This window comes from Thauera aminoaromatica S2 (assembly GCF_000310185.1).
In the GTDB taxonomy this organism is placed as follows: domain Bacteria; phylum Pseudomonadota; class Gammaproteobacteria; order Burkholderiales; family Rhodocyclaceae; genus Thauera; species Thauera aminoaromatica.
The window spans coordinates 1-44,422 of record NZ_AMXD01000017.1 but is presented as its reverse complement, the minus strand read 5'-3'; the positions used below and the strand labels follow the sequence as shown (position 1 = coordinate 44,422).

The window sequence follows — 44,422 nt, the reverse complement described above, 5'->3', positions numbered from 1 at the left end:
GCACGCGCCGGCAGCCAGGTGCCGGCGACACCGGCGGCCACGCCCAGCAGCAGGTAAGCCAGGCCCGCCGCGGGGTCGAACGCCAGCTGTGGCGCCACGCCGCGGAAGAAGCCCGCGCCGAGGTCGCCCCCCACCAGGCGGAAGGCGCCCGCCGCGAGGGCGTGGCCGAGCACGACCCCGAGCAGCCCGCCGACCACGCCCACCGTTGCGCCCTCGGCAAGCAGACCGCGCATCAGCTCGGCGCGCACCAGACCGAGCGCGCGCAGCAGCGCGAACTCGCGCCGCCGCCGCGCCACCGACAGCAGCTGCGTGGAGAACACGAGGAAGCCGCCGGTCAGCAGCGCGATCGCCGCCAGCATGGTCAGGTTCACCCGGTATGCGCGCGACAGCGAGCCGAGCTCGCCCGCTGCCGCCTCGGGTGTGCGCAAGGCGATCCCCGGTGGCAGCAGGGCGGACAAGGCCGCCTGCGCCGCCGCCGGGGAAACGCTCTCGGCCAGGCGCAGGTCGATCCGGCTCAACACGCCGATGCGTGCGAAGGCCTGCTGCGCTGCGCCGAGGTCCATGACGCCGAGCACGCCGCCTGCGCCAGGCACCCGCCCACCCGCCTCGAGCACCAGGCGGCGCACGCCCGACTGCACCGCGATGCGGGCGTCGACGAGCGCCGGCGGCAGCACCTCGCCTTCCATGGAGCGCCCCGGCGCGGAAAGGCGCTGCCGGGCGTCGTCGCTCAGGAACACCACGCCGGGACGCAGTGCCGCGAAGCGCAGGTCCCCGCCGCCCTCTGCCAGCGGCATCAGCCCGGGCTGCACGCGCAGCACCCGGAAGAGGTCCACGCCGAGAATGCGCAGGCTCTCCTCGCGCCCGGGCAGGCGCGCCTCGATCTCCAGCACCGGACTCGCCGCCGCCACTTCGGGCCGGCGCGCCAGGGTGGCGAACAAGGCCTCGTCGAACCCGTCGCGCGGCCCCACCACCTGCAGGTCGGCCTTGCCCGCCACCGCGCGCATGCCGCGGCCGAACTCGTCGAGCGCGGCACCGTGGATCAGATGCACCGCCAGCCCCAGCGCCACGCCGAGCGCGATCGCCAGCAGCGACAGGGCGCTCGCCAGGCGGCGGCGCAGCAGGCTGGCCAGGAAGATGCGTCGAAGAGGCACGCTCACGGATGCCCCGTGACGTCATGCAGCCCGTCGGCTCGAAGTTCCAGCACGCGGTCGGCGCGCGCCGCCGCGCTGCGCGAGTGCGTGACCATGACGCCGGCGGCGCGGCTGTCGCGGATCTGGCCGAGCAGCAGGTCGAGTACCTCGCTCGCTCGCCCCGGGTCGAGGTTGCCGGTGGGCTCGTCCGCCAGCACCAGGTGAGGCCGATGTACCAGCGCGCGCGCGATCGCCACGCGCTGCAGCTCACCCCCGGACAGTTGCTGCGGCGGATCCGGCGCGCGCGCGCGCAGCCCGACGCGGCCGAGCATCTCTTGTGCGCGGCGCGCGGCCTCGGCCTCCGCGATGCCGAGCAGCCACAAGGGGAGCGCCACGTTCTGCAGCAGGTTCAGGTGGGGCAGGATGTGGAAAGCCTGGAACACGAAACCGAAGTGACTACGGCGCAGGCGCGCCATGGCGTCGTCGTCGAGGCGCTCGATGGGTGTTTCGCCGACCCGGATCGTGCCGCCGTCGATCGGTTCCAGGCCGGCGATGCAGTTGAGCAGGGTCGACTTGCCCGAGCCCGACTCGCCGACGATCGCCACGCACTCCCCTGCCTTGACCCGCAGCGCAAGGCGCTCGAACAGCACGCGCGCGGGGGCGCCGGGCAGGATGCGGGTGACGTCGTCGAGCTGCAGCATCGGAAGGCCTCGTGGCACGGGGCTGGAGAGCGGAATGATGGACGCCATTGTGTCATTGCCCTGCGCAAAAGGTTCGCGGCTTGCGCCGCTCCTGCATGCGCTTCCCGGTGCGATGCCTCCGGTAGGAGCGCCGCAAGGCGCGAATGCGGCGGTGGAGATTGCGAAGCCCCCATTGGCGAACCGCCGTGTTCGCGGCTTGCGCCGCTTCTCCACGGGGCGTGCGGATATACTGCGGCACCCTGCGGATCCCGCCGCTCCTTTGCCCCGATGCCGGTCGAGCACTACGAGAACTTCCCTGTCGCCTCACTGCTGTTGCCGGCCCGCCTGCGCGAGCCGGTGGAGGCGATCTACGCCTTCGCGCGCGGGGCCGACGACGTCGCCGACGAGGGCGACGCGCCCGCGGTGGCGCGGTTGGCGCGCCTGCACGACTACCAGCTCGGGCTCGAGGCCTGCGCGCAGGGCCGGCCGGTGGCCGACGCGACGCTGGCGCCGATGTTCGCCCGCCTCGGCCGTGCGATACATACCCATGCGCTGCCGCTGCAGCCTTTCCGCGACCTGCTCGACGCCTTCATGCAGGACGTCGGCAAGACGCGCTACGCCGACTTCGCAGAGCTGCGCGACTACTGCCGGCGCTCGGCCGACCCGGTGGGGCGCCTGATGCTGCATCTGTATGGCGCGGCGGACGCGGAGAACCTGCGCCGCTCGGACGCGATCTGCACCGCCCTGCAGCTGATCAACTTCTGGCAGGACGTCGCGGTCGACTGGGAAAAGCGGCGCATCTACCTGCCGCTCGACGATCTCGCCCGCTTTGGCCTCGACGAGCCCGCGCTCGACGCGCTCGCCCGCGGCGAACGCAGCCCGGGCGAGGACTGGCGCGCGCTGATGGCCTTCGAGGTGCGGCGTGCTCGCACGATGATGCTCGACGGCGCCCCGCTCGCCCGTACCCTGCGCGGGCGCGTCGGCTGGGAGTTGCGACTGGTCGTGCTGGGCGGGCTGCGCATTCTCGAAGGGATCGAGGCGGTCGGCTACGATGTCTTCCACCACCGCCCCGCGCTTGGTCGCGGCGACTGGGCGCGCCTGGGCTGGCGCGCGCTGAATTACGGAAAACTCGGATGAATCCACACGACTACTGCCAGGACAAGGCCGCCAAGAGCGGCTCGAGCTTCTACTACAGCTTCATGTTCCTGCCCGCCGAGCGCCGCCAGGCGATCACCGCCCTGTACGCTTTCTGCCGCGAGGTGGACGACGTGGTCGACGAATGCCACGACCTCTCGCTCGCGCAGACCAAGCTCGAGTGGTGGCGCCAGGAGGTCGGGCGCATCTACGGCGGCCTGCCCACCCACCCTGTCGGACATGCGCTCAAGGACGTGCTGAAGGGCTTCCGCCTGCCGCAGGAGCAGCTGCTCGAGATCATCGACGGCATGGCGATGGACCTGTCGCAGACGCGCTACCTCGACTTCAAGGGCCTGCAGCTCTACTGCTACCGCGTCGCCAGCGTCGTCGGCCTGCTCGCTGCCGAGATCTTCGGCTACCAGGACCGCCAGACGCTCAAGTATGCGCACGACCTCGGGCTGGCCTTCCAGCTCACCAACATCATCCGCGACGTCGGCGAGGACGCCCGCCGCGGGCGCATCTACCTGCCGATCGAGGACCTGCAGCGCTTCAACGTGCCCGCCAAGGATCTCCTCGAGGCGCGCTACTCCGACGCCTTCCGCGAGCTCATGGCCTTCCAGGCCGAGCGCGCGGAGAAGTTCTACGACCAGGCCTTCGCCCAGTTGCCCGCGATCGACCGCAAGGCGCAGCGCCCCGGCCTGGTGATGGCGGCGATCTACCGCACCCTGCTGCGCGAAATCGCGCGCGACGGTTTCCTGGTGCTCGACCGCCGCACCTCCCTGACCCCGCTGCGCAAGGTGTGGCTCGCGGGCACGACCTGGTTCCGCGCATGAGCACGCCCGCAGGGAAGCGCACCCAGCGCGCGGGACCGAGCTGGCACGGCAGCCGGAACCTCCGGCCATGAGCGTGCCGGTCGTCGCCATCATCGGCGCGGGCTACGCCGGGCTCGCCTGCGGGGTCGAGCTGGCCCGCGCCGGGGTGCATGTCACCGTGTTCGAACGCTCGCACACCATGGGCGGACGCGCCCGCGTGGTGCACAAGGACCACCACTGGCGGGTGGACAACGGCCAGCACATCCTGATCGGCGCCTACAGCGAGCTTACCCGCCTGCTGCGCCTCACCGGCGTGTCGCCCAAGCAGCTCGCCCACCTGCCGCTGACCCTGCACGTCCCCGGCCGCCTGCACCTGAAGGCCGCGTCCCTGCCGGCGCCTTTCCACCTCGCCGTGGGGTTGCTGCGTGCGCAGGGGCTGCACTGGGCCGACCGCCTGGCGATGCTGCGCCTCATGCTCTGGTTGAAGCGACGCGGCTTCCGCCTGGCCGATCCGGGGATGACGGTCGACGCCCTGCTCGCCGAGACCCGCCAGACTCCGACCCTGTGCCAGCTGATCTGGGAGCCGCTGTGCGTGGCGGCGCTCAACACCCCGGCCGCCGCGGCCTCGGCCCAGGTCTTCGCGAACGTGCTGCGCGACAGCCTCGGTGCGGGTGCCGCCGCCAGCGAGCTGCTGCTGCCGCGCACCGACCTGTCCGAGCTCTTCCCGGTGCCGGCGGCGCGCTACATCGGTGTGCGCCGCGGCAGGCTGCGCACCGGCAACGCGATCGAGGCCGTCGAACGGGTGGCCGGCGGCTACCGCCTCGACGGCGACCCCGGCAGCCACCCCTGGCCTCACGTGGTGGTGGCCACCGCGCCCTACCATGCCGGAGCGCTGCTCGCCTCCGTCGGCGGTTGCGAGCGCCTGGTGGCGCAGATCGACGCGCTCGAGCACGAGCCGATCGTGTCCGTCTATCTCGCCCTCGGACGCGGCCAGCAGCTCCCCGAGCCGATGATCGGCCTGGCCTCGGGCAGCACCGCCGGGCCGGCGCAGTGGGTCTTCGACCGCGGCCAGCTCGGCGGGCCGGAGGGCCTCTTCTCGTGCGTGATCAGCGCCCACGGCCCGCACGAGGCGCTCGCGCGCGACGAGCTCGTCCTCGCGGTGCACGCCCAGCTCGAACGCCAGCTCGGTCGCCGTCTGCCAGCCCCGGAGTGGTCGCAGGTCATCGTCGAAAAGCGCGCCACTTTCGCGTGTCGGCCAGGCGTCTTCCGCCCCGGCATCCGCACCCCGCTGCCCGGACTGTGGCTGGCCGGCGATTACCTGGATTCGGACTACCCCGCGACGCTGGAATCCGCGGTGCGCTCGGGTGTGGCCTGCGCGACCGCGATCCTCGCCGAGATCGGGCACAAGGCCTGATCCGCTCGGTGAATCCGGCCGCGGCCTCGCGGCCGTGAAGCGGGGACGCAGCTGCACGTCGCCGCCACGTCCACTCGCCACCGCCTCCCCTCCCGATCAGCCTTCGCCGCCCTCACGCAGGTGGCGCAGGATCGGATCGAGCATGGCCGCGCCCAGGCGCTTGCTGCGCGCACCGTTCCAACCGACGTGGCCGTCGGGCAGGATGATGTTGTCCTTGAACGGCATCTCCAGGGTCAGCGACACGCAGCCGAACTGGTTGGCGACCCACTTGCTCGCCAGCGTCAGCAGTTCCTCGCCGAAGCGGCCGGGCTTGTAGCCCTCCTGCGTCTGGAAGTCGGGGCTGACCATGAGGAGGGTCTCGACGAAGCGCGCCTGCGCGGCCGCCGCCGCGGCGGTGAAGCCAGGCACCTCCTCGGCGGTGGAGAAGAACACGTAGGGCAGCGACTCGTCGCCGTGGATGTCGAGGAAGAGCGCGCAGCCGGTGCGCTCCATTTCCGCGCGCACCAGGAAGACCTCGGGGCTGGCGACGGGGTCGGGCGCGCGCCATTCGCGGTTGAGGTTGCGCCCGGCGGCGTTGGTGCGCAGGTTGCCGCGCACCGCGCCGTCCGGGTTCATGTTCGGCACGATGTGCAGCACGGCGTGCTCGCGCACCTTGCGCGCGACCGGGTCGGCATTGTCGAGCAGGCGCTCGAGGAGGCCCTCGACGAACCATTCCGCCATGGTCTCGCCGGGATGCTGGCGCGCGATGATCCACACCGGCACCCGTCCCGGCGCGTCGCGCCCGACCGTCACCACGTCGAGGTCCCGCCCATCCACCGTACTGCCGAGGTTGCGCACGCGGGCGTGGGGCGAGAGCTCGACGCGCGCGAGCAGGTCGAGGTGACGCTCGTGCGAATAGGGCTCGAAGTAGGCGTAGTAGAGGCTGTCGCGCTCGGGCGTGTGCTCGACGATCAGCTGCCCGTCCTCGTAGCGCGTGCCGGCGATGCGGAACCAGTTCTGGCGGTCGTAGGAGGCGACGCAGCGGTAGTCCCGCCATCCGTCCGGATAGGCCGCGCCCGCGGCGTTCTCGAACACCATGCGCACCGGCTTGCCGGCCGCGCCCATCAGGCGGAAGTGGAACCACTGGTGGAAGTCGGCGGCGTTGTCCTTGCGCAGGCGCAGGCGGATGTCGGCCGGATCGTCGAGGCGCACGACCTCGATCGCGCCGGAGTCGAAGCTGGAGCTGATCTTCAGCACGTTCACTCCTCGCGACGGCGGAAGACCAGGGTATCGGCATCGGACGCGTCGGCGGCGAAGGCGTAGCCCTCGGCGTCGAAGCCCTGCAGCGCGTCGACCTCGTCGATGCGGTTCGTGATGACGTAACGGCTCATCAGCCCGCGCGCGCGCTTGGCGTAGAAGCTGATGATCTTGTAGCGCCCGCCCTTCCAGTCCTCGAACACCGGGGTGACGATGCGCCCCTTCAGCTTCTTGGGCTTGACCGACTTGAAGTACTCGTCGGAGGCGAGGTTCAGCAGCACACGCTCGCGCCCGGCGTCTTCCTCGCGCGCGAGCAGGCCGTTGAGCGCGTCGGTGATGCGCTCGCCCCAGAACTCGTAGAGGTTCTTGCCGCGCGGGTTGGCCAGCCGGGTGCCCATCTCCAGGCGGTAGGCCTGCATCAGGTCGAGCGGGCGCAGCACGCCGTAGAGGCCGGAGAGGATGCGCAGGTGGTCCTGCGCCCAGCCAAGTTCGTCCGCGGTCAGGCTCCTCGCATCGAGTCCCTCGTAGACGTCGCCGTTGAAGGCCAGCAGAGCCTGCCGTGCATTGTCGGGGCTGAATGGGCGCGACCAGCTCGCGTAGCGCGCCACGTTGAGCGTGGAGAGTGGATCCGAGAGCGACATCAGCTCGGCGATCTCGGCGGGCGATTTCTCGCGCAGTACCTCGATCAGCGCTGCGGAATCGTCGAGGAAGTCGGGCCGGGTGTAGGTGGAGACGGTGATCGGCGTCTCGTAGTCGAGCGCCTTGGCGGGGGAGATGACGAGGATCATGCCTTCTGTTCGCTGTGTCGGCGCGGAGCCGGATGGCCGGATGTTAACGCGAATCGCCCCGCAACACCGCCTTCAGCCCGGCAGCACCTCCTCCAGCAGCGCGAGCAGCTCGTCCGCCCGCTTGCGGCCGAGGCGTGACTCGTCGATCGACTCCTTCCATTCGGCGATCAGCGCGCGCAGTTCGCTGCTGCTCCGGGTCGCATGGACACGCTTGACCAGGCCGAGCTTGCCGTAGGGGCCGTGGAAGGTGCGCAGGGTGTTGATCATGAAGTCGCGCGCGAGCGGCAGGCTGGCGGTGTGGCCGGTGTGCGCCCGCGCGACCGGCGCCGCGCCTGCCGCCGGCTGTCCTTCGCGTATGCTGGCTTCGGGCGGGTCGGTCATCCCGGCGCTAGGCGCGATGAACCCTGCGTCGGCGAGTTCTCCGAGCGCAGCCGCAATCTTCGCGTCGCCGGTAAGGGCACACAGATCCTCGACGCTGCGCTGTCCATCGACCAGGATCAGCAGGCGGCGGGCGCGCAGCCCGAGGCCGTGCGTGCGATGCGCGATCTCGTCCTGTCCCTTGGGTGTCTTGGCGTACTTTTCCATCATCCTCCTCGCGGGGCGCTACCACCCCTGGTCTCGTCCTCGGGGTCTGTCGCGGCGTCCGCCGTGCCCCGCTTGGAATGCGGAAAGCATGGAAGCAAGCCTGCGCCCGAGTCAAGAAGGAAAATTCACGCCTCGGATCGTCCCCGTGGCGCGGAGCTGACGCGCCTGCTCGAACAGACAGACCGCCGCGGCCGCGGCGACGTTGAGGGATTCGATGCCGGCCGCCATCGGGATGATCACGCAGCCGTCGGCACGCGCCAGCAGGGCCGGGGAAAGTCCCTGCCCTTCCGCCCCGAAAAGCCAGGCCACCGGGCCGCGCAGGTCGAGCTCGTAGAGCTGGTGGGCGTCCTCGCGCAGGGCAGTGGCCAGGCACAGACCCGGGTAGCTCTCCAGTCGGGCGAGCAGTTCGCAGCCCTCCTCGATCCGGACAAGGAACTGCGCGCCCATGCCGGCACGCAGCGCGCGCGGCGACCAGGCCTGCGCGCAGCCCTCACCGAGCAGCGCGTGGCGGATGCCGGCCGCGGCCGCGGTGCGCAGCAGGCTGCCGAGGTTGCCGGGGTCCTGCACGCCGTCGACCACGATCAGGCTGGCGTCGCCCGGGGCGCTCGGCGTGCTCGCCGGCATGGCGATGGTGGCCAGCAAGCCGGCGGGGCTGTCGACCGGGCTGACATGCGCGAACAAGGCATCGCCCAGGCGGTAGCGCGGCACCTCTGCCGGCGCCGCCGCGAGCAGGCGGCGGTGCTCCTCGCGCAGCAGGCCGGATTCCGACACCACCAGCGCGCGCAAGGCCACGCCCGCCGCGAGCGCGGATTCGACCAGGTGGGCGCCGTCGAGCACGGTCTCGTCGAGCTTGCGGCGGTCGCGTGCCGAGTGCGCGAGCGCATGCAGGCGCTTGACGAAGGCGTTGTCACGCGATGCCAGCGCCTTGAGCTGCGGCTCACTCATCCCGGCGCTCGAGCAGCTTCTTCACCGGCGCGAAGCTGCGCCGGTGGAAGGCCTGCACGCCGTGCGCCGCGAGCGCCGCAAGGTGGGCGGCGGTCGGGTAGCCCTTGTGAGCGGCCAGCCCGTACTGCGGCCACTGCGCGTCGAGCTCGCGCATGGCCGCATCGCGTGCGGTCTTGGCGAGGATGGAGGCCGCCGAGATCGATGGCTCGGTGGCGTCGCCCTTGACGATCGCCCGCGCCGGATAGGGCAGCTTGGGGCAGCGGTTGCCGTCGATGCGCACCTCGGCCGGCGCGATCCCGAGCGCCATCACCGCGCGCTGCATGGCCAGCATGGTGGCGTGCAGGATGTTGAGGCGGTCGATCTCCTCGACGCTCGCCTCGGCCACCGCCCAGGCCAGCGCGCGAGCGCGGATCAGCGGTGCGAGGCGCTCGCGCGCGGCCTCGCTCAGCTTCTTGGAGTCGGCCAGGCCTTCGATCGGGCGTGCGGGATCGAGGATCACCGCAGCGGCGACCACTGGCCCGCACAGCGGCCCGCGGCCAGCCTCGTCGACCCCGCAGATCAGGCTGGAGGACGGCAGTCCGGGATCGAACAGCTCGGCGTTCATGCCTTTGGTCCCGCCTTGTCGAGGTAGGGCAGGATCGCCTCCGCGGCGCGCCGCGCGGTGTCCTGCCGGAGGGTGCGATGCAGGTCGGAGAAGCGCGCCGCGACCGCCGCGCGCCGCGCATCGTCGGCGAACCAGTCGTCGATCGCGGCGGCAAGGTGTTCCGGGTCGGCCTCGTCCTGGAGAAGCTCCGGCACCACGGTCTCGCCGCACAGGATGTTGGGCAGGCCCACCCAGGGCAGGTAGGCCATTCGTTTCATGAGGCGGTACTGCCACTTGCCGATGCGGTAGGTGATCACCATCGGGCGCTTGAGCAGCGCCGCCTCCAGGCTTGCCGTTCCACTCGCCACCAGCACCACGTCGGCTGCGGTCATCGCCTCGACGGCGTGACCGAACAGCATGCGGATCGGCAGCCCGCCCGCATCGTTGCGGTGCAGCGCCTCCTCGAAGATCTGGCGCGTCTCGCGGGTGGCCAGCGGGACCAGGAAGAGGCGCTCCGGATCGCGTTCGTGCAAAGTCTTCGCGGTGCCGATGAAGATGTCGGCCAGGTTGCGCACTTCGGACTGCCGGCTCCCCGGCAGCATCGCCACCACGCCGCGCTCGAGAGGAATGCCGAGGCGTTCGCGCGCAGCGGCGCGGTCGGGCTCGAGCGGAAATTCGTCGGCGAGCGGGTGGCCGACATAGCTCACCGGCACGCCGGCACGCTCGTAGAGCTCGGGCTCGAAGGGGAAGAGGCACAGCATGTGCGACACCGAGCGCGCGATGCGCTTGATCCGCCCGCCCCGCCAGGCCCAGATCGACGGGCCGACGAAATGGATCGCCGGGATGCCGGCGTCGCGCACCTTGCCTTCGAGCCACAGGTTGAAATCGGGCGCATCCACGCCGATGAAGGCATCGGGGCGCTCGGCGCGGATCTGCGCGAGCAGCGCGCGGCGGATGCCGGAGAGCTCGCGGTAGCGCTTGAGCGCGTCGACGTAGCCATGCACCGCGAGCAGCTCGCAGGGCCAGCGCACGTCGAAGCCTTCGGCCTGCATCTTCGGCCCGCCGATGCCGAAGAACTCCGCGTCGGGCAGATGGCGGCGGAGCGCTCGGATCAGGTGGCTCGCGAGCAGGTCGCCGGAGGTCTCCCCGGCGACCATGGCGATGCGGATCTTCATGCCGTTCGAGACGCGGCCCGCGCCGTGCAGCGGATCATGCTCAGCGCACGATGCCGCGACCGGAGTCCGCGATGAAGGCGGCGAAGGGCGCGGCCTCGGCCTGCCCGGCGGCGATCTCGGCGACGCGCTGGCGCGCCTCGTCGAGCGTGAGGCCGCTGCGGTAGAGCGCGCGGTAGGCGCGTTTGATCGCGGCGATGCCCTCGGCACTGTAGCCGCGGCGCTTGAGGCCTTCGCTGTTGATGCCGTGCGGTTTGGCCGGGTTGCCCGCCACGGTCACGAAGGGCGGCAGATCCTGCAGCAGCACGGTACCGACACCGCAGAAGCTGTGCGCGCCGACGCGGCAGAACTGATGCACCCCGGTGAAGCCGCCGAGGATCGCCCAGTCGCCCACATGGACATGGCCGGCGAGCGTGGCGTTGTTGGCGAAGATGGTGTGGTCGCCGACCTGGCAGTCGTGCGCGATGTGCACGTAGGCCATGATCCAGTTGTCGTTGCCGACGCGGGTGACGTGCGCGTCCTGGCTGGTGCCGACGTTGAACGAGCAAAATTCGCGGATCGTGTTGCGGTCGCCGATCTCGAGCCGGGTGGGCTCGGCGTCGTACTTCTTGTCTTGCGGGCTGGCGCCGATCGAACAGAACTGGAAGATCTCGTTGTCGCGGCCGATGCGGGTGTGGCCCTCGACCACGACGTGCGGGCCGATGCGCGTGCCGTCGCCGATCTCGACGTTCTCGCCGATCAGCGAATAGGCCCCGACGCTGACGTTGGCGCCGAGCTTCGCACCCGGATGGACGATGGCGGTCGGGTGAATCATAGCGTCTTGATCGCGCACATCAGCTCGGCTTCGGCGGCGAGCTCGCCGTCGACGCTGGCACGTGCCTTGTACTTGTAGATGTTGCGCTTGGCGTGGGTGATCTCGACGTCGAAGATCAGTTGGTCGCCCGGCACCACCGGACGCTTGAAGCGCGCGTTGTCGATGCCCGCGAAGTACACCACCGAGTTGTCGTCGGGCTTCACGCCGGTGCTCTTGAACGACAGCAGCGCCGCAGCCTGGGCCATGGCCTCGATGATCAGCACGCCCGGCATCACCGGGTGGTGCGGGAAGTGCCCCGGAAAGAAGGGCTCGTTCATGGTCACGTTCTTCAGCCCGCGCGCACGCACGCCCGGTTCGATCTCCAGCATGCGATCGACGAGCAGGAAGGGATAGCGGTGCGGCAGGTACTGCAGGATTTCCTTGATGTCCATGATGGCTCAGCCCTGCGAGCGGTCGTCGGGACCGTCGCTGTTTTGTTCGAGTTGGCGGACGCGCCTGGCGAGCGCGTCGAGGTGGCGCAGGTGGGAGAAGTTCTTCACCCAGTCGCCATGCGTCTGCAGCGGCAGGTTGCCGGTGTAGACGCCCGGTTTGGCGATCGACTTGGCGACCAGGGTCCACGCCGACACCACGACGTCGTCGGCGATGCTCAGGTGTCCGGAGATGCCGGCCTGGCCGCCGATCATGCAGCGCGCGCCGATCCGGGCGCTGCCCGCGACCCCGGCGCAGCCGGCCATGATCGTGTGCTCGCCCACGCGCACGTTGTGCGCGATCTGGATGAGGTTGTCGAGCTTGACGCCATCGCCGATCACGGTGTCGTCGAGCGCACCGCGGTCCACCGTCGTGTTGGCGCCGATCTCGACGTCGTTGCCGAGGACCACACGGCCGGTCTGCGGGATCTTGACCCAGGCGCCGGACTTCTCGCGCGCGAAGCCGAAGCCGTCTGCGCCGATGACCACGCCCGAATGCAGGATGCAGTCCTCGCCGATCACGCAGTCGTGGTAGATGCTGACGTTGGCATAGAGCCGGGTGCCGCGCCCGATGCGAGTGCCGCGCCCCACGTGGCAGTTGGGCCCGATCACCACGTCCTCGCCGAGCACCACGTCTTCCTCGATCGAGGCGCCGGGTCCCACCTGCACGCTGGCCGGCAGGGTGCTGGCGACCGCGGCGAGCGCATGGATACCGGGACGCGCCGCGGGGGGCGGATTGAACAGCTGCGCGACGCGTGCGAAGTACAGGTAGGGGTCGGCGGTCAGGATCAGGTTGCGCCCGGCCAGCGCCTCGCGCAGGTCGGGCGTGACGATCAGCGCACTTGCCGCACACTCGCCGACCTGCGACAGGTACTTGCGGTTGGCAAGGAAGGCGAGATCGCCCTCCCCCGCCTTGTCCAGCGTGCCGACGCGCGAAACCGCGACATCGCCGTCTCCCGCGATCTCGCCGCCCAGGCGATCGACCAGCTCGTGCAGTCGGAACATCGGGCGACCAGTCTTACTTGGCGTCGGACAGGGTCTTGATGACCTTGTCGGTGATGTCGATGCGCGGGTTCGCGTACACCGCTTCCTGGAAGATGATGTCGTAGTTTTCCTGCTCGGCGATCTGCTTGACCGAGCGGTTGGCCTTGTCGAGCACCGAGGCGAGTTCCTCGTTACGGCGTTGGTTCAGGTCTTCGCGGAACTCGCGCTGCTTGCGCTGGAAGTCGCGGTTGAGCTCGTTGAACGCACGTTCCTTGTTGCGACGGTCGCTGTCGCCCATGGTCGGGCCGTTGCGCTCGAGGTCTTCCTGCATCGACTTGAGGTCGCGCGCGATGCGCTGCAGCTCCTGGTCGCGCTTTTCGAACTCCTTCTCCAGCCGCTGCTGCGCCCGCACGGCGGGCGCTGCTTCGCGCATGACGCGATCGGAATTGACGAAGCCGATCTTGGTTTCGGCGAACGCGGTCTGGGAAAGGCCGAGCACAGCGAGTGCGACCAGGGAGAGGGTACTGACTTTCAATTATGCCTCCGGATGAAACTGTTTCGCCCGCAGCTCAGAACACGCTGCCGAGCTGGAACTGGAACCGCTGGATCTCGTCGTTCTCTTCCTTCTTGAGCGGATGGCCGAAGCTGAACTTCAACGGGCCGATCGGCGAGCTCCACGAGAATGCCAAGCCGGTACTGTAGCGCAGATCGCTGAAACGGATGTTCTGATCCACGAAAGTGCCGCCGCCGAGCGGTTCTTCGTCCCTGCCCCAGACGTAGCCGGCATCGAGGAAGGCCGAGATGCGGAAGGAACGGTCCTTGCCCGCGCCCGGCATCGGGAAGAAGAACTCGGCGTTGGCGACGGCCTTGCGGGTGCCGCCGGTCGAGCTGATGTCGCCGTCGGTATCCTTGTACTTGGGGCCGACCGAGCCTTGGTCGAAGCCGCGTACCGAGCCGATGCCGCCGACGTAGTAGTTCTTGTAGAAGGGTACGTCCTTGCCGCCGAAGCCCTTGGCGTAGCCGACGTCCGCGTTGAGCATCAGGGCGTAGTCGGTTCCGATCGGGAACCAGTGCTGGTACTGGTAGCCGAGTTTGCCGTAACGCAGATCGCCAACCGGGACGGTGACCTCGCCATAGACACGCTGATACACGCCGCTGCGGGGATAGGTGAAGCTGTCGCGACCGTCGCGCGACCAGCCGACGGTCAACAGCAGGCTGTCAACCGTGCAGTCGCCGACGCCGCTGGGGTTGTCGAGGCCGTTTTCCTTGCAGAAATCCTTGTAGAGCAGCGGACTCGCGTTGTACGTGGTGATCTCGGTGCGGTCGGCGGTGAGCCCGAAGTTAACGTGGTCGTCTTCCGCGATCGGCCAGCCGAGCCGAATGCCGGCGCCGGTCGAGACGGTCTTGTACGGCGACACCGAGTCGAGTTCGTCGGCGTCGTAGGTGCGGTGGTACAGGTCCCAACCCAGGCTGATGCCGTCCACCGTGTAGTAGGGGTTGGTGAAGGACAGCGCGAGCGTGCGGCTGGACTGACTGGTGTTGAGGCCGAGCGTCAGGGCGTTGCCGCTGCCGAACAGGTTCTGCTGCGAGATCGACGCCGACAGCACGATGTTCTCGGAGCTGGAGAAACCGGCGCCGAGCATCAGGTTTCCGGTCGGGCGTTCCTTGACGGTGAAGTTCACGTCGACCTGGTCGGTCGTGCCCGGTATCGCCGGCGTCTCGACGGTCACCTCGTCGAAGAAGCCGAGGCGGTCGATGCGCGTACGCGAGCGGTTGATCGCCGCCGCGTCGTACCAGCCCCCTTCCATCTGGCGCATCTCGCGGCGCACCACCTCATCGCGCGTCTTGGTGTTGCCGCCGACGTTGATGCGGCGCACATAAACCCGCCGACCCGGATCGACGAATACGGTGAAGGCCACCTCGCGCTTGACCTTGTCGACTTCCGGCGCGGCATTGACGTTGGCGAAGGCATAACCCTCGTTGCCAAGGCGGTCGGTGATCGCCTTGGTGGTCTCCGTCAGGCGTTCGCGCGAGAAGGTTTCGCCCGGTCGGATCTTCGTCAGCGCCTGGTATTCGGCCTCGGGAAGGATCAGGTCGCCGGTGAAGCGCACGCCGGTGACGGTGTACTTCTCGCCCTCGGTGATGTTCACCGTGATGTAGATGTCCTGCTTGTCCGGTGTGATCGAGACCTGGGTGGAGTCGATGTTGAAGTCGAGGTAGCCCTGGTTCAGGTACCAGGAGCGCAAGGTCTCCAGGTCGGCCGAGAGCTTCTGGCGGGAGTACTGGTCGTTCTTGGTGTACCAGGTCAACCAGCCGGGCGTGGTGAGCTGCATCTCGTCGAGGAGATCTTCTTCTTCGAAAGCCCTCGCGCCGACGATGCGGATCTGGCGGATCTTGGCCACGCCCCCCTCGTCCACCTTGAAGTTGATGCCGACACGGTTGCGTTCGAGCGGCGTGACGGTCGTCGTGACCGTGGCCGCGTACTTGCCGCGCGAGAGGTACTGGCGCTTGAGTTCCTGCTCCGCGCGCTCGAGCAACGAGCGATCGAAGATGCGCGATTCGGCGAGGCCGACCTCGCGCAAGCCCTTCTTGAGCGCGTCCTTGTCGAACTCCTTGACCCCGTCGAAGGTGATGTCGGCGATCGCTGCGCGCTCGTCCACCACCACCACGATGACGTTGCCTTCGGTCTCGATGCGAACGTCGCTGAAGAAACCCGTGGCGAACAGCGCGCGGATCGCATCGGCGGCCTGCGCCTCGGTGAAGGTCTCGCCGACGCGGACCGGCAGGTAGTTGAACACGGTGCCCGCCTCGGTGCGCTGGATGCCCTCGACGCGGATGTCCTTGACCACGAAGGGATCGAAGGCGAGGGCCGGCGCTGCGGCAAAAAGGGCCACCAGGAGCCCGGGCAGGAGCTTGCGATTCATGCGGGAGTTCAGCCGGAAATAAGACGATTGAGATCGTTGTAGAAGGCGAATGCCATCAACATCACCAGGAGGGCGAGGCCGATCTGCTGACCGACCTCCATGATGCGCTCCGGGATCGGACCGCCCTTGATGATTTCGACCGTATAGTACAACAAGTGCCCCCCATCCAGAACCGGGATGGGCAGCAGGTTCAGGACCCCCAGGCTGATGCTGATCAAGGCCACGAACTTGAGGTAGTGCGCCAAGCCCAGCTGGGCGGTCTGACCTGCATAGTCGGCGATCGTGACCGGTCCGGAGAGGTTCTTCCAGGACACTTCGCCGGTGAGCATGCGGCCGATCATCTTCAGGCTCAGCACGCTGGTCTCCCAGGTCTGCCGAACCGCGCGCGCGAGGCCTTCGAGCACACCGTAGCGGATCTCGCCGAACATCTCGATGCCGCCCGTCGCGGCTTCGCCCACCCCCACGCCGATGCGGCCGATCCGCGCCCCGCCCTCCTCGGCCGCGTCCGGGGTCACCACAAGCCCTACCACCCCGCCCGCACGGTCGATCTCGAAGTCGAGCGCGCGTCCGGGCGCCTCGCGCACCAGGCGCACGAGGTCGGCCCAGGCCGCGACCGCCGTGCCCGAGATCGCCAGCACGCGATCCCCGACCTGCAGTCCCGCACGTTCGGCAGCGCTGCCATCCGCGATCCTGCCGATCACCGCCGGAAGCGCCGGACGCCAGGGGCGCAGGCCGAGGCGCGCGATCAGGTCGGTGTTGCCCTCGTCGATCGCCACGCCCGAGAGATCCATGCGGCGGAAGGCATCGACGTCCTCCAGGGTGCGTACGCGCAGCACCACCTCGCGGTTGTCGAGCGCGTGGCGCAGCAGCACCCAGCGCAGGTCCTGCCAGCTGCGCACGGGCTCCTCGTCCACCGCGATCACGAGGTCGCCCTCGCGCACCCCCGCCGCCTGCGCGATCGCCGGCGTGTCGGACAACGCCACGCGAGGCTTGAGTTCCTCGGTGCCGCCGACAAAGAGGCCCCAGTAGAGGGCGATCGCGAGCAGGAAGTTGGCGAGCGGCCCGGCGGCGACGATCGCGAAACGCCGATACACGCTCTGGCGGTTGAAGGCGCGGTGCAGCTCGGGTGCCGCTACGGGCGCCTCGCGCTCGTCGAGCATCTTGACGTAGCCGCCGAGCGGGAACGCGGCGAGCACCCATTCGGTGCCGTCGCTGCCGGCGGTATGGCGCAGCAGCGGCTTGCCGAAGCCGATCGAGAAGCGCAGCACCTTGACCCCGCACCAACGTGCCACGAGGTAGTGGCCGAGTTCGTGGACGAGGATGAGCAGGCCGAGGGCAAGCGCGAAGGGAACCAGGTAATCGAAGAGAGTCATCGGTCGCGGCGAAGTCGGGAGATCTCGTCCCGCGCGAGTTCGCGGGCGTGCGCGTCGGCGGCCAAAACCGCCTCCAGCGAATCGACCGCGCCCGGCCGGCTGCGTTCCAGGCTCGCTGCGATCACGGCGGCGATGTCGAGGAAGCCGATGCGATGGTCGAGGAAGGCGGCGACCGCCTCCTCGTTGGCGGCGTTGAGCACGGCGGGCGCCGTGCCGCCGGCGCGCAGCGCGTCGAAGGCCAGCTTCAGGCAGGGGAAGCGGGCGAAGTCCGGACGTTCGAAATCGAGGCGGGCGATCTCGAACAGGTCGAGCGGGCGCACACCCGCGTCGATGCGCTCGGGCCAGGCCATGGCGTTGGCGATCGGGGTGCGCATGTCGGGGTTGCCGAGCTGTGCGATCACCGAGCCGTCGGCGTAGTCGACCATCGAGTGGATCACGCTCTGCGGATGCACGACCACCTCGATCATGTCCGCCGGGGCGCCGAACAGCCAATGCGCCTCGATGACCTCCAGGCCCTTGTTCATCATGGTCGCGGAGTCGACCGAGATCTTGCGTCCCATGACCCAGTTGGGATGGGCGCAGGCCTGCTCGGGGGTGACATTCGCGAGCGAATCGATCGGCGCCGTGCGGAAGGGGCCGCCGGAGGCCGTCAGCAACACCCTGCGCACGCCGGCGCGCGCGGGTTCGCGCGCGTAGCCGGCGGGCAGGGCCTGGAAGATCGCGTTGTGCTCGCTGTCGATCGGCAGCAGGACCGCCCCGCTTGCGGCCACTGCATCGATCAGCAAGCGGCCCGACAGCACCAGGGCCTCCTTGTTGGCCAGCAGCACCTTCTTGCCCGCGCGCGCGGCGGCCAGGGTCGGGCGCAGGCCGGCCGCGCCTACGATCGCGGCCATCACCATGGCCACCTCGTCGGCGGCGGCGACACGCTCGAGCGCCTCTTCACCGCATAGCACCTCGGTGTCGCGACCCGCTGCGCGCAATCCCGCGCGCAGGCGTTCGGCAGCGGTCGCATCGCCCATCACCGCGAAGCGCGGCGAAAAACGCAGGCACTGCTCGAGCAGCTTGTCATCCTGGCGCTGCGCACTGAGCGCGAAGACCTCGAAACGGTCGGGGTGACGGGCGACGACATCGAGCGTGCTTTGGCCGATCGAGCCGGTTGCGCCCAGGACGGTCAGGCGCTGCGGTGCGGGGTCAGGCATGGGGAGAATCCGTTGCGGAAGGAGCACGGCGGAAGCCGTGGAGGATCAGCGCGCGAGCCACACCGCGCCGAGCGCCACGAGCGGGAGCGTCGACGTCAGGCTGTCGATGCGGTCGAGGATGCCGCCGTGGCCGGGCAGGATGTTGCCACTGTCCTTGAGGCCGGCCTGACGCTTGAGCAGCGACTCGAAGAGGTCGCCGACGATGCTCACCGCGGTCCACGCCAGCAGGACGCCGGCGATCACCGGCGCGCCGCCCTCGAATTCCGCGCCGCGCATCGCGAGCACGCCGAAGCCGAAGGCCAGCACCGCCAGCACGCCACCTGCGGCGCCCTCCCAAGTCTTGCCCGGGCTGATCGCCGGGGCCAGCTTGTGACGGCCGAAGGCGCGGCCGCTGAAATAGGCGGCGATGTCGGCCACCCAGACGACGGCCATGGTTCCGAGCAGCACCCCGGGGCCCATCGTGCGCAGCTGCATCATTGCCAGCGCGGTCGGCACGAGCACGACGAAGCCGACCAGCGAAGCCAGCATCGGGTTGGACAAGGCCCACTTGCCGCGCAGCCACATCGGCACGACGAAGATCCAGAATAACGCGCTGAAGACATAGAGCGGCACCACGGCCGCAGCACCGCCGAGCTCGCCGCTGCCCAGCCCCGCGCTCCAACCCAGGAACGCGGATGCGGCGGCAAAGGCGACCGCCGTGGACACGCGCAACCCGCGCTCGAAGCGGGCGAGCGCGCCCCACTCCCACGCCGCCGCACCGCACAAGACTGCGCAGAGCACGAGCCAGACCGATGCCGGCAGCAGGAACACCGCCGCCAGCAGGCCGACCAGCAAGGCGATTGCGGTGAGGACGCGATCCTTGAGCATGGAGGCCCTATTCCCCGGCGTCGGCCTTGAGCTGCTCGCTGGTGCGGCCGAAGCGCCGCTCCCGCCCCTGATAGGAGCCGATGGCCTGCCCGAGCGCACCGTCGTCGAAGTCGGGCCAGAGCACGTCGGTGAAGTAGAGCTCGGTATAGGCGAGCTGCCAGAGCAGGAAGTTGCTGATGCGCTTCTCGCCACCCGTGCGGATGAAGAGATCGGGCTCCGGCGCGAAGCTCATCGACAGCTCGGAGGCGATCTCATCTTCGGTGAAGCGTTCCAGGCGCCCCGGTTCGCGCGCCATCAGGCGCGACATCGCATCGAGAATGTCCCAGCGACCGCCGTAGTTGGCCGCGACGGTGAAGTTGAGTCCGCCATTGCCGGCGGTGAGCGTCTCGGCCTCGCGGATCATGTCCACCAGCCGCGGATCGAACTTCGAGAGGTCCCCGATCACGCGGAAGCGCATGTCGTTGTCGTGCATGCGGCGGATCTCCTTCTGCAGCGACTTCAGAAAGAGCTGCATCAGGAAAGAAACCTCGTCCTGCGGGCGGCGCCAGTTCTCGGAGCTGAACGCGAACACGGTGAGGTACTCCACCCCGCGATCGACGCAGCCGCGCACGGTGGCGCGCAGCGCCTCGACACCGCGCGCATGCCCCGCGACGCGAGGCAGCATGCGCTTGCGCGCCCAGCGCCCATTGCCGTCCATGATGACGGCAATGTGCTTCGGCACCTGCGAGACGTCGGGAATGTCGCGGGTGGAACTCCTGAACAGCCCTCCGATCATGCTCCGCCTCCTGTCGTGCCCGTTGACGATACAGCCGATCCGCGCACGCGGATCAGATCTGCATGAGTTCCTGCTCTTTCTGGGCGAGCAGCTTGTCGATCTCGGCTACATAGCGGTCGGTGAGCTTCTGGATCTCGTCCTCGCCGCGACGCTCGTCGTCCTCGGAGATCGCCTTGTCCTTGACCGCATCCTTGAGCTGCTGGTTGCCGTCGCGGCGCAGGTTGCGGATCGCCACCTTGGCGGTCTCGCCCTCGTGGCGCACCACCTTGGTGAGGTCGCGACGGCGCTCCTCGGTGAGCGCAGGCATCGGCACGCGCAGCAGTTCGCCCATGTTCGCGGGGTTGAGGCCGAGGTCGCTGTCGCGGATCGCGCGCTCGACCTTGCCGAGCATCGGCTTTTCCCAGGTCTGCACGCCGATCGTGCGGGCGTCGATCAGGGTGATGTTGGCGACCTGGTTCACCGGCACCATAGAACCGTAGTACTCGACCATCACGTGATCGAGCAGGCCGGTGTGGGCGCGGCCGGTGCGCACCTTGGCGAGGTCGGTCTTGAGCGCCTCGACCGACTTCAGCATCTTCTGCTCGATGTTCTTCTTGAGTTCGGAAATCATGCAAGCCCTCTCCGGAGGTCAGGAATGGACCAGCGTGCCTTCGTCCTCGCCCATCACCACACGCTTGAGCGCGCCGGGCTTGAAGATCGAGAACACGTTGATCGGAAGCTTCTGGTCGCGGCACAACGCGAACGCGGTCGAGTCGAGCACCTGCAGGTTGCGCCCGATCGCCTCGTCGAAGCTGATGCGATGGTAGCGCTGCGCCTGCGGGTCCTTCTTCGGATCCGCAGTATAGACGCCGTCCACCTTGGTCGCCTTGAGAACGATCTGCGCACCGATCTCGGCGCCGCGCAGCGCCGCGGCGGTGTCGGTGGTGAAGAAGGGGTTGCCGGTACCGGCCGCGAAGATGACCACGCGGCCTTCCTCGAGATGACGGATCGCGCGCCCGCGGATGTACGGCTCGACCACCTGGTCGATGCGCAGCGCGGACTGCACGCGCGCTTCGAGCCCCATGCGTCGCATCGCGTCGGCGAGCGCCATCGCGTTCATCACCGTGGCCAGCATGCCCATGTAGTCGGCGGTGGCGCGGTCCATGCCGGAGGCCGCGCCCTTCATGCCGCGGAAGATGTTGCCGCCGCCGATCACCACACCGACCTGGACACCGAGACGGCTGATCTCGGCGACCTCGGACACGATGCGGCTGACGACCTCCTCGTTGATGCCGTAGGCGTCGTCGCCCATCAGGGCTTCGCCGGAGAGCTTGAGCAGGATGCGCTTGTAGGCGGCGGACACGTTCTTCTCCTTACTTCTTGGCGGCAGCGGCGGCCTGTTCGGCCACTTCGGCGGCGAAGTCGGTGACCTTCTTCTCGATGCCTTCGCCGACGATGAACAGCGTGAAGCCGGCGACCGAGGCGCCCTTGGCCTTGAGCAGCTGCTCGATGGTCTGCTTGCCGTCCTCGGCCTTCACGAAGACCTGGGCCAGCAGGGTCACTTCCTTGAGGAACTTCTGCACGGTGCCGTCGGCGATCTTTTCCAGCATCGCTTCGGGCTTGTTGTCGGCGCGGGCCTTCTCGATCGCGATGCGACGCTCGGCATCGATCAGGTCCTGCGACACGCCCGAGGCGTCGAGCGCCTTCGGCTTGGACGCGGCGATGTGCATCGCGATGTCCTTGCCGAGCTGCTCGTCGCCGCCGACCACGTCCAGCAGCACGCCGATCTTGGCGCCGCCGTGGATGTAGGAGAACAGCTTGCCCTTGGCCTCGATGCGGGCGAAACGGCGGATCGACATGTTCTCGCCGATCTTGCCGACCAGCGCGGTGCGGGTCGACTCGACGGTGCCCTCGCCCAGCGGCAGCGCCGACAGGGCAGCGACGTCGGCCGGGCTCTTGGCGGCGACGAGGCCGGCGCAGTTCTGCACCAAGGCCAGGAAGTCGTCGTTCTTGGCGACGAAGTCGGTCTCGCAGTTGACCTCGATGATCGAGCCGAGCTTGCCGTCGGCCGAGATGTCGATGCCGACCACGCCTTCGGCGGCGATGCGGGCGGCAGCCTTGGAGGCCTTGTTGCCGAGCTTGACGCGCAGGATCTCTTCGGCCTTGCCCATGTCGCCGGCGGCTTCGGCCAGCGCCTTCTTGCATTCCATCATCGGCGCGTCGGTCTTCTCGCGCAGTTCCTTGACCATGCTTGCGGTAATTTCCGCCATGCTAGCTCCTGAATAGGTTCGGTTTGACATTCGAAACGCGGATGCCGCGCAGCGCACCGGAGGGCCATCGGCGCGACATCGGGAATTGTGCGGGGCGCACGTTGCGGGATTCGCAAGCGCCACCCGGATTGCAAAAGGGGCCCCGCGGGCCCCCTTCGCTGAGGATCAGGCCTGTTCCTGCGAGCCTTCTTCCTCGACCTCGACGAACTCGTCGCCGCCGGCATCGACGATTTCCTGCAGCACCTGGCTGCGGCCTTGCAGCACGGCATCGGCCACGCCACGGGCGTAGAGGCGGATGGCGCGCGAGGAGTCGTCGTTACCCGGGATCAGGTAGTCCACGCCTTCGGGCGAGTGGTTGGTGTCGACCACGGCCACGACCGGGATGCCGAGCTTCTGGGCTTCGGTGATGGCGATCTTGTGGTAGCCGACGTCGATGACGAACAGCGCGTCGGGCAGGCCGCCCATGTCCTTGATGCCGCCGATCGACTTCTGCAGCTTCTCGAGTTCGCGGCGCACGGTCAGCGCCTCGCGCTTGGACAGGCGCTCGATCGAGCCGTCTTCCATCATCGCCTCGACTTCCTTGAGGCGCTTGATCGACTGCTTGACGGTCTTGAAGTTGGTCAGCATGCCGCCGAGCCAGCGCTCGTCGACGTAGGGCATGCCGGCGCGCTGGGCTTCCTCGGCGATGATCTCGCGCGCCTGGCGCTTGGTGCTGACGAACATGATGTTGCCGCGGTTCGCGGCGAGCTTGCGCACGAACTCCATGGCTTCGTTGTACTTCGCCATCGTCTTTTCGAGGTTGACGATGTGGATCTTGTTGCGCTGGCCGAAGATGTAGGGGGCCATGCGCGGGTTCCAGAAGCGGGTCTGGTGACCGAAGTGGACGCCGGCTTCCAGCATCTGACGCATCGTGACGGACATGTGTTGCTCCAAACTGTACAAGGGTTGAACCTCCGCCTCGCGGATGGGCGACCGGGAAACCGGTTCACCACGCTGCCCCCCGGGATTTGCGCGTCCCCGTCCCGGCCGGAGCCGGAACGCAGGATGTCGAGCAGGCCCCGGAAGGACCCTGTGCCGCAAGGCGTGCGGATTTTGCCTGCACATGCAGACAAGCCCACGATGTTATCACGCCGGCCGCATCGTGCTCAAGGCTGAAGCGGATTGAAACCCAGGCCGACACAAGCCTCGCGGGTACCCGCCGCGGAAATGGCGAAGGCATCGGTTGGCATGCGGTTTGCGCGGATACCGGGTTTGCTGCGGCGCGGCGCTTGCGATAGCCTTCCCGCTTTCCCGCCCCGACACAGAACACACAACAATGAGCATTGTCATCAAGACCCCCGAAGAGATCGAGAAGATGCGCGTGGCCTGCCGGCTCGCCGCCGAGGTGCTCGACTACATCGAGCCGTTCGTTGTCCCCGGCGTGACCACCGGGGAGCTCGACCGCCTCTGCCACGACTACATGGTGAACGTGCAGGGCACCATCCCGGCCCCGCTCGACTACGCACCGCCCGGCTACAAGCCCTACCCCAAGTCGATCTGCACTTCGGTCAATCACCAGGTCTGCCATGGCGTACCGGGCGAGAAGGCGCTCAAGAAGGGCGACATCGTCAACCTCGACATTACGGTGATCAAGGAGGGCTTCCACGGCGACACCAGCCGCATGTTCCTGCTCGGCGGGGACTCGGCGTGCAGCATCGTCGCCCGCCGCCTGACGCGGATCACCTACGAGTGCATGTGGCTGGGCATCGCCACCGTCAAGCCCGGCGGCCGCCTCGGCGACATCGGCGCCGCGATCCAGAAGCACGCCGAAGGCAACGGCTTCTCGGTGGTGCGCGAGTTCTGCGGCCACGGCATCGGGCGCAAGTTCCACGAGGAACCGCAGGTGCTGCACTACGGCAAGGCCGGCACCGGCCCCACGCTCGAGCCCGGCATGATCTTCACCATCGAGCCGATGATCAACGCCGGCAAGGCGGCGATCTCCGAGCTGCCCGACGGGTGGACCATCGTCACCAAGGACCGCAGCCTGTCGGCGCAGTGGGAGCACACGGTGGTGGTCACCGAGACCGGTGTCGAGGTGCTCACCCTTTCCGCCGGGTGCCCGCCCCCGCCCGAGCTCGTCGCTGCCCGTTTCGCAACGGCTGGCTGAAGAATCCGTCGCAGGCCCGCACATGAACGACGCCCTCACCGACGAGCTGCACACCCTTGCCACCACGGCACGCCAACGTCTCGTCGAGGGCACGGCGCAGCTGCGCGACGCCTATCAGGGGCGGCCGCAGACCTCCATCCTGCTCAAGGGCCGCGCTCGACTGGTGGATCACGAGCTCGTCCGCCTGTGGACGGCGTGCGCGATGCCCGCCTCCGCCGCGCTCGTGGCGGTGGGCGGCTATGGGCGCGGCGAGCTTTTCCCCGCCTCGGACGTCGACCTGCTCGTGCTGCTATCCACACCGCCCGACGAGGCGCTGAAGGCGCGCCTGTCGGCGCTGGTCGGCGCGTTGTGGGACTGCGGGCTCGAGGTCGGTCATGCGGTGCGCACGGTCGACGAATGCATGATCGCCGCCGCCGACGACATCACCGTGCAGACCAACCTGCTCGAGGCGCGTCTGCTCGCCGGCGACCCGGCGCTGTTTGCCGAGCTGAGCGCGCGCTACCGCGAAGCGCTCGACGTGCGCGCCTTCTACAAGGCCAAGCTGCTCGAGCAGGAACAACGCTACGCCCGCTTCAACGACACGCCCTACGCCCTCGAGCCCAACTGCAAGGAGAGCCCCGGCGGGCTGCGCGACCTGCAGATGCTGGGCTGGATCGCACGCGCGGCCGGGCTTGGCCACAGCTGGCGCGACCTCGCCCGCCACCGCCTCATCACCGGCAGCGAAGCCGGCGAACTGCGCGCGATCGAGCGCTTCCTGCAGCACATCCGCATCCGCCTGCATCATCTCACCGGGCGCGCGGAGGACCGCCTGCTCTTCGACCACCAGGAAAAGCTCGCCCGCATCCTCGGCATCGAGGCCACGCCCACCCGGCGCGCCTCCGAGGTGCTGATGCAGCGCTACTACGTCACCGCCAAGATGGTGATGCAGCTCAACACCGTGCTGCTGCAGAACTACGGCAGCGTGATCTTCCCCGACCGCGGCGCCGCGATCGTGGTCAACGCGCGCTTCCAGGTCGTGCGCGAGCTGCTCGACATCCGCGACGAGGACGTCTTCGAGCGCCACCCTTCCGCGCTGCTCGAATGCTTCCTGCTGCTGCAGCAGCGCTCCGAGCTCAAGGGCATGACGGCGCGCACCCTGCGCGCGCTGTGGATCCACCGCAATCAGGTCAATGCCGCGTTTCGCGCCGACCCCGCGCACCGTGTCCTCTTCCTGCAGATCCTGCAGCAGCGCCGCGGTATCGTGCGGGTGTTCCGCAAGATGAACGAGTACGGCATCCTGTCGCGCTACATCCCGGCGTGGCGGCGCATCGTCGGCCAGATGCAGCACGACCTCTTCCACGTCTATACGGTCGACCAGCACATCCTGATGGTGCTGCGCAACGTGCGCCGGTTCACGATGGGAGAGCACGCGCACGAATACCCGCTGATGACGCGGCTGATCATGGCCTTCGAGCGCCACTGGCTGCTCTACGTCGCCGCGCTCTTCCACGACATCGCCAAGGGCCGCGGCGGCGACCACTCCACGCTCGGCATGGCCGACGCGCGCGAATTCTGCACCCAGCACGGCATGGACGCGAACGACACCGCACTGGTCGTGTGGCTGGTCGAGCAACACCTCACGATGTCGCGGGTCGCACAGAAGGAAGACACCTCCGACCCCGAGGTCATCCAGCGCTTCGCCGACGTCGTGCGCGACGAGCGTCGCCTGGTCGCGCTCTACCTGCTCACCCACGCCGACATCCGCGGCACCAGCCCCAAGGTGTGGAACGGCTGGAAGGGCAAGCTGCTCGAGGATCTGTTCTTCGCCACCCAGCGCCTGCTGCGCGGCGCCACCGCCAAGGAGGCGCTCGGCCTCGACGGCCGCCTCGAGGACGCCCGCCGCCAGTTGCGCTTCCACGGCCTGCGCCCCGGCGTCGAGGACGCGCTGTGGGCCCGGCTCGACCCGGTGTACTTCATGCGCCACTCCGCTGAGGAGATCGCCTGGCACACCCGCTTGTTGTACTATCGCACCGAATCCGACGAGCCGGTGGTGAAAGCGCGCGTGGCCGAGGACGAGGACGGCGTGCAGGTCATGGTGTTCACCCGCGACCAGAAGGACCTCTTCGTGCGCCTGACCGGCTTCTTCGGGCGCATGGGCTTCACCATCGTCGACGCCAAGGTGCACACCACCCGCCACGGCTACGCGCTCGACAGCTTCATGCTGCAGGACCCGGGCGAACAGGCCGCCTACCGCGACATCGTGATCCTGATCGAGCACGAGCTCACCGCCCGCCTGCAGAAACCGGGGCTGCCCGAGCGCCCGAGTCGCGGGAGAATGTCGAGGCAGGTCAAGCACTTCCCGATCAGCCCGGAGGTCAGCATCCGTCCCGACGAGGCCGGCCGCCATCACGTGCTCTCGCTCACCGCCGCCGATCGCCCCGGCCTGCTCTACGACGTCGCCGCGGTGCTCGCCGAGCACGGCATCCGCCTGCACACCGCCAAGATCGCCACCCTGGGCGAGCGCGTCGAGGACACCTTCCTGCTCACCGGCCACGTGCTCAACCAGGACGCGCAGGTGCTGAGGATCGAGCGCGAGCTGCTGGAGCGGCTGCAGGTCTAGCCGCGCTCGCGGCGCGCTCCGGATGCGCTCGCGGCGCGCTCAGTGCCCCTTCCCCGCCAGGCGATCCATGGCGGCGTAGAGCAGGCCCGAGAACAGGAAGGTCACGTGGATGCCCACCATCCAGCCGAGCTGGCGGTCGGTGAGGTTGTGGGCGTTCATGAAGGCCTTGAGCAGTTCGATCCCGGAGATCGCCACGATCGAGCCGATCAGCTTGAGCTTGAGGTCGGAGAAGCCGATGTGTCCCATCCACTCCGGGCGGTCGCGGTGGGTGTGCAGGTCCTCCATCTTGGACACGAAGTTCTCGTAGCCGCTGAACATGATGATGATCAGCAGGTTCATGATCAGCGCCACGTCCACCAGCGACAGCACGCCGATGATCAGCTCGCTGCCCGAGGCGCTCCAGATCTGCGCGAACAGCCCGAACAGCTCCTTGGAGAACTTCACCAGCAGCAATACCATCGCCAGCACGAGGCCGAAATACACCGGCGCCATCAGCCAGCGGCTGGTGAACAGCACGTGCTCGAACCCGCTCTCGATCCGCTTCATCGCATCGCGCTCCTCGACCGGTCGATCAGACATGGCACAGCCCCTCCAGCACGGCGCGCACGCGCACCATGGACTCCTGCAACACCAGCTCGATGTCGTCGAAGTGGATGCCGTGCGCGCTCGACGAGCGCCCCGCGGCGTAGTTCACCACCACCCCGATCGCCGCGTAGGGCAGCTCGAGCTCGCGCGCCAGCGCCGCCTCGGGCATGCCGGTCATGCCGACGATGTCGCAGCCGTCGCGCTCGAGGCGGTCGATCTCCGCCGCGGTCTCGAGGCGCGGGCCCTGCGTGCTCGCGTACACCCCGCCATCCATCGCGCTGTCGCCGGCCGCAGCGATCGCCGCGAGCAGACGGTGGCGCAGGGTCTCGTCGTAGGGCTCGGTGAAGTCGATGTGGCGCACCGGCGTGTCGCCGCCCTCGAAGAAGGTGCTCTTGCGCCCCCAGGTGTAGTCGATGATCTGGTTCGGGACGATCAGCGTGCCCGGCGCCAGGTCGGCGCGGATGCCGCCCACCGAGGCCACCGAGACGATGCCGGTGGCCTTGGCCTGCTTGAGCGCCCAGATGTTGGCGCGGTAATTGACCAAGTGCGGCGGGATGGTGTGGCCGTAGCCGTGGCGGGCGAGGAAGACGACCGGCTCGTCGCAGACGCGCCCGAAGGCGAGTGCGCCGGAGGGCTCGCCGTAGGGTGTGCGCACGACCTCGCGGCGCTCGATCTCCATGTTCGACAGTTGGGTGAGTCCGCTGCCGCCGATGATCGCGAGCATGGTGAAGAGACCTCCTTTGGCTGAGGCGCGCGATTCTAGCACGCCCCTCAGAAATCCATGCTGCGCTGCCACAGCACGTGCTAGAATCCTCGCCCTTTCAAAGACTTCGCCGCCCTCCTCCATGTCCCGCGCCATTCGCAACATCGCCATCATCGCCCACGTCGACCACGGCAAGACAACCCTCGTCGATCAACTGCTGCGCCAGTCCGGCACTTTCCGCGAAAACCAGCAGGTCGCCGAACGCGTCATGGACTCGGGAGACATCGAGAAGGAACGCGGCATCACGATCCTGTCGAAGAACTGCGCCATCCAGTATGGCGATACCCACATCAACATCGTCGACACCCCGGGCCACGCCGACTTCGGCGGCGAGGTCGAGCGTGTCCTGTCGATGGTCGACAGCGTGCTGCTGCTGGTCGACGCCGTCGAGGGCCCGATGCCGCAGACCCGCTTCGTGACCCGCAAGGCGCTCGCGCTGGGACTCAAGCCGATCGTCGTCATCAACAAGATCGACCGCCCGGGCGCACGCCCGGACTGGGTCATCAACCACACCTTCGACCTCTTCGACAAGCTCGGCGCCACCGAGGAACAGCTCGACTTCCCGGTGATCTATGCCTCCGGCCTCAACGGCTTCGCAGTCATCAACGAGGGTGACGAGCGCAAGGACATGCGCCCGCTGTTCGAAGCCATCCTCGAGCACGTGCCCGCGCCGGAAGTCGATGCCAACGGCCCGCTGCAGATCCAGGTCTGCTCGCTCGACTACTCGACCTACATGGGCCAGCTCGGCATCGGTCGCATCAAGCGCGGCAGCGTGCGCCCGAACCAGGAAGTCGTCGTCATGTACGGCGAAGAGAACCGCGGCAAGGGCAAGGTCAGCCAGATCCTCACCTTCGAGGGCCTCGAGCGCAAACCCTCCGAGCTGGCCGAGGCCGGCGACATCGTGCTGATCGCGGGCATCCAGCAGGTCAACATCGGCGTCACCCTGTGCGACCCGGAGTGTCTGGAAGGCATGAAGCCGATCGCGGTGGACGAGCCCACGCTGACCATGAACTTCATGGTGAACACCTCGCCGCTGGCCGGTCGCGAGGGCAAGTACGTCACCAGCCGCCAGATCCGCGAGCGCCTGGAAAAGGAACTGCTCAAGAACGTCGCCCTGCGCGTCAATTACACCGGCGACTCGGACGTGTTCGAGGTCTCCGGTCGTGGCGAACTCCACCTCACCATCCTGCTCGAGAACATGCGCCGCGAGGGCTACGAGCTGGCGGTGGGACGCCCGCGCGTGGTGTACAAGGAAATCGACGGTGTGAAGTGCGAGCCGTACGAGATGCTCACCGTCGACGTCGAGGAAGACCATCAGGGCAGCGTCATGGAAGAGCTCGGCCGTCGCCGTGGCGAACTCCAGGACATGCAGCCGGACGGCAGGGGCCGCGTGCGCCTCGAATACCGCATCCCGGCTCGCGGCCTGATCGGCTTCCAGGGCGAGTTCCTCACCATGACGCGCGGCACCGGCCTCGCCAGCCACGTCTTCGACGACTACGGCCCGATGGCCGGCGCCATGGCCGAGCGCCGCAACGGCGTGCTGATCTCGCAGAACGACGGCGACGCGGTGGCCTACGCGCTGTGGAACCTGCAGGACCGTGGCCGCATGTTCGTCAGCCCGGGCGAGGCGCTGTACGAAGGCATGATCATCGGCATCCACACCCGCGACAACGACCTCGTGGTCAACCCGATCAAGGGCAAGCAGCTCACCAACGTGCGCGCCTCGGGTACCGACGAAGCCGTGCGCCTGATCACGCCGATCCAGCTCACCCTGGAATCTGCGATCGAGTTCATCGCCGACGACGAGCTGGTCGAAATCACGCCCAAGAACATCCGCCTGCGCAAGCGTCACCTGAAGGAAACCGACCGCAAGCGCGCTGCCAAGGCCGACGCGTCCTGATCTCAGGCCGCTCGAACGAAAGACGCCCCGCCGGTTCTGCCCGCGGGGCGTCTTGCCATCCGGGCGCTTGCCACAAACGCAGCGCACGGTTTGCAAATGCCCGCTTTCCTGCTATCACGGAAGTACCACAAATGAATGGAGCGCGCGCCGCGGACACGCGGTAATGCGCGCCCAGAACCGACAGAGAGCTTCGCTGCGCAAAGCGCAGAGCGCGGGTGCAGTTGTGCCCGACGATCTGCACAGCGCGTCCCTGCGGGTGTCCGCTTCGGATGCCTTCGTCCCTGCCGATCCGACAGAGCAGGAGAACGAACATGATGCGTCCATCATCGCAGGTGGTGTTGGCGGCCGTTGTCTTCATTGCCGCCATGCTCGCCCCGCCCCTTCCCCTGGCAATCGCTGATGCGCCCGCCGCCTCGCCCGCGTCGACGCCGGCAAGAATTCATGCCCAGGACCTCCCGTATTACGAGGCTTGCGCGCGGGAAGGCTTGAACGAGTCCGAATGCGCCGGACGGCTGATCTGGTTCAAGGCCACTGCCGGCAACGAGCGCTTCCACACCTACGTGTTCCAGCAGCGGGTGGGCGTGCTGATCGACTGGTTCCGCGTGCTGCGCAGCGACGAGCGCGGCGACCGCTTCCGCGCCTGGGGCATCATCAACGATCCGGCCTGCTGCGTGCCCGGCAGCCCCGACTGCCCGGCGAAGAGCCTGGACGAGACCTACGGTCTCGACTGGTGTCCGGGCGACGAGGAACTCCTCCCCCATGTCGGGCGCAGCGGCTACCGCGATCCGGCCTGCGACTTCCGCGATGCAGCGCTGAAGCCCGGCGATGTGCATGGCCCAGCCGACCAGCGCCACGACGCCTGCGACCTGCGTTTCGGCACCTCGACCGGCGCACTGGGCATCCGCAAGTTTCCGAACCCGCGCTTCGACCGCGCAGCTTGGTTGAAGCTCAACGGCAGCCCGGGCACCTGGGAAGGCTATAACCGGCCGATCGCCGCCGCCGGCGGCCGGGGCGAGGCGGCCCGCTCCCACCTCCAGGACGGTGCCATCGAGCCCCCCTTCCTGATCGGCACCTCCTGCGGTTCCTGCCACATCGCCTTCGATCCGCTCAACCCCCCGGCTGACCCGGCGCGCCCGGCATGGGAGAACATCAAGGGGCTGATCGGCAACCAATACACGCGCGTCTCCGAGATCATGGTCTCGGGCATGGCATCGAACACCCTCGAATGGCAGATGTTCGCCCATGCCAGGCCGGGAACCAGCGACACCTCGGCGATCCCGACCGACCAGGTCAACAATCCCGGCACGATCAACGCACTGATCAATCTCGGCAAGCGTCCGACCTTCGCCAACGAGTCCGTGATCAAGTGGCGCAAGACCGCCTCCTGCGCCAAGGGCGACGACGAGACCCGGTGCTGGTGCGAGCCGGGCCGCAACGGCAAATGCTGGGAGAAGTCCCTGCACAAGGAAGCCGTACACCACATCCTCAAGGGCGGTGAGGACTCGATCGGCGCGCTCGAAGCCATCCAGCGCGTGTACTTCAACATCGGCTCGTGCTCGGAGCAGTGCTGGGTCAATCACCTTGCAGACCTGCGCCAGCTCGATCCGCAACAACGCGGCTTTGGCCAGACGCCCTTCGACATCGGCCAGTGTAGGCGGGACTGCCCGAACTTCCGCGCCGTCGAGGACCGCTTGGGAAACATTCTCGACTTCTTCATGTCGGCCGAAGGCCATGCCACCGACCTGCGCGAGGCACGCGAGAACACGCTGCGGGTTGCCAACCCCGGCGCGCGTTACACCGATCAGGACCTGATCGCCGATCTCGAACGCACGTTCGGAGCGGGTGCGGTCGCGCGTGGCCGTGAAGTGTTCGCCAATGGCTGCGCACGCTGCCACTCGAGTCAGCCCGCGGCCGCGACTGGCCAGCTTGCCGGCCTCGATTTCCACAAGCTCGACCTCAAGACGGGGCTGCGCGAGGACTGGCTGGGCAACGATGGCCCCACCGCAGTGTCCGAGGTCGGCACCTTCCGCTGCCGCGCCCTGCACTCGAACCACATGGCCGGCCACGTCTGGCAGGAATACGGCTCCGAAACCCTGCGCGCACAGCCGCCCGACCCTAACGTCAAGGAACCCGGCGACGGTGGCCGCGGCCACTACCGCAACATCTCGCTGCTCAACCTGTGGGCGCACGCCCCCTTCCTGCACAACAACGCGCTCGGCCCCGAGCTTTGCGGCAAACCGCACAACGCCGCCAACGACTTCTATGCCCAGCGTCCGCGCTACGTCGATGCGAGCAATGTCAAGCTGTTGCCCGCCGAGCGCCAGCCCGCCTGCTTCGAGTACGACCCGAGCGTCGAAGGCCGATTCAAGCTGTACACCCTGTCGATGCAGGCGCTGCTCAATCCCGCCCAGCGCATCCCCAAGGTGACGCTGCTGAACGAGGACGTGACCCTGCGCCTCGGCCCGCGGCTATGGGACGGCACCGACAAGGAACGCCTGCTCGGTTTTGAACTGACGATCCCGAGCGAGATCGACGGCCGCGGCGTGACCGCCAGCACGCTGGGCAACTTCCAGCACAAGGCCTTCATCGTCGATCTCGTGCGCGCGAAGACCGCGCCCGACGAGCTCGAGCGCAGCCTCGCCAAGCGCCTGGGCAAGGAGAGCGCGAGGAAGGTGCTTGCCGACCTCCAGGCCGTCGCGCGGGAAGTGACCGGCAAGCCGAACGGCCTGGTCGAGGCGCTGCGCGCGCGCCCCTACCTGATCAAGCAGGTGTACAGCAGTTGCACCGCCGAGGTCGAGAACGCGGGCCACCGCTTTGGCGAGGACTTGTCCGAGGCCGACAAGAACGCCCTGATCGCCTTCCTCGCAACGCTTTGAGCATGGGGGACTTCATCATGACAAGGATCTCGCACTGGCCGTTTGGGGCGCTCGCCGTCTGCATGCTGGCCGCCATGGCGGTCACGGGATGCGGCCTGTTCGACGACGACGGGGAGCGGGCGCCGGAGATCGCCTTCGCCCCGCATGCCGAAGGCTATGCCGGCAAGCCCGATTTCGCCTGGCTGGAACATCGCCATCCGCTGTCGACGGCCGACCTGTACAAGATCACGCCGCAGAACATCGCGCAGCTCGACCAGGAGCAGGTCGACCAGATCTATGCGCGCCTGAGCGCCGGGCCGATCCCCGACGGCGCGTTCGACGGCGACCTGTTCTTCCCGCGCGGTGGCAGCGGCAAGCTGCGCCTGTCCGAGATCGCCGGCGGCGGCCTGAAGGGCTTGCTGGTCAATGTGGCGGGCGGCAAGCTCGACCTCGTTGGCGAGATGTTGTGGAAGGGCAAGGTGTTCTACCGCGACGAGCGCCTGCTGCGTAACCGCATCGAGGATCTCACCACCTTGCGCAAGCTCGGCCTCGTCGAGGAAAGCGCGGACACCCCGCTGCAGAAGCTCAATGTCGGCGGCAAGGACCAGTGGCTGCTGTTCCCGGCGAAGCTCTACTGCGGCCAGAGCCTGCTCGACGGCCGGCGCGAATCCATCATCATCGACTACGCCTTCACCGATGAACTGCCGGGCTACCGGCGCATGCCCGACCTGCTCGCGGGCCGCAACGGCTTCGCGATCCGCGACGAGATCCGCATGGTCTACCCGGGCTTCTACCTTGGTCGGGCCTACATGGACCGCGCCTTCGTGGTGAACTTCGTCCTCCACAACGCGCAGATGATCGCGGCGAGTCGCGAAGCGTTCCTGAAGACCGGCCAGGTCGATCAGGATTGCTGGAGCGGCACCCAGCAGCGCTTGATCGCCGCCGCGGCAGGGGGTGGCTGAGAACGGTCCGCGCGTGGTTTTGCGGGCGGCGGCTGCGTCCGCGGCCCGCAAGATCGCGCAGGGGAACGAGCATGAGACTGTCTCGTCCTGTCTCCCGCCATGTGCTCCCGGTGCTGCTGGGCGCGCTGTTCGGCAGCGTGTTCATGGCTCCGGCCAATGCCGCCGAGGTCGACCGCGCACCGTCGCCGCACGGGCGGTCGCTGTTCGATCGCCTGCTCGAGCGCGGGGCGAACGGCGCGCAGCAGGTGCCCTTCCCGTTCCCCGCACTGCTCCAACGCGTGCGTGCGCAGCTCGATGGCGAGGACCCGAACGGCGGACTGGCGATCGTGCTGATCCCGCTCGGGCGCTCGCTGCAGCGCCACGCCGCAGGAGACGTCGATGCCTTCCGTTTTCCGCGTGTGGTGGCCGCGGTCACCGGTGAGCCGGCAAGCGACGCACCCGCGGGACACCTCTACCTGAAGGACCGCTTGTACGTCGCGCACCACGAACGTGCCGAGGCGCTCGAGGTGATCAGCTACAACGAGGATGCGGGTCGCTTCGAGTTCCAGCTCGTGCTCGACTACCGCGCCGGGGCAAGGCCGCGGGTGGTCGCCGCGAACCGTACGCTCTGCCTCGCTTGCCACCAGAACGAGGCGCCGATCTTCTCGCGCCCGTCGTGGGACGAGACCAGCGCCAGCCCGCCGGTCGCCGCACGCCTGGCTGCGACCGGCCTCGACTATCAGGGTCTGCCCTGGCGTCACGGCGTCGATGTGCCTGAAGCGATCGACGCCGCGACCGCACGCGCGAATCGCCTCGGCGTGGCCCAGCGCCTGTGGCGGGACGGCTGCGCCCTCGCCACCCCGCAGGCCGGCATCGACTGCCGTGCCCAGGCGCTGCTGCACGCGCTGCGCCAGCGGCTGATCGGCACCGGGGCGCCGGTCGCGCGCGCGGATGCCACGAACCGCCTGGTGGATCCGCTGCTCGCCAACTGGCAGGCGCGTTGGCCGGACGGCCTCGTCATTCCCGATCCGCAAATCCCCAACCGCCAGCCCTTCGCCGGCATCGAGGGCGGGATTGCGCCCCCGAGCGATGCCGAGCTCGTGCGCTATGCGGACATTCCGGCGGTCTTCGATCCGCTCGCGCTGCGGGCGCCGATCGAGCACTGGCGCGGACGCGACCCGGGCGACGTGATGCGCTTCATCCACCTGCTCGGGACTCTGTTCTCGCGCGCCGACCTTGCGCGCATCGAGCGCGCCCTCGCGCGCATGCCACAGCCTGCAGCGCGGGAGATCGACCTGAGCTGCACCCTGCGCCGGGCCACCGACGCAACGCGGCTCGACCTCGACTGCGCGCGCGGATCCGAGGTCCGGCTGCAGGCGCGCATCAGGCTCGACGGCGGGCGCAGCGCCGACGGCATCCTCGACCGTCTCGAGTTGTCCGGGTCGAGCGCGCACACCGGTGTGACGCTGGCCATCGCGAAGGACCACGACCCGGCATCCGGCTGGCCGATCCGCTTCGCGCTCACTGCCAGGGCGGGTGGTCCGATCCGCGCCAGCAGTGGGGAAGCCATCACCACCTTGCGGCTTGGTGGCGACGACGGCAGCGCCCACCTGCCGGGGTCGCCGAGCGCGGCCGAGGCGATCGTGGCAGCCCTCGAACTCGTCGATGACCTCGAGCCGCTCGGGCACGCCGTCGAGGCCCTCGCGCAGGCAAATGTCGCCGGTCAGGACGATGCGCTGACGGGCGGCCCGGCACGCCGGATGGCCCTGCTCGCGCCGCTGCTACGCGGGCTCGGCGAGGACGTTCCTGCCCCGCCCGCCGCCGCAGCGCCTCCACCCGCGTTGATGGCCGATGTCACCCGGTCCCGCACGACGCACTGGCCCGCCGACCTGCAGCCCTTCCTGCGCCAGTGCAGCCAGTGTCATGCCGAGAACACCGCCTTCCCGCCCGGCTTCCTGCACGGCGACGAAGCACAGGTACGCGCCAATCTCGCGACCTGTGCGCAACGCATGCTCCATCGGCTGGACATGAACCGGCTGCCGCCCGCAGCCCGCTCGAAAACCCCGATGCCGCCGCCCGCTGCCGCGCATGCCGGCGCCTTCCTGCAGTCGCCCGACCTGGCGGCGATGCGCGATCTGCTCGAGCACGTGCTGCAGGCAAGTGGCGTACGCAGCGCCGACGTGCTTGCCCATCCGTACGCCACCCTCGCGCCCTGCCGAGTCCCGACAGGGTGATCGGCGCTCCGACATCGCACCGCACCGTCCTGCAGATCCGAGGTCACCGTGAACACGCCCGAGTCCGTCCCCACAACGCATCGCCTGCGCCTCGCGCGCACGCTGCTCCGCATCCTCGTGCTGCTGCCCTGGCTGCTGCTCCTGCTCGCGGGCGGCTATGCCCTCGTGCGGTTCGTGCCGGACGAGCCGGTCGTCCATGCAGACCCGGTGGAGCACTTCAAGTACGGCTCGACCGGCGGCGAGCGCGCATCGGGCTTCCCGTACTGGATCTGGCAGGCCTTGCCGACCGTGTGCGCAGAACATCTGCCCGGTCCCGGCTACGCGTCGCTCGGCCTGATTTTCGAGGAAGGCCGCGACCTGCCGGTGGGCGTGTCGAAGCGGCGCCACCTCGGCATCGATCGCGTCTTCCTCAACTGCGCCGCTTGCCACGCCGGCCTCGTTCGCGACACGCCCGCTGCGCCCGCACGCCTGGTCGTCGGCATGCCCGCCCATCGCTTCGACATTCTCGCCTTCCAGCGCTTCTTCTTCGAATGCGCCGCTGGCCCGACCTTCTCGCGTGAGTTCATCGTGCCGGAGATCGAGCGCCTGAGCGGCGGACTCGGGCTCGTCGATCGCTACCTCGTCTATCCGGTGGCGATCGCGTTGATGCGCGAGCGCCTGCTGATGCTGCGCGCGCGCTTTGGCTTCGTGTCCGCGCAAGCGCCCTGGGGGCCGGGTCGGGTCGACACCTTCAACGCCGCAAAGGTCCTGTTCAATTTTCCGGTGCAACGACTTCCTGCCCGCGAGCGCCTCGGCGCCGCCGATTTTCCGTCGATCTGGAACCAGCGCAAGCGCATGCAACGTGACGATGGCGAGCGCATGGAACTGCACTGGGACGGGAACAACACCCACACCGAGGAGCGCAACAAGAGTGCAGCCTTCGGTACCGGCACCACGCCCCCCACCATCGACCTGGCGGCAATCTCCCGGGTCGAGGCCTGGCTGCTCGACCTCGGCCCGCCGGCGTGGCCGCTGCCGGTGGATAAGACACTCGCCGCGCGCGGCGCGGCGCTGTATGCGCGCTATTGCGCCGATTGCCACGGCGCGAGCGGCAGCGACTTCGCAGGGCCGAAGGTCGGCCATGTCACCCCGATCGCGGACATCGCCACCGACCCCGCCCGGCTCGATTCCTACACCCGGGATCTGGCGGTCAATCAGGCGACCCTCTATGCGGGCTATCCGCATCGTTTCCGCCATTTCCGCAAGACCTGGGGCTACGCCAACATGCCGCTCGACGGCATCTGGCTGCGCGCGCCCTACCTGCACAACGGCTCCGTGCCCACCCTGCGCGATCTGCTCGAGCCCGCCTTCGCTCGGCCGACGTGCTTTGTGCGCGGCGGCACGCTGATCGATGCGTTGCGGGTCGGCTTCGCCAGCGCTGCCGATCCTGCGCAATGCGCCGCGCCGACGGGCAGGGCCCAGACCGCAACCGATCACTTCCTGTTCGACACCACGCTGCCGGGCAACGGCAACAGCGGTCACGAAGGCCCGGCCTATGGCACCGATCTGCCCGCCGCGGACAAGGATGCGCTGGTCGAGTACCTGAAGACCTTCTGATGCGAGGAGTGCCGCCATGAAATTCGCCCCCTGCACGAATCCGGGGCCGCGCCCCACCCGGCTCGTCTGCCGGCGCCGCAACACCGGCCGCAGCCTGCTCGTTGCGCTGCTCCTGCTGCTCGCGCTCGGCGCCGCCGGCGGCGCCTTCGCCTGGTACAAGTTCTTTCGCGAGGAAGCGCAGCCGGAATGGATCACCCGCGATCCCGACATGCGCTTCAAGTACGGCTCGATCGGTGCCGAACGCGATGCCGGCATCCCCTACTGGATCTTCTACGTGCTGCCGCGGATGTTTCCCGACAAGCTGCCGGGCCCGGGCGGCTACGCCGCCTTCGGCGTGGTGTGGGAAGAAGGCCAGGAGCTGCCGGTCGGCTTCTCGAAGAAGGTGGTGGGCTTTCCGCGCGTGGCCAACAACTGCGCGTCCTGCCACACCACGAGCTACCGCACCCAGGCCGATGCGGCGCCGACTTTCGTGCCGACCGGCCCCAATCACACGCTGAACCTGTGGGCCTTCTTCCGCTTTCTGGTCGACTGCGCGAAAGACCCACGCTTCAACGCCGACAACCTGATGGCCGAGATCAATCTGGTCACCGACCTGTCCTTCATCGACCGCCTGCTCTATCGCTTCGTGATCATCCCGATCACGCGCAAGCGCCTGCTCGAGCGCGAACAGCAGTTCGCCTGGCTGTACCGCGACGATTTCCCGCCCTGGGGCCGCGGCCGCGACGATGCGATGAACCTGACCAAGTACTTCATGATCCGCTGGCCGATGGACGACAGTTTCGGCCCGACCGACATGCCTTCGCTGTGGAACCTCGGCAAGTACCGCGCCGATCAGGGTATGCGCATGAACTTCGCCGGCGACAGCCACGACGCGTATTCGGTGGTGATCGACTCCGCGCTCGGCCTGCTCGGCGCGCCACCCAAGGACAACGCCGAGTTTCTCGGCGAGGTGCGCTGGCTCATCGAATACGTTTCGGCGAAACGTGCGCCGCCGTATCCGTTCGCAGTCGATACCGCCGCTGTAGCGCGCGGCAAGCAGGTGTTCGACACGACCTGCGCCGGCTGCCACGCATCGGCGCGCACCGGAACGGTGATCCCGCTTGCCGAGGTCGGCACCAGCGCGGAGCGCATCGCGACATGGAACGAACGCGCGGCGCGCGAAGCGAATCAGGTGGTGGCCGGGATGGGCATCGAGCGTCCGGGCCTGGTCGAAGCCCCGCTGACCGGCTACGTCGCCGCCTTCCTCGACGGCATCTGGCTGCGCGCGCCATACCTGCATAACGGCTCGGTGCCCTCGCTGCGCGACCTGCTCGAACCGCCCGCGCAGCGCCCGACCCGCTTCTGGCGCGGTTACGACGTCTATGATCCGGACCGGGTCGGCTTCGTCACCCACGGCCCCGAGGCCGAACGCATCGGCACCGTGCACGACGTCGGGGCCCGTGGTGGCAGCAACCGTGGTCACGCGTTCGGAACCACTCTCCCCGCCGCGGACAAGGCGGACCTGCTCGAATACCTCAAGACGATGTGAAACGGGCGACCCGCGGGCCGCCCGTTTCCGACCCGCCTCGACGCGCGAGACGGGACTTACTTGGCTGCCTTCGCCGCCTTGCCTTCGGCGCCGAAGCGCCCGCTCAGGTAGGCCGCGAAGTCGCCACCAGTTTCCGGATGGCGCAACCCGAACTCGATCGTCGCCTTCAGGTAGCCGAGCTTCGAACCGCAGTCGTAGCGCACGCCGTCGAACTGGAAGGCCAGCACGGCCTCCTCCTTGAGCAGCGATGCGATCGCGTCGGTGAGCTGGTACTCGCCACCGGCGCCGGGCTTCAACGCACGGATGTGATCGAAGATGCGCGGGGTCAGGATGTAGCGACCGACCACGGCCTGGGTCGTCGGTGCTTCCTCGGGCTTGGGCTTCTCGACGATGCCGGTCATGCGCTGCACCTGGCCCTTGTCGGATTCGGTGCTGACGATGCCGTAGCTGCGGGTTTCCTCGCGCGGCACATTCATCGTGCCGAGCACCGAGCAGCGGTGATAGTTGTACACATCCACCATCTGCTTCAACACCGGCGTGCCATCCTTGTTGTCGAGCAGGTCGTCGGCGAGGATCACCGCGAAGGCCTCGTCGCTCACCACGTGGCTGGCGCAACGCACGGCATGGCCGAGGCCGAGCGCCTCGGACTGGCGGATGTAGATACAGTTGACGCCCTTCGGCACCGTCTGGCGCACGATCTCGAGCAGCTGCTTCTTGCCGCGCGCCTCGAGCTCGGTCTCGAGCTCGTAGGCCTTGTCGAAGTGGTCCTCGATCGAGCGCTTGGTACGACCGGTGATGAAGATCATGTCGGTGATGCCGGCGGCGACCGCCTCTTCAACGGCGTACTGGATCAAGGGCTTGTCGACGATCGGCAGCATCTCCTTCGGGCTCGCCTTGGTGGCGGGCAGGAAGCGCGTGCCCATGCCGGCCACAGGAAAAATCGCCTTGGTGACTTTCTTCATTTTTCTTGCTCTCCCATGAATAGAGGGGGTTGCGACGCAGCAGCGGGCGCGATCATGCGCCAAGCAGACCTGGCCTGCATCAAGCGTTTGTATCCGTTTCGTTCAGCAGCACGCGCAGCCCGTCCTCGTCGAGGATGGCGAGCCCGAGCGCCTGCGCCTTGTCGAGCTTGGAGCCCGCCTCGGCGCCGGCGACCACGTAGTGCGTCTTCTTCGACACCGAGCCGGCGACCTTGCCGCCGCGGGCCTCGATCCGCGCCTTGGCCTCGTCGCGGCTCAGGGTCGGCAGCGTGCCGGTGAGCACGAAGGTCTTGCCCGCGAGTGCGCCGGCCACCGAGCCCTGCGGCTCGCCCTCGGCCCAATGCACGCCGGCGGCACGCAACTGCTCGATCACCTCGCGATTGTGCGGCTCGGCGAAGAACTCGGCGATGCATTTCGCCACGATGGGCCCCACGTCGGGCACCTGCTGCAGGGCATCGACGTCGGCCGCGATCAGCGCGTCGAGCTTGCCGAAGTGGCGTGCGAGGTCGCGCGCGGTGGCCTCGCCGACGTTGCGGATGCCGAGCGCGAAGATGAAGCGCGCCAGCGTGGTGCCACGGCTCTTCTCGATCGCCATCAGCAGATTCTGCGCCGACTTCTCGCCCATGCGCTCGAGGTTGGCGAGCGCGAGCACGCCGAGGCGGTAGAGATCGACCGGCGTCTTCACGATCGCCGCGTCCACAAGCTGATCGACCAGCTTGTCGCCCAGTCCTTCGATGTCCATCGCACGTCGGCCGGCGAAGTGAAGCAGCGCCTGCTTGCGCTGGGCCGGGCAGAACAGCCCGCCGGTGCAGCGCGCGACCGCTTCGTCTTCGCCGCGCACCACATGCGAACCGCACACCGGACAGGTGGGGAACCGGTCGAGCAGCACGAAGCGCGGCAGTTCGCCGCCGCGGCGCTCCAGGATCGGCGCCACCACCTCGGGGATCACGTCGCCTGCACGGCGCACGATCACCCAGTCGCCGATGCGCACGTCCTTGCGGTCGATCTCGTCCTGGTTGTGCAGCGTGGCGTTGGTGACCGTGACGCCGCCGACGAAGACCGGCTCGAGGCGCGCCACCGGGGTCAGCGCGCCGGTGCGGCCGACCTGCACCTCGATGTCGCGCAGCAGCGTCACCGCCTCCTGAGCAGGGTACTTGTGCGCCACCGCCCAGCGCGGCTCGCGGGTGACGAAGCCGAGCTGCTTCTGCAGCGCGAGCGTGTCGACCTTGTAGACGACGCCGTCGATGTCGAAGGGCAGCGTGTCGCGCAGTGCGCCGATACGTGCGTGGAAGGCCGCCAGCCCCTCTGCGCCGCGCACCTGCGCGCGGTGGCCGCACACCGGCAGGCCGAAGGCGGCGAGCGCGTCCAGCACCTCGGTATGGGTCGCGGGCAGCGTCCAACCGGCGACCTCGCCCAGCCCGTAGGCGTAGAAGGACAAGGGCCGGCGCGCGGCGATGCCGGGGTCGAGCTGGCGGATGCTGCCGGCGGCGGCGTTGCGCGGATTGACGAAGATCTTCTCGCCGGCCTCCGCCTGGCGCGCGTTGAGGCGCTCGAAGTCGTCGCGGCGCAGGTAGATCTCGCCGCGCACCTCCAGCACCGGCGGCGCCTCGCCGAGCAGGCGCAGCGGGATCGCCTTCACCGTGCGCACGTTGCTCGTGACGTCCTCCCCGGTCTCGCCGTCGCCGCGGGTAGCAGCCTGCACGAGCACGCCGTCCTCGTAGCGCAGGCTGATCGCGAGGCCGTCGAACTTGAGCTCGGCGGCGTAGGCCACCGCCGCATCGTCCTCGTCGAGGCCGAGCGCGCGGCGCACGCGCGCATCGAACGCGAACGCCCCGCTCGCCTCGGTGTCGGTCTCGGTGGAGATCGACAGCATGGGCACGCGGTGGCGCACCGTGGCGAACTGCGCGAGCGCCTTGCCGCCCACCCGCTGCGTCGGCGAGTCGGCACTGCGCAGCGCCGGGTACGCCCGCTCGATGGCCTGCAGCTCGCGGAACAGGCGATCGTACTCGGCGTCGGGAATCGTCGGCGCGTCGAGCACGTAATAGGCATGGTCGTGACGCGCGATCTCGGCGCGCAGGGCCGCTGCGCGTGCGGCGGCGTCGGCCGCGGTCTCGCCGCGGCCGTCTTCGGCGAACAGGTCCATCACAAGGAGAACAGGCGCAGGGCGAGCGGGCTGCCGGCGGGGATGTCGTGGTCGGCCATGCGGCTCTGGAACTGGCCGATCTGGTTGCGGATGATCGTCGCCGCCTCGGCGCCGAAGGGCGCACGGTTGTCGTCGACCACGTCGCCACCGAGTTCGCCGGCGAGCGTGGTCGCCATCTTCATCATGCGGTCGAAGGCGGCACCGCCGTTGCTCACTCGCGGCACGTCGATCACCAGCGTCAGCCCGCGCGTCACCAGGCCCTTGAGGCTCTCGGGCGAGAAGCGACCGGACTCGAGGTTGGCCACCGTGAACACGCTGTGCTCGCCATCGACCATGTGGTAAGCGCCGTCGGCCCCGAGGCGCAGGCCGTGCTTCTCGGCCACGGCGTGGATCGCGCGGCCTTCGAACTGGCCTTCGCGGGAGACGACGTTGATGCCGATCTGCACGTCGACATCGGCGCAGAAGCGGTCGAGCTCTGTGGCGTTGCGCAGGGTCTCGCCGCGCGGCGGCAGCGCCGGGGGCAGGCTCATCAGCGCATCGGCCACGCGTTGCACGCCGCCCGAGAAGCGCATGAAGTCGGTCTCGCCGATCGAGCCCTGGCGGTTGACCAGCTGCAGCGCGGCGCAGAACCAGTGGCAGGCGCCGCTGCTGTCGGGACCGAGCGGCTGCCAGACGTTCTCCGCATCGTTGAAGCCGAACCAGTACACCGGCTTGCCCAGCCCGGCGAGTTGCTCGGCCTGGATCGCCCACACACGGCCGACCTCGAGCGCCTCGATGGTCTCGAGGCGGATCACGCAGTCGGCGCGCGCATCGAGCAGGCGTGGCAACTCGGGCGTGCTGCGCTTCATCGGCGCCTCGCTGAAGCGGCGCGGCTCGTCTTCGGCGGCACCGATGCCGGGTTCGCGACGCTCGCCCTCGGCGGGCTCCTCGCGCGGTTCGAGCAGCACGTCACGGTGCTCGGACTTGAAGGCCCGCTCGGCCTCGCGTCGGTGGCGGCGCTCCTGCCATTTGTTGTAGCCCACCACCAGCACCACCGCGGCGATGCCGGCGCCGATCAGCGCGATCTGAAGTTCGCTGTCCATTTGGATCCCAGAATTGCTCCGTGTAGCTTGTCCTGCGTCACGCTGCGGCCGGGTCGGCCAGGCGCAGCGCCTCTTCGATATCGACTTCCACCACCCGCGAGACGCCCTGCTCCTGCATCGTCACCCCCACCAGCTGCTGCGCGAATTCCATCGTGATCTTGCTGTGGCTGATGAAGATGAACTGCGTCTGTGCGGACATGCGCTTGACCATGTTCGCATAGCGCTCGGTGTTCGTGTCGTCCAGCGGCGCATCCACCTCGTCGAGCATGCAGAACGGGGCCGGATTGAGCTGGAACATCGAGAACACCAGCGCGATCGCGGTGAGTGCCTTTTCCCCGCCCGAGAGCAGATGGATCGACGCGTTTTTCTTGCCCGGCGGCTGGGCGACGATCTGGATGCCGGCGTCGAGGATCTCCTCGCCGGTCAGCACCAGTTCCGCCCGTCCGCCGCCGAACAACTGCGGGAACAGGGCGCCGAACTGCCGATTGACCGTATTGTAAGTGTCCTGAAGCTGCTCGCGCGTCTCGCGATCGATGCGCCGGATGGCATCTTCCAGGGTGTCGATGGCCTGCAGCAGGTCCTCGGTCTGCGCGTCGAGGTAGCCCTTGCGCTCGGAGGCGGTCGTGAGCTCGTCGAGCGCGGCCATGTTGACCGCGCCAAGCTCGGCGATTTCGCGCGCCAGGCGGGCGACTTCGCGCTGCAGGGTGGATTCCTTGGGCTCGGCGGCGAGCAGCGGCGCGAGCGCCGCCTCGTCGGCGCGGGCCTCGACGAGGCGCTCCTCGAACTGGGCAACCGCGAGTTCGGCGGCCTGCAGCGCGAGGCGCAGCTCGGCCACGCGGGCGCGGACCGGCGCGGCCTCGTGCTCGGTGCGCAGGCGCAGCTCCTCGACCTGCTTGAGCGCCGCAGCGGCCTCGGCGAGCGCATCGCGGCGGGCGGCGA

The 44,422-nt window shown here is 68.6% G+C and carries 37 protein-coding genes and 1 pseudogene; 11 read left to right on the top strand and 27 right to left on the bottom strand.

The window, feature by feature from the left end; translation table 11 throughout:
* Nucleotides 1-1,157, bottom strand: a 1,157-nt coding sequence (locus C665_RS04860) for an ABC transporter permease (protein WP_004301456.1), incomplete at its 3' end; no start/stop codon positions are given.
* Nucleotides 1,154-1,831 carry an ABC transporter ATP-binding protein gene (locus C665_RS04855; protein WP_004301454.1) on the bottom strand — a complete coding sequence of 226 codons (678 nt, stop codon included), beginning with the start codon at nucleotides 1,829-1,831 and terminating at the stop codon, nucleotides 1,154-1,156. The genes C665_RS04855 and C665_RS04860, both read right to left, overlap by 4 nt.
* A 267-nt stretch (nucleotides 1,832-2,098) precedes the next feature.
* Between C665_RS04855 and hpnC the strand changes: the two genes are divergently transcribed.
* The 3 genes from hpnC (at nucleotide 2,099) to hpnE (ending at nucleotide 5,170) form a co-directional block, all read left to right on the top strand.
* Nucleotides 2,099-2,947 carry a squalene synthase HpnC gene (gene hpnC, locus C665_RS04850; protein ID WP_004301452.1) on the top strand — a complete coding sequence of 283 codons (849 nt, stop codon included), beginning with the start codon at nucleotides 2,099-2,101 and terminating at the stop codon, nucleotides 2,945-2,947.
* Complete coding sequence (gene hpnD, locus C665_RS04845; RefSeq protein WP_004301450.1) at nucleotides 2,944-3,777, top strand: presqualene diphosphate synthase HpnD; 834 nt, start codon at nucleotides 2,944-2,946, stop codon at nucleotides 3,775-3,777. The genes hpnC and hpnD overlap by 4 nt, the downstream gene beginning before the upstream one ends.
* Nucleotides 3,778-3,844: 67 nt before the next feature.
* Nucleotides 3,845-5,170: a hydroxysqualene dehydroxylase HpnE gene (gene hpnE, locus C665_RS04840; protein ID WP_004301447.1), complete on the top strand. Its 1,326-nt coding sequence runs from the start codon at nucleotides 3,845-3,847 to the stop codon at nucleotides 5,168-5,170.
* A gap of 96 nt (nucleotides 5,171-5,266) precedes the next feature.
* Here the strand turns inward: hpnE and C665_RS04835 are convergent, their stop codons facing one another.
* The 19 genes from C665_RS04835 to rpsB all read right to left on the bottom strand — a co-directional run bounded on the left by C665_RS04835 (nucleotide 5,267) and on the right by rpsB (nucleotide 23,052).
* Entirely contained in the window at nucleotides 5,267-6,403 is a 1,137-nt protein-coding gene (locus C665_RS04835; RefSeq protein WP_040828587.1) for a M14 family metallopeptidase, read from the bottom strand.
* 5 nt (nucleotides 6,404-6,408) lie between these two features.
* The gene (yaaA, locus tag C665_RS04830) at nucleotides 6,409-7,194 is read right to left on the bottom strand and encodes a peroxide stress protein YaaA (RefSeq protein WP_004301443.1); all 786 of its coding nucleotides are present in this window, start codon (nucleotides 7,192-7,194) and stop codon (nucleotides 6,409-6,411) included.
* Between the two features lie 72 nt (nucleotides 7,195-7,266).
* Nucleotides 7,267-7,779, bottom strand: coding sequence for a hypothetical protein (locus C665_RS04825; RefSeq protein WP_040828584.1), 513 nt, complete (start codon nucleotides 7,777-7,779; stop codon nucleotides 7,267-7,269).
* A gap of 111 nt (nucleotides 7,780-7,890) precedes the next feature.
* A complete protein-coding gene (locus tag C665_RS04820) occupies nucleotides 7,891-8,724 on the bottom strand; it encodes a TrmH family RNA methyltransferase (protein WP_004301440.1) in 834 nt (277 codons plus the stop codon).
* Nucleotides 8,717-9,328 (bottom strand): ribonuclease HII, encoded by a 612-nt coding sequence (gene rnhB / locus C665_RS04815; protein ID WP_004301438.1) that lies wholly within the window; start codon nucleotides 9,326-9,328, stop codon nucleotides 8,717-8,719. Before rnhB ends, C665_RS04820 begins: the two co-directional genes overlap by 8 nt.
* Entirely contained in the window at nucleotides 9,325-10,482 is a 1,158-nt protein-coding gene (lpxB, locus tag C665_RS04810; protein WP_004301437.1) for a lipid-A-disaccharide synthase, read from the bottom strand. Before lpxB ends, rnhB begins: the two co-directional genes overlap by 4 nt.
* 40 nt (nucleotides 10,483-10,522) lie before the next feature.
* The gene (lpxA, locus tag C665_RS04805; RefSeq protein ID WP_004301435.1) at nucleotides 10,523-11,293 is read right to left on the bottom strand and encodes an acyl-ACP--UDP-N-acetylglucosamine O-acyltransferase; all 771 of its coding nucleotides are present in this window, start codon (nucleotides 11,291-11,293) and stop codon (nucleotides 10,523-10,525) included.
* Entirely contained in the window at nucleotides 11,290-11,724 is a 435-nt protein-coding gene (gene fabZ / locus C665_RS04800) for a 3-hydroxyacyl-ACP dehydratase FabZ (RefSeq protein WP_004301433.1), read from the bottom strand. Before fabZ ends, lpxA begins: the two co-directional genes overlap by 4 nt.
* A gap of 6 nt (nucleotides 11,725-11,730) precedes the next feature.
* Entirely contained in the window at nucleotides 11,731-12,765 is a 1,035-nt protein-coding gene (lpxD, locus tag C665_RS04795; RefSeq protein ID WP_004301431.1) for a UDP-3-O-(3-hydroxymyristoyl)glucosamine N-acyltransferase, read from the bottom strand.
* Between the two features lie 13 nt (nucleotides 12,766-12,778).
* Nucleotides 12,779-13,279 carry an OmpH/Skp family outer membrane protein gene (locus tag C665_RS04790; RefSeq protein ID WP_004301429.1) on the bottom strand — a complete coding sequence of 167 codons (501 nt, stop codon included), beginning with the start codon at nucleotides 13,277-13,279 and terminating at the stop codon, nucleotides 12,779-12,781.
* 34 nt (nucleotides 13,280-13,313) lie between these two features.
* Entirely contained in the window at nucleotides 13,314-15,668 is a 2,355-nt protein-coding gene (gene bamA, locus C665_RS04785; protein WP_004301427.1) for an outer membrane protein assembly factor BamA, read from the bottom strand.
* 8 nt (nucleotides 15,669-15,676) lie between these two features.
* Nucleotides 15,677-17,041, bottom strand: coding sequence for an RIP metalloprotease RseP (gene rseP / locus C665_RS04780; RefSeq protein WP_004301425.1), 1,365 nt, complete (start codon nucleotides 17,039-17,041; stop codon nucleotides 15,677-15,679).
* Nucleotides 17,038-18,240, bottom strand: a complete 1,203-nt coding sequence (gene ispC / locus C665_RS04775) for a 1-deoxy-D-xylulose-5-phosphate reductoisomerase (protein WP_004301423.1) — start codon at nucleotides 18,238-18,240, stop codon at nucleotides 17,038-17,040. The genes rseP and ispC overlap by 4 nt, the downstream gene beginning before the upstream one ends.
* A gap of 45 nt (nucleotides 18,241-18,285) precedes the next feature.
* Complete coding sequence (locus C665_RS04770) at nucleotides 18,286-19,107, bottom strand: phosphatidate cytidylyltransferase (protein WP_004301420.1); 822 nt, start codon at nucleotides 19,105-19,107, stop codon at nucleotides 18,286-18,288.
* Between the two features lie 7 nt (nucleotides 19,108-19,114).
* On the bottom strand, nucleotides 19,115-19,882 hold the full coding sequence (uppS, locus tag C665_RS04765) for a polyprenyl diphosphate synthase (RefSeq protein WP_004301418.1): 768 nt from the start codon (nucleotides 19,880-19,882) through the stop codon (nucleotides 19,115-19,117).
* A 52-nt stretch (nucleotides 19,883-19,934) separates the two neighbouring features.
* Nucleotides 19,935-20,492, bottom strand: a complete 558-nt coding sequence (gene frr / locus C665_RS04760; RefSeq protein WP_004301417.1) for a ribosome recycling factor — start codon at nucleotides 20,490-20,492, stop codon at nucleotides 19,935-19,937.
* A gap of 18 nt (nucleotides 20,493-20,510) precedes the next feature.
* Complete coding sequence (pyrH, locus tag C665_RS04755) at nucleotides 20,511-21,224, bottom strand: UMP kinase (RefSeq protein WP_004301415.1); 714 nt, start codon at nucleotides 21,222-21,224, stop codon at nucleotides 20,511-20,513.
* A gap of 10 nt (nucleotides 21,225-21,234) precedes the next feature.
* Nucleotides 21,235-22,131 carry a translation elongation factor Ts gene (gene tsf, locus C665_RS04750; RefSeq protein ID WP_012585409.1) on the bottom strand — a complete coding sequence of 299 codons (897 nt, stop codon included), beginning with the start codon at nucleotides 22,129-22,131 and terminating at the stop codon, nucleotides 21,235-21,237.
* A 165-nt stretch (nucleotides 22,132-22,296) separates the two neighbouring features.
* The gene (gene rpsB / locus C665_RS04745) at nucleotides 22,297-23,052 is read right to left on the bottom strand and encodes a 30S ribosomal protein S2 (protein WP_004301412.1); all 756 of its coding nucleotides are present in this window, start codon (nucleotides 23,050-23,052) and stop codon (nucleotides 22,297-22,299) included.
* Between the two features lie 394 nt (nucleotides 23,053-23,446).
* Between rpsB and map the strand changes: the two genes are divergently transcribed.
* Complete coding sequence (gene map / locus C665_RS04740; protein WP_004301410.1) at nucleotides 23,447-24,277, top strand: type I methionyl aminopeptidase; 831 nt, start codon at nucleotides 23,447-23,449, stop codon at nucleotides 24,275-24,277.
* A 22-nt stretch (nucleotides 24,278-24,299) separates the two neighbouring features.
* Nucleotides 24,300-26,876, top strand: a complete 2,577-nt coding sequence (locus tag C665_RS04735) for a [protein-PII] uridylyltransferase (RefSeq protein WP_004301407.1) — start codon at nucleotides 24,300-24,302, stop codon at nucleotides 26,874-26,876.
* 39 nt (nucleotides 26,877-26,915) lie between these two features.
* On the opposite strand, the gene C665_RS04730 is transcribed toward C665_RS04735, so the two are convergent.
* Complete coding sequence (locus tag C665_RS04730) at nucleotides 26,916-27,422, bottom strand: TIGR00645 family protein (protein ID WP_004301404.1); 507 nt, start codon at nucleotides 27,420-27,422, stop codon at nucleotides 26,916-26,918.
* A 25-nt stretch (nucleotides 27,423-27,447) separates the two neighbouring features.
* A complete protein-coding gene (locus C665_RS04725; protein ID WP_004301402.1) occupies nucleotides 27,448-28,185 on the bottom strand; it encodes an S-methyl-5'-thioinosine phosphorylase in 738 nt (245 codons plus the stop codon).
* Between the two features lie 121 nt (nucleotides 28,186-28,306).
* On the opposite strand from C665_RS04725, the gene typA reads away from it, so the two are divergent.
* From typA to C665_RS04695, 6 genes are all read left to right on the top strand, one after another.
* Entirely contained in the window at nucleotides 28,307-30,124 is a 1,818-nt protein-coding gene (gene typA / locus C665_RS04720) for a translational GTPase TypA (RefSeq protein WP_004301400.1), read from the top strand.
* 485 nt (nucleotides 30,125-30,609) lie between these two features.
* Complete coding sequence (locus C665_RS04715) at nucleotides 30,610-33,000, top strand: hypothetical protein (RefSeq protein ID WP_004301398.1); 2,391 nt, start codon at nucleotides 30,610-30,612, stop codon at nucleotides 32,998-33,000.
* 17 nt (nucleotides 33,001-33,017) lie between these two features.
* Entirely contained in the window at nucleotides 33,018-33,941 is a 924-nt protein-coding gene (locus C665_RS04710; RefSeq protein WP_012585412.1) for a hypothetical protein, read from the top strand.
* A gap of 71 nt (nucleotides 33,942-34,012) precedes the next feature.
* A complete protein-coding gene (locus C665_RS04705) occupies nucleotides 34,013-36,154 on the top strand; it encodes a hypothetical protein (RefSeq protein ID WP_051021679.1) in 2,142 nt (713 codons plus the stop codon).
* A gap of 48 nt (nucleotides 36,155-36,202) precedes the next feature.
* The gene (locus tag C665_RS04700; protein ID WP_004301391.1) at nucleotides 36,203-37,750 is read left to right on the top strand and encodes a c-type cytochrome; all 1,548 of its coding nucleotides are present in this window, start codon (nucleotides 36,203-36,205) and stop codon (nucleotides 37,748-37,750) included.
* Nucleotides 37,751-37,766: 16 nt separating this feature from the next.
* Nucleotides 37,767-39,278 carry a c-type cytochrome gene (locus C665_RS04695; protein WP_004301389.1) on the top strand — a complete coding sequence of 504 codons (1,512 nt, stop codon included), beginning with the start codon at nucleotides 37,767-37,769 and terminating at the stop codon, nucleotides 39,276-39,278.
* A 56-nt stretch (nucleotides 39,279-39,334) separates the two neighbouring features.
* Here the strand turns inward: C665_RS04695 and galU are convergent, their stop codons facing one another.
* From galU to C665_RS04675, 4 genes and pseudogenes are all read right to left on the bottom strand, one after another.
* Nucleotides 39,335-40,240, bottom strand: coding sequence for a UTP--glucose-1-phosphate uridylyltransferase GalU (gene galU, locus C665_RS04690; protein ID WP_004301387.1), 906 nt, complete (start codon nucleotides 40,238-40,240; stop codon nucleotides 39,335-39,337).
* Between the two features lie 79 nt (nucleotides 40,241-40,319).
* A complete protein-coding gene (gene ligA / locus C665_RS04685) occupies nucleotides 40,320-42,401 on the bottom strand; it encodes an NAD-dependent DNA ligase LigA (protein WP_004301385.1) in 2,082 nt (693 codons plus the stop codon).
* Nucleotides 42,401-43,483 (bottom strand): cell division protein ZipA, encoded by a 1,083-nt coding sequence (locus C665_RS04680; protein WP_004301383.1) that lies wholly within the window; start codon nucleotides 43,481-43,483, stop codon nucleotides 42,401-42,403. Before C665_RS04680 ends, ligA begins: the two co-directional genes overlap by 1 nt.
* 37 nt (nucleotides 43,484-43,520) lie before the next feature.
* Nucleotides 43,521-44,422: pseudogene (locus C665_RS04675) on the bottom strand (chromosome segregation protein SMC); the annotation flags it as partial.

What these genes read in the sequence shown, in the direction of transcription:
- hpnD (WP_004301450.1), top strand. Translation starts at nt 2,944, where the DNA reads ATGAATCCACACGACTACTGCCAGGACAAGGCCGCCAAGAGCGGCTCG.
- C665_RS04695 (WP_004301389.1), top strand. Translation starts at nt 37,767, where the DNA reads ATGAAATTCGCCCCCTGCACGAATCCGGGGCCGCGCCCCACCCGGCTC.
- C665_RS04735 (WP_004301407.1), top strand. Translation starts at nt 24,300, where the DNA reads ATGAACGACGCCCTCACCGACGAGCTGCACACCCTTGCCACCACGGCA.
- tsf (WP_012585409.1), bottom strand. Translation starts at nt 22,131, where the DNA reads ATGGCGGAAATTACCGCAAGCATGGTCAAGGAACTGCGCGAGAAGACC.
- C665_RS04820 (WP_004301440.1), bottom strand. Translation starts at nt 8,724, where the DNA reads ATGAGTGAGCCGCAGCTCAAGGCGCTGGCATCGCGTGACAACGCCTTC.
- C665_RS04730 (WP_004301404.1), bottom strand. Translation starts at nt 27,422, where the DNA reads ATGAAGCGGATCGAGAGCGGGTTCGAGCACGTGCTGTTCACCAGCCGC.
- yaaA (WP_004301443.1), bottom strand. Translation starts at nt 7,194, where the DNA reads ATGATCCTCGTCATCTCCCCCGCCAAGGCGCTCGACTACGAGACGCCG.
- fabZ (WP_004301433.1), bottom strand. Translation starts at nt 11,724, where the DNA reads ATGGACATCAAGGAAATCCTGCAGTACCTGCCGCACCGCTATCCCTTC.
- hpnE (WP_004301447.1), top strand. Translation starts at nt 3,845, where the DNA reads ATGAGCGTGCCGGTCGTCGCCATCATCGGCGCGGGCTACGCCGGGCTC.
- map (WP_004301410.1), top strand. Translation starts at nt 23,447, where the DNA reads ATGAGCATTGTCATCAAGACCCCCGAAGAGATCGAGAAGATGCGCGTG.
- frr (WP_004301417.1), bottom strand. Translation starts at nt 20,492, where the DNA reads ATGATTTCCGAACTCAAGAAGAACATCGAGCAGAAGATGCTGAAGTCG.
- uppS (WP_004301418.1), bottom strand. Translation starts at nt 19,882, where the DNA reads ATGATCGGAGGGCTGTTCAGGAGTTCCACCCGCGACATTCCCGACGTC.
- ispC (WP_004301423.1), bottom strand. Translation starts at nt 18,240, where the DNA reads ATGCCTGACCCCGCACCGCAGCGCCTGACCGTCCTGGGCGCAACCGGC.
- C665_RS04680 (WP_004301383.1), bottom strand. Translation starts at nt 43,483, where the DNA reads ATGGACAGCGAACTTCAGATCGCGCTGATCGGCGCCGGCATCGCCGCG.
- lpxA (WP_004301435.1), bottom strand. Translation starts at nt 11,293, where the DNA reads ATGATTCACCCGACCGCCATCGTCCATCCGGGTGCGAAGCTCGGCGCC.
- ligA (WP_004301385.1), bottom strand. Translation starts at nt 42,401, where the DNA reads ATGGACCTGTTCGCCGAAGACGGCCGCGGCGAGACCGCGGCCGACGCC.
- C665_RS04725 (WP_004301402.1), bottom strand. Translation starts at nt 28,185, where the DNA reads ATGCTCGCGATCATCGGCGGCAGCGGACTCACCCAACTGTCGAACATG.
- lpxB (WP_004301437.1), bottom strand. Translation starts at nt 10,482, where the DNA reads ATGAAGATCCGCATCGCCATGGTCGCCGGGGAGACCTCCGGCGACCTG.
- galU (WP_004301387.1), bottom strand. Translation starts at nt 40,240, where the DNA reads ATGAAGAAAGTCACCAAGGCGATTTTTCCTGTGGCCGGCATGGGCACG.
- hpnC (WP_004301452.1), top strand. Translation starts at nt 2,099, where the DNA reads ATGCCGGTCGAGCACTACGAGAACTTCCCTGTCGCCTCACTGCTGTTG.
- bamA (WP_004301427.1), bottom strand. Translation starts at nt 15,668, where the DNA reads ATGAATCGCAAGCTCCTGCCCGGGCTCCTGGTGGCCCTTTTTGCCGCA.
- C665_RS04855 (WP_004301454.1), bottom strand. Translation starts at nt 1,831, where the DNA reads ATGCTGCAGCTCGACGACGTCACCCGCATCCTGCCCGGCGCCCCCGCG.
- lpxD (WP_004301431.1), bottom strand. Translation starts at nt 12,765, where the DNA reads ATGTTCCGACTGCACGAGCTGGTCGATCGCCTGGGCGGCGAGATCGCG.
- rpsB (WP_004301412.1), bottom strand. Translation starts at nt 23,052, where the DNA reads ATGTCCGTCACGATGCGTCAGATGCTGGAAGCCGGCGTCCACTTCGGT.
- C665_RS04705 (WP_051021679.1), top strand. Translation starts at nt 34,013, where the DNA reads ATGAGACTGTCTCGTCCTGTCTCCCGCCATGTGCTCCCGGTGCTGCTG.
- rnhB (WP_004301438.1), bottom strand. Translation starts at nt 9,328, where the DNA reads ATGAACGCCGAGCTGTTCGATCCCGGACTGCCGTCCTCCAGCCTGATC.
- rseP (WP_004301425.1), bottom strand. Translation starts at nt 17,041, where the DNA reads ATGACTCTCTTCGATTACCTGGTTCCCTTCGCGCTTGCCCTCGGCCTG.
- C665_RS04710 (WP_012585412.1), top strand. Translation starts at nt 33,018, where the DNA reads ATGACAAGGATCTCGCACTGGCCGTTTGGGGCGCTCGCCGTCTGCATG.
- C665_RS04825 (WP_040828584.1), bottom strand. Translation starts at nt 7,779, where the DNA reads ATGGAAAAGTACGCCAAGACACCCAAGGGACAGGACGAGATCGCGCAT.
- typA (WP_004301400.1), top strand. Translation starts at nt 28,307, where the DNA reads ATGTCCCGCGCCATTCGCAACATCGCCATCATCGCCCACGTCGACCAC.
- C665_RS04770 (WP_004301420.1), bottom strand. Translation starts at nt 19,107, where the DNA reads ATGCTCAAGGATCGCGTCCTCACCGCAATCGCCTTGCTGGTCGGCCTG.